The sequence below is a fragment of the Micromonospora sp. LOL_024 genome (assembly GCF_048060415.1).
Taxonomy (GTDB): Bacteria; Actinomycetota; Actinomycetes; order Mycobacteriales; family Micromonosporaceae; genus Micromonospora.
This window is the reverse complement of the sequence record NZ_JBHMIS010000010.1, coordinates 1-57,671: the sequence shown is the minus strand read 5'-3', so window position 1 is coordinate 57,671 and position 57,671 is coordinate 1. Positions and strand designations below refer to the sequence as shown.

General features: G+C 69.4%; 47 protein-coding genes and 2 pseudogenes (1 of these 49 running past the window's edge). 35 read left to right on the top strand and 14 right to left on the bottom strand.

The window, feature by feature from the left end:
- Positions 1-803, top strand: the end of a protein-coding gene (locus ACFHWY_RS13605) for an ATP-dependent RecD-like DNA helicase (protein ID WP_416580541.1). 1,420 nt of this gene lie to the left of the window's left edge; the window shows 803 of its 2,223 coding nt (coding positions 1,421-2,223); its start codon lies beyond the left edge, outside the window; the stop codon is at positions 801-803.
- Positions 804-913: 110 nt separating this feature from the next.
- Here the strand turns inward: ACFHWY_RS13605 and ACFHWY_RS13600 are convergent, their stop codons facing one another.
- The 5 genes from ACFHWY_RS13600 to ACFHWY_RS13580 form a co-directional block, all read right to left on the bottom strand.
- Complete coding sequence (locus ACFHWY_RS13600) at positions 914-1,219, bottom strand: hypothetical protein (RefSeq protein WP_416580540.1); 306 nt, start codon at positions 1,217-1,219, stop codon at positions 914-916.
- Between the two features lie 222 nt (positions 1,220-1,441).
- On the bottom strand, positions 1,442-2,053 hold the full coding sequence (locus ACFHWY_RS13595) for a hypothetical protein (protein WP_416580539.1): 612 nt from the start codon (positions 2,051-2,053) through the stop codon (positions 1,442-1,444).
- A 210-nt stretch (positions 2,054-2,263) separates the two neighbouring features.
- Positions 2,264-2,473, bottom strand: coding sequence for a hypothetical protein (locus ACFHWY_RS13590; RefSeq protein WP_416580538.1), 210 nt, complete (start codon positions 2,471-2,473; stop codon positions 2,264-2,266).
- Between the two features lie 132 nt (positions 2,474-2,605).
- Positions 2,606-3,559, bottom strand: a complete 954-nt coding sequence (locus ACFHWY_RS13585) for an NYN domain-containing protein (RefSeq protein ID WP_416580537.1) — start codon at positions 3,557-3,559, stop codon at positions 2,606-2,608.
- 19 nt (positions 3,560-3,578) lie between these two features.
- Entirely contained in the window at positions 3,579-4,001 is a 423-nt protein-coding gene (locus tag ACFHWY_RS13580) for a hypothetical protein (protein WP_416580631.1), read from the bottom strand.
- 641 nt (positions 4,002-4,642) lie between these two features.
- Here ACFHWY_RS13580 and ACFHWY_RS13575 point away from each other — a divergent pair.
- The 14 genes from ACFHWY_RS13575 (at position 4,643) to ACFHWY_RS13510 (ending at position 25,388) form a co-directional block, all read left to right on the top strand.
- A complete protein-coding gene (locus ACFHWY_RS13575; RefSeq protein WP_416580536.1) occupies positions 4,643-4,867 on the top strand; it encodes a hypothetical protein in 225 nt (74 codons plus the stop codon).
- A gap of 269 nt (positions 4,868-5,136) precedes the next feature.
- Positions 5,137-5,661, top strand: a complete 525-nt coding sequence (locus tag ACFHWY_RS13570) for a MarR family winged helix-turn-helix transcriptional regulator (RefSeq protein WP_416580535.1) — start codon at positions 5,137-5,139, stop codon at positions 5,659-5,661.
- Positions 5,658-6,860: an APC family permease gene (locus tag ACFHWY_RS13565; protein WP_416580534.1), complete on the top strand. Its 1,203-nt coding sequence runs from the start codon at positions 5,658-5,660 to the stop codon at positions 6,858-6,860. Before ACFHWY_RS13570 ends, ACFHWY_RS13565 begins: the two co-directional genes overlap by 4 nt.
- Positions 6,861-6,981: 121 nt before the next feature.
- Positions 6,982-8,340, top strand: coding sequence for an MFS transporter (locus tag ACFHWY_RS13560; RefSeq protein WP_416580533.1), 1,359 nt, complete (start codon positions 6,982-6,984; stop codon positions 8,338-8,340).
- Between the two features lie 705 nt (positions 8,341-9,045).
- A complete protein-coding gene (locus ACFHWY_RS13555) occupies positions 9,046-9,573 on the top strand; it encodes a DUF6244 family protein (protein ID WP_416580532.1) in 528 nt (175 codons plus the stop codon).
- 53 nt (positions 9,574-9,626) lie between these two features.
- The gene (locus ACFHWY_RS13550; protein WP_416580531.1) at positions 9,627-10,058 is read left to right on the top strand and encodes a DddA-like double-stranded DNA deaminase toxin; all 432 of its coding nucleotides are present in this window, start codon (positions 9,627-9,629) and stop codon (positions 10,056-10,058) included.
- Positions 10,055-10,471 carry an Imm1 family immunity protein gene (locus tag ACFHWY_RS13545; RefSeq protein ID WP_416580530.1) on the top strand — a complete coding sequence of 139 codons (417 nt, stop codon included), beginning with the start codon at positions 10,055-10,057 and terminating at the stop codon, positions 10,469-10,471. The genes ACFHWY_RS13550 and ACFHWY_RS13545 overlap by 4 nt, the downstream gene beginning before the upstream one ends.
- Positions 10,472-10,932: 461 nt before the next feature.
- Positions 10,933-11,217: a 3'-5' exonuclease gene (locus ACFHWY_RS13540; RefSeq protein WP_416580529.1), complete on the top strand. Its 285-nt coding sequence runs from the start codon at positions 10,933-10,935 to the stop codon at positions 11,215-11,217.
- A gap of 181 nt (positions 11,218-11,398) precedes the next feature.
- The gene (drmD, locus tag ACFHWY_RS13535; RefSeq protein WP_416580528.1) at positions 11,399-14,569 is read left to right on the top strand and encodes a DISARM system SNF2-like helicase DrmD; all 3,171 of its coding nucleotides are present in this window, start codon (positions 11,399-11,401) and stop codon (positions 14,567-14,569) included.
- A complete protein-coding gene (locus ACFHWY_RS13530) occupies positions 14,569-18,645 on the top strand; it encodes an Eco57I restriction-modification methylase domain-containing protein (RefSeq protein ID WP_416580527.1) in 4,077 nt (1,358 codons plus the stop codon). Before drmD ends, ACFHWY_RS13530 begins: the two co-directional genes overlap by 1 nt.
- Complete coding sequence (drmA, locus tag ACFHWY_RS13525; protein ID WP_416580526.1) at positions 18,642-22,343, top strand: DISARM system helicase DrmA; 3,702 nt, start codon at positions 18,642-18,644, stop codon at positions 22,341-22,343. Before ACFHWY_RS13530 ends, drmA begins: the two co-directional genes overlap by 4 nt.
- Positions 22,340-24,382 (top strand): DrmB family protein, encoded by a 2,043-nt coding sequence (gene drmB / locus ACFHWY_RS13520; RefSeq protein ID WP_416580525.1) that lies wholly within the window; start codon positions 22,340-22,342, stop codon positions 24,380-24,382. Before drmA ends, drmB begins: the two co-directional genes overlap by 4 nt.
- The gene (gene drmC, locus ACFHWY_RS13515) at positions 24,372-25,085 is read left to right on the top strand and encodes a DISARM system phospholipase D-like protein DrmC (RefSeq protein WP_416580524.1); all 714 of its coding nucleotides are present in this window, start codon (positions 24,372-24,374) and stop codon (positions 25,083-25,085) included. The genes drmB and drmC overlap by 11 nt, the downstream gene beginning before the upstream one ends.
- A 132-nt stretch (positions 25,086-25,217) precedes the next feature.
- Positions 25,218-25,388, top strand: a complete 171-nt coding sequence (locus ACFHWY_RS13510; RefSeq protein WP_416580523.1) for a hypothetical protein — start codon at positions 25,218-25,220, stop codon at positions 25,386-25,388.
- A 178-nt stretch (positions 25,389-25,566) separates the two neighbouring features.
- On the opposite strand, the gene ACFHWY_RS13505 is transcribed toward ACFHWY_RS13510, so the two are convergent.
- The 3 genes from ACFHWY_RS13505 to ACFHWY_RS13495 are packed head-to-tail and all read right to left on the bottom strand — an operon-like array spanning position 25,567 to position 29,871.
- Positions 25,567-26,988: a competence protein CoiA family protein gene (locus ACFHWY_RS13505; RefSeq protein WP_416580522.1), complete on the bottom strand. Its 1,422-nt coding sequence runs from the start codon at positions 26,986-26,988 to the stop codon at positions 25,567-25,569.
- Between the two features lies 1 nt (position 26,989).
- The gene (locus ACFHWY_RS13500; RefSeq protein WP_416580521.1) at positions 26,990-28,777 is read right to left on the bottom strand and encodes a ThiF family adenylyltransferase; all 1,788 of its coding nucleotides are present in this window, start codon (positions 28,775-28,777) and stop codon (positions 26,990-26,992) included.
- Positions 28,774-29,871 (bottom strand): nucleotidyltransferase, encoded by a 1,098-nt coding sequence (locus tag ACFHWY_RS13495; RefSeq protein WP_416580520.1) that lies wholly within the window; start codon positions 29,869-29,871, stop codon positions 28,774-28,776. Before ACFHWY_RS13495 ends, ACFHWY_RS13500 begins: the two co-directional genes overlap by 4 nt.
- A gap of 161 nt (positions 29,872-30,032) precedes the next feature.
- On the opposite strand from ACFHWY_RS13495, the gene ACFHWY_RS13490 reads away from it, so the two are divergent.
- Positions 30,033-31,169: an SAVED domain-containing protein gene (locus tag ACFHWY_RS13490; RefSeq protein WP_416580519.1), complete on the top strand. Its 1,137-nt coding sequence runs from the start codon at positions 30,033-30,035 to the stop codon at positions 31,167-31,169.
- Positions 31,170-31,242: 73 nt separating this feature from the next.
- On the opposite strand, the pseudogene ACFHWY_RS13485 reads toward ACFHWY_RS13490, so the two are convergent.
- Positions 31,243-31,434, bottom strand: a pseudogene (locus tag ACFHWY_RS13485) (tyrosine-type recombinase/integrase); the annotation flags it as partial.
- Between the two features lie 794 nt (positions 31,435-32,228).
- Here ACFHWY_RS13485 and ACFHWY_RS13480 point away from each other — a divergent pair.
- Positions 32,229-32,960: pseudogene (locus tag ACFHWY_RS13480) on the top strand (transposase family protein); the annotation flags it as partial.
- Positions 32,961-33,290: 330 nt separating this feature from the next.
- Here the strand turns inward: ACFHWY_RS13480 and ACFHWY_RS13475 are convergent.
- Positions 33,291-35,879, bottom strand: a complete 2,589-nt coding sequence (locus ACFHWY_RS13475) for a CHAP domain-containing protein (protein WP_416580518.1) — start codon at positions 35,877-35,879, stop codon at positions 33,291-33,293.
- Positions 35,880-36,059: 180 nt separating this feature from the next.
- On the opposite strand from ACFHWY_RS13475, the gene ACFHWY_RS13470 reads away from it, so the two are divergent.
- Together ACFHWY_RS13470 and ACFHWY_RS13465 are read left to right on the top strand one after the other, a co-directional pair.
- Positions 36,060-37,910 carry a serine/threonine-protein kinase gene (locus tag ACFHWY_RS13470; RefSeq protein WP_416580517.1) on the top strand — a complete coding sequence of 617 codons (1,851 nt, stop codon included), beginning with the start codon at positions 36,060-36,062 and terminating at the stop codon, positions 37,908-37,910.
- Positions 37,907-38,500, top strand: a complete 594-nt coding sequence (locus ACFHWY_RS13465; protein WP_416580516.1) for an FHA domain-containing protein — start codon at positions 37,907-37,909, stop codon at positions 38,498-38,500. Before ACFHWY_RS13470 ends, ACFHWY_RS13465 begins: the two co-directional genes overlap by 4 nt.
- 27 nt (positions 38,501-38,527) lie before the next feature.
- Here the strand turns inward: ACFHWY_RS13465 and ACFHWY_RS13460 are convergent, their stop codons facing one another.
- Together ACFHWY_RS13460 and ACFHWY_RS13455 are read right to left on the bottom strand one after the other, a co-directional pair.
- Positions 38,528-38,926: a peptidoglycan-binding domain-containing protein gene (locus ACFHWY_RS13460; RefSeq protein WP_416580515.1), complete on the bottom strand. Its 399-nt coding sequence runs from the start codon at positions 38,924-38,926 to the stop codon at positions 38,528-38,530.
- Positions 38,927-39,314: 388 nt separating this feature from the next.
- A complete protein-coding gene (locus ACFHWY_RS13455; RefSeq protein ID WP_416580514.1) occupies positions 39,315-39,884 on the bottom strand; it encodes a hypothetical protein in 570 nt (189 codons plus the stop codon).
- A 226-nt stretch (positions 39,885-40,110) separates the two neighbouring features.
- On the opposite strand from ACFHWY_RS13455, the gene ACFHWY_RS13450 reads away from it, so the two are divergent.
- Genes ACFHWY_RS13450 through ACFHWY_RS13375 form a run of 16 tightly spaced genes read left to right on the top strand, consistent with a single transcriptional unit; the run spans position 40,111 to position 56,914 of the window.
- Positions 40,111-41,292: a cytochrome P450 gene (locus tag ACFHWY_RS13450; protein WP_416580513.1), complete on the top strand. Its 1,182-nt coding sequence runs from the start codon at positions 40,111-40,113 to the stop codon at positions 41,290-41,292.
- 5 nt (positions 41,293-41,297) lie between these two features.
- Entirely contained in the window at positions 41,298-41,516 is a 219-nt protein-coding gene (locus tag ACFHWY_RS13445) for a ferredoxin (protein ID WP_416580512.1), read from the top strand.
- Positions 41,513-43,282 (top strand): fatty acyl-AMP ligase, encoded by a 1,770-nt coding sequence (locus ACFHWY_RS13440; protein WP_416580511.1) that lies wholly within the window; start codon positions 41,513-41,515, stop codon positions 43,280-43,282. The genes ACFHWY_RS13445 and ACFHWY_RS13440 overlap by 4 nt, the downstream gene beginning before the upstream one ends.
- Positions 43,279-44,892, top strand: coding sequence for an acyl-CoA dehydrogenase family protein (locus ACFHWY_RS13435; RefSeq protein ID WP_416580510.1), 1,614 nt, complete (start codon positions 43,279-43,281; stop codon positions 44,890-44,892). Before ACFHWY_RS13440 ends, ACFHWY_RS13435 begins: the two co-directional genes overlap by 4 nt.
- The gene (locus tag ACFHWY_RS13430; RefSeq protein WP_416580509.1) at positions 44,889-46,577 is read left to right on the top strand and encodes an acyl-CoA dehydrogenase; all 1,689 of its coding nucleotides are present in this window, start codon (positions 44,889-44,891) and stop codon (positions 46,575-46,577) included. The genes ACFHWY_RS13435 and ACFHWY_RS13430 overlap by 4 nt, the downstream gene beginning before the upstream one ends.
- A 47-nt stretch (positions 46,578-46,624) precedes the next feature.
- Positions 46,625-46,903 carry an acyl carrier protein gene (locus ACFHWY_RS13425; protein ID WP_416580508.1) on the top strand — a complete coding sequence of 93 codons (279 nt, stop codon included), beginning with the start codon at positions 46,625-46,627 and terminating at the stop codon, positions 46,901-46,903.
- Positions 46,900-47,832, top strand: coding sequence for a 3-oxoacyl-[acyl-carrier-protein] synthase III C-terminal domain-containing protein (locus ACFHWY_RS13420; protein ID WP_416580507.1), 933 nt, complete (start codon positions 46,900-46,902; stop codon positions 47,830-47,832). Before ACFHWY_RS13425 ends, ACFHWY_RS13420 begins: the two co-directional genes overlap by 4 nt.
- Positions 47,833-47,840: 8 nt before the next feature.
- Positions 47,841-49,211 (top strand): ATP-grasp domain-containing protein, encoded by a 1,371-nt coding sequence (locus ACFHWY_RS13415; protein WP_416580506.1) that lies wholly within the window; start codon positions 47,841-47,843, stop codon positions 49,209-49,211.
- Positions 49,208-50,551 (top strand): diaminopimelate decarboxylase, encoded by a 1,344-nt coding sequence (gene lysA / locus ACFHWY_RS13410; RefSeq protein WP_416580505.1) that lies wholly within the window; start codon positions 49,208-49,210, stop codon positions 50,549-50,551. Before ACFHWY_RS13415 ends, lysA begins: the two co-directional genes overlap by 4 nt.
- On the top strand, positions 50,548-50,835 hold the full coding sequence (locus ACFHWY_RS13405) for an acyl carrier protein (protein ID WP_416580504.1): 288 nt from the start codon (positions 50,548-50,550) through the stop codon (positions 50,833-50,835). Before lysA ends, ACFHWY_RS13405 begins: the two co-directional genes overlap by 4 nt.
- Positions 50,836-50,837: 2 nt before the next feature.
- Positions 50,838-51,710: a hypothetical protein gene (locus tag ACFHWY_RS13400; RefSeq protein WP_416580503.1), complete on the top strand. Its 873-nt coding sequence runs from the start codon at positions 50,838-50,840 to the stop codon at positions 51,708-51,710.
- Positions 51,692-52,273 (top strand): acyl-CoA dehydrogenase family protein, encoded by a 582-nt coding sequence (locus tag ACFHWY_RS13395; RefSeq protein ID WP_416580502.1) that lies wholly within the window; start codon positions 51,692-51,694, stop codon positions 52,271-52,273. Before ACFHWY_RS13400 ends, ACFHWY_RS13395 begins: the two co-directional genes overlap by 19 nt.
- On the top strand, positions 52,260-53,417 hold the full coding sequence (locus ACFHWY_RS13390; RefSeq protein ID WP_416580501.1) for an acyl-CoA dehydrogenase family protein: 1,158 nt from the start codon (positions 52,260-52,262) through the stop codon (positions 53,415-53,417). Before ACFHWY_RS13395 ends, ACFHWY_RS13390 begins: the two co-directional genes overlap by 14 nt.
- Positions 53,410-54,777, top strand: coding sequence for an MATE family efflux transporter (locus tag ACFHWY_RS13385; RefSeq protein WP_416580500.1), 1,368 nt, complete (start codon positions 53,410-53,412; stop codon positions 54,775-54,777). The genes ACFHWY_RS13390 and ACFHWY_RS13385 overlap by 8 nt, the downstream gene beginning before the upstream one ends.
- Positions 54,774-56,138 carry a condensation domain-containing protein gene (locus tag ACFHWY_RS13380; RefSeq protein WP_416580499.1) on the top strand — a complete coding sequence of 455 codons (1,365 nt, stop codon included), beginning with the start codon at positions 54,774-54,776 and terminating at the stop codon, positions 56,136-56,138. The genes ACFHWY_RS13385 and ACFHWY_RS13380 overlap by 4 nt, the downstream gene beginning before the upstream one ends.
- The gene (locus ACFHWY_RS13375; RefSeq protein ID WP_416580498.1) at positions 56,138-56,914 is read left to right on the top strand and encodes a 4'-phosphopantetheinyl transferase family protein; all 777 of its coding nucleotides are present in this window, start codon (positions 56,138-56,140) and stop codon (positions 56,912-56,914) included. The genes ACFHWY_RS13380 and ACFHWY_RS13375 overlap by 1 nt, the downstream gene beginning before the upstream one ends.
- Here the strand turns inward: ACFHWY_RS13375 and ACFHWY_RS13370 are convergent.
- On the bottom strand, positions 56,846-57,460 hold the full coding sequence (locus tag ACFHWY_RS13370; RefSeq protein ID WP_416580497.1) for a LuxR C-terminal-related transcriptional regulator: 615 nt from the start codon (positions 57,458-57,460) through the stop codon (positions 56,846-56,848). The genes ACFHWY_RS13375 and ACFHWY_RS13370 overlap by 69 nt on opposite strands.
- A gap of 66 nt (positions 57,461-57,526) precedes the next feature.
- The coding region (locus ACFHWY_RS13365; protein ID WP_416580630.1) for a transposase at positions 57,527-57,671 on the bottom strand (145 nt) is incomplete at its 5' end.

Here is a 57,671-nt window from a genome sequence, read left to right as displayed (position 1 = left end):
GCGCCGGCGAGGTCCTGCGGGACCTGCTCGCCGCACCCACCATCCTCCGGGTCCGGCTGACCCAGATCTTCCGCCAAGCCGCCCAGTCCGGCGTGGTCACCAACGCCCACCGCATCAACGCCGGCCGCCCACCCATCCTCCACGGACTGCCCGACTTCTTCCTGTTCGCCAGCGACGACACCGACACCACCGCCGCCCTCACCGTCGACGTCGCCTGCACCCGCATCCCCACCAGATTCGGCCTCGACCCCCGCCGCGACGTACAGGTCCTCACCCCCATGCACCGCGGCCCCGCCGGCGCCGGCGCCCTGAACACCCTGCTGCAGCAGAAACTCACCCCGCACCGCGATGGACAGCCCGAGCGGCGCGCGGGTGGGCGGGTGTTCCGCATCGGCGACAAGGTCACCCAGATCCGCAACAACTACGACAAAGGCCAAGCCGGCGTCTTCAACGGCACCCTCGGCATCGTCACCGCACTCAACAGCGAGGAACAGACCCTCACAGTGCGCACCGATGAAGACGAAACCATCGACTACGACTTCGACGAACTCGACGAACTCGCCCACGCCTACGCCATGACCATCCACCGCTCCCAAGGCTCCGAATACCCCGCCGTCGTCATCCCCCTCACCACCAGCGCCTGGATGATGCTGCAACGCAACCTGCTCTACACCGCCATCACCCGCGCCAAACAACTCGTCGTCCTCGTCGGCTCCCGCCGCGCCCTCCACGCCGCCGTCCGCACCGTCGGCGCCGGCCGCCGCCACACCGCCCTCGACCACCGCCTCGCCGCCAACCGATAACACGCTCAGCGCCCCGGCGGGAGCGGCCCGACGGCGACGACGACCGCGCCGGTCAAGTCCGGGGCGGTCCGCATGGGCGCGGCGAAGCCGCCCTGGTAAGGCCCAGCCCGTCACCGTGCCGGCCTTCGCGTAATCGGGGAATGACGGGAGAGTGTGGCGGGCGCGTCATGCGGCGTGACGTGTTCGCGCCACGAGCCGGGCGAGTGAGCGCGCAGCAGGCGATCGACCATCTCCTGGGCTTCGGCCTGCGAGTCGAACTCCCAGCGCAGTACCCTGCCCGTCTCGCTGTCCCCGGTCCGGGCGACGACCTTCCACCGAGTCTGGCGGACCAGCCACACATCACGGCGCGCGAGACGCCCCCAGATACCGTTCCAGTACCTCCTGACCACCTCATCCACGCCCCGAATCGTACGCATGTTCGAATAAGTCGGGGCGGTTGCTCGACGTCATTCGCAGCCACCTCCCTTGGACATCGTGGAATGACGACGTTGAAGGTCAGTTCATTCAGCAGCGAAGGCATCTCGGGCTACGCGCCCGGCTACCCCATGCTCCGGCTGCTGACTGCCGACGGGATGGGACGGTCATGGCAGCATTAAACCTGTGGGATCGGTGCCGGGTCGGCTCGGCGCCTGGCGTGTTCACCCCTGCGAGAGGATCCTCAGGTCCGCGCTCATCCGGATGACGACGTCGGCGTCGAGTTGCGGGCCGTGGGCGAAGGTCCAGCCGCCATCACGGAGGTTAGCGATCGTCTGGGTGAGGGCGCGCCGTGCGTACACGACGCTCTCGTCGCTCCAAAGCACCAAGGTGCCCTGCGCTGTTGTGTGGCTGTTGCCCACGGCTTCGCCGAGCAGCGTCAGGCAGTTGCTGGCGTCGTCGAGGACTCCGACGGCCTCCCACCTGTCGCGGCGTCCGTCCGCCAGCTGCTCGTGGTTGAGGCTGACGCACCGCACCGCCTGGGCAAGCGACGCGATGACCCGGCCGGTGCCCTCCAAGCTGATGACCGCAGGGGAAGCATCGGCCACCTCGCGCTTCTGCGCGTCATCCGCCTGCTTGAAGTGGGCTACGAGTTCAGCCAGGTCGACGGCCGGAAGATGAGACCGTACGAAAGTCTCTTCGCGGATTCCCAAAACGTTGGCGGTGGTGGTGACGAGGTCGGCGAGGATGTCCTGCGCGGTGGCAACCGAGATGTCGAGACCCTGACGGCCGCCTTCCTCGCGCAGCCGCTCGACCGTCTGCTGGAAATTCCTCATCCGCCGCACGTGGTCCTCCTGCGGTAGCGATTGATCCGTAGATTAGGGCAGCTGCGCGTCGTCGTCATCGTTGGGCGCACGCATCGTCCCGTTCCCTTGTGTAACGGATACAGTCCGAGCGGTCCCGCCCAGGCAGTGCTGCCGAGGAGCCGCCTGCAGGGGCGCTGCGTGGCTGGGCCTTGCCGCCGTTGCTGGCGTCTGGAGCCATCCTCACCCGTGCTTAGTGCAACGTTGGTAGGTGTCTAGCCAGCCGGTAGCGATGCTGTCACCCCGGCGGGTGAAGGCGGCCACGCCGCGCGGTTGGTCGGGATCCCCGTCCGGGTAGGGCACCTGCGCCGGATCGCCCGTTGCTCGGTAGGCGCTGGTTGCAGGGCCGGTCCAGGTGACGATCAGGGAGCCCGGCGGGGCGGTGATCATCACGCCGTCCGGTGTCCTTGGCGAGGTGCGTATTGGTGTAGGCCGGGGGTCTCGAAGCTCCGCTGTCGGCCAGTCACCGCCATACATTCATGTGTGTCACCGCAACGGGTGTAGCTGGGCGCTGCCGAGGTGCCTTCAGTCAGACTCAGCCGTCGTGTGGGTGATGCTGTTGGCGGCATCACGGCGGGAGGCGGGGATGGCGGTGGGGCTCGGTGTGCCGGGGCGTCGGCCGCGAACGTAAACGACGGCGGGCTTCCCATCGCCGGGGAGGCGGCGGTGGACCTCGAACAGGCTGATGGCGGCGACCAGATCGGTGAGCTTGGTGTATCCGTAGGTGCGGGGGTCAAAGTCGGGTCGGCGTTTGATCAGGAGATGTCCAACGGTGGCAAGGTATGCCCAGCCGTCCTCGCCGGAAGCGGCTTCGACGGTGTCGTAGAGCAGGGTCAACAGGGCCGCGTCGTCTTCCAGGCGGGTGGTCGGGGTAGTTGTTGGGGGTCTGACGGTGAAGGGCTGGGCTTGGGCCGTGGGGAGGTCGTGGGGGAGGTTCTCGGTGTAGATGAACTTGTCGCAGGCGGCGACGAATGATTGGGGCGTCTTGCGTTCGCCGAAGCCGTACACGGTGAGACCGGACTCGCGGATGCGGGAGGCCAAGCGGGTGAAGTCACTGTCGCTGGACACGATGCAGAAGCCGTCGAACCGGGCGGTGTAGAGCAAATCCATCGCGTCGATGATGAGGGCCGCGTCGGTCGCGTTCTTGCCGGTGGTGTAGGCGAACTGCTGTATCGGCTGGATGGACTGCGCGAGGAGACGTTCCTTCCAGCCCCGGAGGCCGGTGCCGGTCCAGTCGCCGTAGGCACGCTTGACGTGCGCAGTGCCGTACTTGGCGACCTCGGCCAGCAATGGGGCGACGAGCAGGGGCTGCGCGTTGTCAGCATCGATGAGCACGGCCAGTCGAGCGGTGCTGTGATCAATAGTGTCCATTGATGTGTCTCCTGGTGAGACAGTGACAGTACCTGGACAAACGGGATCGCCGAGTCCGACCCCTAACTTCTCGTCAAGCCCGAAGGTGTACGCGTGCAACCGGTGCACCCGCTGCGGTGTGGTTCGGTCATCCGACCGAGCGCGGAGGTTCGGCGGTGCTGTCGCGCGCGGCTTCTTCCAGCTGTAGGAACTCGTCGATGACCCGAGCGAGGCTTCTTCTGGATCTGGGGTTCAGTCTCTCGAAAGACCGAGCCATGATTCGCGCCTCCCGACTTGCGGCTTCGGGTTCGTCGTCGCCGAGGAGGTAGCCGGCTGGGACGTTGAAAAACTCGGCGAGAGCGCGCAGCGTGGTGGCTTTTGGATTGATACGTGATGATCGCAGGAGATTGCGGATGCCTTCGGCGGTGATGCGGTGTCCCCGAGCGGTCAGTTCGCGGGCGACTTCGGCCTCGGTGTAGGCGGGACGGTCTTCGCCTGCGGCTTGGAAGAGTTCCCGGAGGCGGTTCTGGATCAGCCGGGAGGTGACGTCCTCGGCCTGGTCAGCAGGCATGTCCCTCACGAAGTCCTCCCAACTGTGGTTGGATTCTTGCGAACTATGGTTGACGCGGATGGCGGTCCGTGCTTAGCTCTCGGTATCGCCTCGGCAACTGCGGTTCGGAGAGTGCGAACTGAAGTTTGTTGGAGCGTAGCGGATCGGGGAGCCGTGCGCGATAGGCGCCCCGACCGCGGACGACGACTGTCAGAGGGGGACCTGTCGTCGCTCGGGCTCATGTGTCCATCCGCCCCACACGTCCAGCGGCAGCACCGCCTGGCCTGGCCCGCGTCACCCTGACGCTGTCCGCTGCCGCGACGCCTCAATGTAGGCGACGGGAGGGGCCGGATGACCATGCCGCCCAGCTCATCGCCCGCCCTTCACCCCCGTGGGGGCGCGGCGGTGAGCAGGGGGACCCGGCAGGCGGAGTGAGGGCTCCGCCCGCGGGTCCCCCACCCCACCCAGCACAGCAGGTGAGCCGCACGGCTGCCTGCCTGCGCGCGCTCATCTCAGGTGCGGGCGCGGAAACCCAGACGTGAGGACAAGGAAATGAGGCAGCCGTGATCCGACGACAGCACACGGACGCGGCCGAGGGCGCTTCTCGGCTAGTCCGACGACGGGTAGTGGCGTCACGCGTCGCCAGGCGGCGTCGCGGCAGCATGAAGACGAGAAGCGCTGCGCTGTCACTGACCATCGCCAGCCGGAGCCTGCAGCGGTTGCGCGGCGACATCGATGTTCTCGTCGTCGCGGCGGGCCGCGAAAGCACCGCGTCAGGTCGGGCGGCGCTGGTGGAGGTCCATCACCAGCTGCGCCTGCTCGGCCAACGGGTCAACGCCGCGCTCGGTGCGCCGGCCGCATGGGGCGACGAGCCACAGCAGCGCTGAGTGGTGCCGGTGGGCTGACACCGTCGGCCTCCAGCAGCGCCGCCTTCACGGGCCGCAGTACCGCGCCCAGCGCGTGTGGCTGCAGTGGCCACACGCGCAGTTCTACGACTTCACCGCGAGGAACGGGGTCCACGCATGCGTTCGGTACAGTCCCATCAGTCACGGGCAGTGGCGGCGCAGCCGCCGTCGCCCGCGGATCGGCGCGGTGGCCGTCGCCGGCACCGTGATCGACAGACCGTACGTCGCCCTCGTCAACCCAGGTGGTCGCGGTGAGCGCGGCTGCGCGCCGTCCGGCCGTCGGGGTGTACCGGCCACCGGTGACCGGCCGCGCCGCCCTGCGGGCAAAGCCGGACACGGTGGCGCAGCTCTGCCGCACCGCCAACACCGTGCGCGCGTATTTGGAGCGCACGGTGTTACGCGAAGCCGGAATGACATGGACGACCTACGACGTCCTGGTACTTGTTTGCGCCCGTCAGGTGATCCAACCCCCGGACATCGCGGCCCAGGCAGGTATCGCCAGGGCAACCGTCACCAGCGCCCTCGCCCTGCTCAGCGACCGGAACCTGGTGCAGCGCGAGCTGCACGAGCATGACCAGCGGCGGGTGGTAGTACGACCCACGCAGGCCGGCGCGGCGCTCGCGGCGATGCTGCGGCGCCGGGTCGAGGCGCGGCAGGCGCAGCTGTTCGCCACCCCCGGTATGCCGCGCGAGGACGACTTCACCGCCGCACTCAAGGTCTTGGCCGACCGGCTCCGCCCCAACAGCGGCTGGGCTGATGGGAAGGACGCGGGGTGACCGGCGGTATCGGCACCGCGCGGGGTGCGGCCCTGTGCATCGGCGCGGTACTCGGTCCCGGGGTGCTGGTTCTACCAGCGATGGCGGTGCGCGCCGCCGGACCGGCATCGCTGGTGGCGTGGGCGGCGCTGCTGTGCATCTCTGCCCTGATCGCCACGTCGTTCGCGACCCTGGGAGCCCGCTACCCGGACGCCGGCGGCGTCGCCGCGTTCACCCGCCGCGCCTTCGGCGACCGCGCCGCCGCGGTGGTCGGCTGCTGGCTGTACGCGGCGGTCCCGGCGGGGGTGGTGGCCGGCGCTATCGCCGGCGCCCGCTACACCGCCGCCGCGCTGGGGGCGTCGGCGGCGGTGACCGCCGCAGTGACGGCGGCGCTGCTAGCCGCGGTGTACCTGGCGAACCTGGTCGGTCTGCGTCTGTCCGCGCGGGTGCAGCTGGTGTTGACCGGCGTGCTGGTTGGTCTGCTCGTGGCGGTAGTAGCTGTGGCCGGGCCGCGCGTCGACGCCGAGCGGATCACCCCGTTCGCGCCACACGGCATCGCCGGTGTCGGCAGCGCCGTCGCCGTGTTCGTCGCGATCTGTGGATGGGAGGCCACGGCCAACCTGTCGGCGGAGTTCACCCATCCCAAACAGGTCCGGCGAGCCGCAAAGGCGAGCCTGGCGGTCGTCGTCGCCCTCTACTTCGGGTTAGCCGTGTGCACGGTCGGGGTCCTCGGCGACGACGCGGGTGACACCGCGGTGCCGCTGATGCGTCTGCTCGCCCCGGTCGACCGGCCGTGGGCGGCCGGGGTCGTCGCGGTGGCGGCGGTGCTGTTCACCGTGGCCGCCAGCGTCACCTTCGTCGCCGCGGCCGGCCGCGCCGGCACGTCGCTGGCCCGCCACCGCGTCCTGCCCGCCACCCTCGCCGTGACAGCTCGCGATGGCGAGCCCCGGCGCAGCGTCGCCGTGCAGGCCGCCGCCGCCGCGATCGTCGCAGGAGCCGCCGCCGCGGCGCCGCACGTGGTCACCGTCGAGACGCTGATGCGTCTGTTCGCCGCGCTGCTGGCCTGCGTCACCCTGGTCGGCCTTGTCGCAGCAGTGCGGCTGCTGCCCGTGCCGCGCCAGGTGCCTGCGCCGCGGTGGCCGCACTCGCTGTCACGGCCGTTGCCGCGCTCAGCGGACCGTTCCTGCTGGCTCCCGCTGTCGTGGCCGCCGCCGCTATGACGCGGCGACGCCATACCCCCGCACCCCCGACCCACCCGCGGTCGCTGGCCTCGGACAGGGCGCGGCAGGACGCCCTCAGCGACCTGCATGCGCACCCGCTGGCGATGCTGGTTCGACTCCGATGACCGCCCGCCCGCCGACCACCGTCGGGTCAACTCGCAACGCGACTCCAGTCAGGTCCGGACCCGGGTGGCGGCTGGGCCTTCTGTACGGGCCGGCCGTCTACGGGGTCAGCGCCGCCGCCGTCGCCCTGCCCGACGCCGCCCGACACCTGCAGACAGATGGACCTGGACTGGCTTGGATCCTGACCGCTTACGCCGCGGGCGTGGGTGTCGGTGCCGTCACCGCCGGACGCCTGACGGACCTACGAGGCAGCCGACCCGTCCTGCTTGCCGCCGCGATCCTCTTGATAACCGGTGCCCTGGTTTGCGCCGCCGCCCCCACCCTGCCGGCCATGGTCACCGGCCGCGTCCTGCTAGCGGTCGGCTCCGGAACGGTGATGGCCACCGCGATCACCAGCGCGGCCCGGCTGCCTGCCGCTCGCCGCCCGGCCGCCCTGGCCGCCTTCGGCGCCTGCCTCGCGGGGTTCTCCGCCACCGCCCCGCTGGCCGGCGCAGTAGCCGCGCACGGGTCATGGCGGGCAGCGCTAGTCCTGCCGGTGCTCTCCCTGGCCGCAGCACCCCTGTGCTGGCCCCTCCTCACCCGACCGTCACAACGGCAGCGAGTGGACTGGGTCGCCGCCGGCCTTCTCGCGGCCGTCGCGGCGGGACTACTGATCACCGCGCAGACCGCCGCCGCGCTGGCCGCCACTGCCACGATGGTGATCACCGCAGCCGCCACGGTAGCGGCCGCTGCCGGCCTGGTCGTACGCGTCCGGGCACGCCGCGACGGCTTCCTCCCGCCCGGGATCCTGACTGCTGCCTGGTTCCGGCGGGCCGCAGCCGCCGGAGCGGGCGTGTACGCGGGCTTGTTCGCCGTCCTCTACGCTGGCCCCCACCTGCTGATCGGGCACGGCTACAGCACCATGGACATCGCTGTGCTCCTCCTGCCCTGCGCGGTGATCAGCGCGCTGCTGGCCAGGGCCGCCGCACAGGCCGCCCGCCGGGTGCCCACTCGACACGTGCTCGCCGCGGTGAGCCTGCTCCTGGCAGCCGTAATCCTCTGCACCGCCACTAATCCGCAGCCTTGGACGGTCGCGGCGGCCAGCACCGCCGCCTTGACCGCCTCCGCCGTCGCGCAGACTCTACTCACCGCGCAAACGACCGTCCATGTCAATGCCGAGGCATGCGGTGGCGCGATCGGCCTGCTCACCCTTGCGGTCTTCCTCGGTGGCGGATGCGGCGCCGCAATGTGCGCCGCACTCGGGCAGACCTACGGGCCGAGCGTCGCGTTCACGGCTATCGCCGTTTGGCCGGCCGTAGGCGCCGCGGTGGCGTGGCGACGGGGCGTGACTGGAATCGAGGTTTTCGGCAGGCGCTGATGACCGTGGCGTCCGCGACCGGCTTGTGCACGACCGCGAACGCCACGGTCAGAATGGTCTTGCGGATCCCTGCGTCAGGTCCTGGCTATACATCGCTCCCAACACCGCGGCGGCATCAACCTGCCGGATTGCCCGCGTCGCTGAATCCGAACCGCCACGTCGCACCCAGCGCCAGGCGACTCCGGCCCGTGGAATCGACCTGCCGGGAGCCGATATGCGTCACTCACCGAGCAAGAGGCCGCGGCCGTGCCGGGTGATTCGAGCAGGTTGTTCTGGCCCCACTGCACCAACCTGTTCTGGCCCCACCTACGGGATTCCAACTTCGGTTGGCTCCACACGGGCATCGATGCATCGATGCGTCTTGGTGGACGTCCGCCGTTTGAGGCACGCGAGAGCCCAGGCCAGAGCATGCTGCCGCTCCTCGGCGTGTGGACGCGCTCGTGAGGGTCTGTCCACAGCCGCCGTAGGGCATGGTCGTCACAGTCTGTTTGTCGAACCGGTACCCGGGCGTCTTCGGGACTTGGGCACCTTGTAGGCGTGACCGGTGGTAGTCGCGCAGCAGCCTCACGGGATGATCCTCCAGAGGGGAGGCGGAAGACCCCTGCCGGAAGCTCAACTCCCCGACGTTGTGCTCCGCCGATGGGTATCTCTAGGCTGCCACGGTTGGCTGGTAGGCGCGAGGCGTTCGGGCGGGGTGGTGAGGCGATGTCGCTGACCGACACCATTGGCGCCGACCTGCAGGCGATGACAGCGGGTGTGGAACGGTCACAGCAGGAGACCGCAGCAATCGACCGCGCCATTGAGCAGATCGCCGCTCGCGCGGTGGCCTCTGGCTTCATCGGCATCACGGCCGGTCTCGCCCGGGTACGAGAGGTGATCGGGCAGGCTCGATCCCGGTTGAACGAGGCATCGGGCGTCCTGAGTGAAGCGTCACGGTCCGTAGGCTCTGTGGCGCAACAGCCGTCGCCGCAGGAGACCATTGCGGCGCTCACCCCGGTGGTCGCGGCGTTGACCGCGGTGGAGGGCAGCGTTGCTGGGGCGGCGTCCGCGGTCGACGAGGCGCGGCGGCTCGTCGTGGCAGTGCTGCAGGGCGGTCAGCCCGGCCCGACGCTGGCGCGTCTGCAGCAGGTGATGCAGATCCTGGCGGCCGTCCGTACTCGCAGGGCTGAGGCCCGAGGCCGTGTCGACGCGGCGCTGGCGCAGGCTCGGCAGGTCGGTGAGCTGGGAAACTGACTACGGGCGGTGGCAGCGACATCAGCCAACCGCCCATCCCAAGCGACACCTCCATGAGTGCTACCGAAGACCCTGCCCCATCCGAACGGCTTCCCGAGTGGCTGACGGACGCCGCTCGCGACCTGCCTCGACGGCAAGCGAAGGACCCTACCTCCGGTGTGGCGCTGATCAATGGACAGCGGATACCCATGAAGTCTGGCCGTGACCCGACTGCCGCCGTCGACCTCAAACCGGCCTACCAGCTCATCGCCACCACGACCGACCATCTGGAGGCCAAGCTCGCCGCCCGGATGCGCCGCGAACACGTCACCCACGCGGCCGTGGTCACGAACAACCCGCCCTGCGACTACACCCCCTACGGCTGCGAGAAGATCCTCTCCCGGCTACTGCCAGCTGGCGCGCAGTTGGACGTCTACGTACGCGACGATGACGGACAGGTACACCACTGGCGTACCTACACCGGAAACGGAAAGGCGATCGCATGAAGGTAACCTGGACCTACGACCGGGGCGACCACCGCGACACCCACGAGATCGACCTAACCGACCCCGACGCATTGGAAGCACTCCTACGCGAGATCCACCAGGCCGGCGAGCCCGTCGTCGTCACGATCTTCAGTGACATCACCGACGACCCCGACGACCTGCCACCCGGCATCCAGATCGGGCTCGGCCATCCCACCCATGCCTTCGCGGTACACATCGCCGACGACGGCGGCTACCTCTACGACCCCATCGTGCAGCCCCCGGACCAGCGACTCCACTTCGACCTCGGCGGAGTACCCACCGAATACGCTGCCGAGCATCTTCGGCTGCGACCGGACACGGCCATACAGGTAGCAGGCACCTTCCTCAAGACCGGCGGCAAACCACCGCACGTACCCGCTGTCAGCGAGTAGCCGCGCGGCGGGGTGCCGGGTCTGCGGGGTCGCAGGCCCTGCTGCTCGGATAAGCCGACCGGCCGGCACAAGAACCCCAGGCACCCGCCGCGCTGGCCAGGCAGGCCCGACTCCCGGCCGGGCACTGGCTCGGTGAACGCGCGGCCACCGACATCCTCGCCCCAGCGGGTAAGGGCAAGGCATTCCGGCTGCTGAGCGAGATCATCGCCCGCCAACGCGGCAAGCAGGTGGCAGCGCCGCGACTCAGCGCGGGAATGGAAGAGATCAGGGCGAAGCACCGATGGGCGAAGTGGGCACGAGTTGCCCCCCGGAGCAGGTCGTTCAGCCCGGCACGGCGACGGACGAGAACGGCCGGCCGTCATGCCGGTCGCCGCGCGGTTCTAATGAACCTCACCTCGCAGCGCGAGGGTCCGCTTCGCTAGGGCACGTGGTGTCGCTCGGGTTGCGCGAGCCCGCCCACGGTGAAGGCCAGCCGCCCAGGCCAAGCGTTGAAAGTCGGCACATACCTACGAGCCAAAGGCCTTGAATTCAAGTACGTGTACCTGCCCTGCCATGACCAAGGGCTCAAAGCCGCGCAGCTGGGCGGCTCCGCCGATGTGGACCGGCTTGCTCTTGCCCGCCGGCAACTATTCGTCGCGATGACCCGTGCACGGGACCTGCTGTGGCTCGGCTCGATCACCGGCGGCGCTCCCGCCATCGGTGAACTTCCCGCTCAACGCGTCAAGGCATCGCAGACGACCAGTTGATCCATCCGCTCGAGCAATCGGCGGTGGACGTCCTTCTTCAACCTGCATACGCCTTGCCCAACGTCGCGCCGCTCCAAACCGCGTAGCGCCGGATAGTAGCCCTGGGCCTTCGGCGGACTTCCGCCTGGAACCGGGTCAGCCGAAGGTGGGAGATCACGCTAGCAGGTCGCTCGGTTACCGTATGTCGGTGACGACCTCGACAGTCGCAATCTCGCAGTCGGCCGGCCCGGATCGAGCCGTGCCGGAGCCCGGGCAGGTCGTGGAGGTCCGCGGCTCGACTTGGGCCGTGGCTCAGGTTCAGCAGCAGGGACTGCCCCGTAGCCCCGCCGACGAGGCCACCGCGGGCCTCAGTCATGCCGTCACCCTCCAGGCCCTCGACGAGGACCGGCTCGGCGAGGAGCTGACCGTGATCTGGGAGCTGGAGGTCGGTCACACCGTCACCCCCGCGCAGGGCCTGCCGACGCAGATCAACCCCGATGCTTTCGACGACCCGAACACGCTTGCCGGGTTCATCGACGCGATGCGCTGGGGAGCGGTGACCTCGGCCGACGACCGTAGCGTGCAGGCGCCGTTCCACAGCGGTGTCGCCGTCGAGGCGTACCAGTTGGAGCCGCTGCGCCGGGCGTTGTCGTCGCCGAGGACGAACCTTCTGCTTGCCGACGACGTCGGCCTCGGCAAGACCGTCGAAGCGGGGCTCGTGGTGCAGGAGTTGCTGCTGCGCCACCGCGCCCGAACGGCGATTGTGGTATGCCCGCCGAGCCTGGCGCTGAAGTGGCAGGACGAGATGCGGGACAAGTTCGGTCTCGAGTTCACGATCGTGAACAGCGAGATGATGCGGGAGGTCCGCCGGCGGTACGGGCTGCACGCCAACCCGTTTCAGCTGTACCCGCGGGTGATCGTGAGCATGGCCTGGCTGCCCGGGGTTCGGGCGCAGCGGATGCTGCGCGACGTGTATGTGCAGGCCGCCGATACCGGCAGCGCACGGCGGTATGCGTTCGATGTGTTGATCGTTGACGAGGCGCACCACGTGGCCCCGGCCAGCCCGTCGGCGATCGGGGGCGGTCGGGGCTACGCGGTCGACACCCAGCGGACGGTCGCGGTGCGCGAGCTGGCCGACAAGTGCGAGCACCGGCTGTTCCTGAGCGCGACCCCGCACAACGGTCATCCGGAGTCGTTCACCGCGCTGCTGGAGATGATCGACTCGCGGCGGTTCAGCCGGGGTGCGTTGCTGGATGAGCGGGCGTTGCGGGACGTGACGGTTCGCCGGCTGAAGTCGGACCTGCCGGAGAAGGGCTTCAAACCGCGGGAGCTGCGGGTCATCCCGTTCACCCCGGACGGCGACGAGCAGGACATGTTCGCCCTGCTCAACGGCATCCTCACCAAGAGTGCCGAGCTGAACAAGACCGGCGAGTCCGGTGACATCACCGCGATGCTGTTCAAGAAGCGGTTCCTGTCCAGCCCGTGGGCGTTCGGCATGACCCTGAGCTCGTACCTGGAGGCACGGTCGGGTGGGCATGGCCCGACCGACTGGGATTACGACGACATCCTCGGTGAGGGGCAGTCCGACGAAGAGGAGGGGCTCTGGGAGCAGGACGAGTCGACCGCCCTGCGGCGGAGCAAGTCCAGCGATCCGCTGGTCGCCGCCAAGCCCGGCGAGCTAGAGCGGCTGGCCGAATGGGGGCTCGGCTACGAGAGCCGACCGGACGCACGGTTGCGGGCACTCGTCGCCACCCTGGATGCGATCTGCCGCCCGTCGGGCTCGTGGTCGAACCAGCGGGTCGTGGTGTTCACCGAATATGCGCACACGCTCGAATGGGTGCACCGGGTGCTCGTCCAGCAAGGCTACGGCGACGTGCTGGAGGTCATCCAGGGTTCGACACCGACCGACGAGCGTGAGCTCATCCGCGAGCACTTCACCGACGAGCCGACGAAGAATCCGGTCCGGGTGCTGCTGGCGACCGACGCCGCCGGGGAAGGCATCGACCTGCAGGACCACTGCCACCGGCTGATCAACCTGGACATCCCGTTCAACCCGTCGCGGCTGGAGCAGCGCATCGGCCGGATCGACCGGTACGGGCAGCACGAGACGCCGCTGGTGTTCCACTTCCTGCCGGACAAGACGTCGACAACGTACGCGGCGGACATGGCGTTCATGGGGCGCATCGCGAAGAAGGTCGTCACGGTCGCCCGTGATCTGGGCTCGGTCAACCAGGTCATCGCCGAGGAGATCCAGCAGCACTTCACCCGGCCGACGACGACGCGGCGCAAGAAGGGCGGCATCGACGGCAACGCAATCATTACCAGGGCACTCGCCGGCGGCCTGGACCTCAACGCCCGGCTCACGCAGTTGGAGCAGGGCTACGCCGAGAGCCGCCGACAACTGCACCTCGACCCGGCCAACCTGCGCCGGGTAGTGGACACCGCGCTGCGGATCAGCCACCAGCCGCCGCTGATAGAGGTCGGTGACGACCGCACCGACGCGGAGGTGTTCGCCATCCCCGCGCTCGGTCCCGCCTGGCAGCCCACGCTGCGCGGCCTGGACACCCGCTCCGAGCCGGGTGTGCTGCGGCCGATCACGTTCGACGACCAGGCGGCGGCCGGCCGCAAGGACCTCGTGTACGTGCACCTCGGGCACCCGATCGTGAAGAAGGCGCAGCGGCTGCTGCGCCGGTCGCTGTGGAGCGCCGAGGCGCCGCTGCACCGGGTCACGGCCGTGGTCGTGGACGGGCTGGAAGAGTCCTTTGTCGCCGCGGTCACCCGCATGGTCCTGGTCGGCCGGGGCGGCCTGCGGCTGCACGAGGAAATCTTCCTCGCCGGTGTGCGGCTGCGTGGCCGGCGCGCGATCGCCGAGGAGCGGGCCGAGGAGCTACTCGACCAGGCCCTCGACGGCGAGCGACTGGTCCTCGGCGACGCCGCGATCCGCGGAATCATGTCCTCGGAGTGGAACGCCAACGACTCGGCTCTGCGGGCCCGGCTGCTGGAGTCGATGACCCGCCGGGCCGAGAGCCGACACCAGCGGGTCAGCGACCAGCTCGTGAGGCGACAGGAGGCCGACGCGAACCGGGCGCGGGAGATCTTCGCCGCGTTCCGCCGGAACCTGCACGAGTCACTGGACGTGCTCACCAAGGCCGAGCAGGAGGCCGAAATGATGCTGCTGCCCGACGAGCAGCAGCGGCAACGCCGACGCGACATCGAGGCCATGCGTCGCCGGCTCGACGAGCTCGGCGACGAGGAGGCTCGCGAGGTCGCCGCCATCACCGACCGGTACCACGAGGTCAAGCCGCACACCACCGCCGCCGCGATCGTCTTCGCGCTGACCCCGGCCGACGCCCGGCAGCGAGGAGCCGCCTGATGCCGCCGACCCGCCGCTACCGGCCCAAGACCGCGTCCGAGCTGCACCGTGCCTGGCTGGAACTCGTCGACACAGACGGGCCCTTCCTAGCGATCCCGCCGCTGAAACGGGTCTGGCCGCAGGGCATGCCCGCCCTCGACCCGGATCGGCTCGACGCGCTGCGTCAGGCCCGACCCGCGTTCGACCACGCCTGGGAAGCCCTGGACATCGACCCGGACGACGACACCGTCCAGACCAAGTACCGCACCGTGCGCGACGCGTGGGTGCAGACCGTGCTCCGCGACGTAGTCGGCTGGCGCGAGTCGCTGGCCTGGGGAGCCGACAACGTGCCCGGCGTCACGGCGACAGCACCCGACCGGCGAGTCACTGTCGCCCCGGACGCCGTGCTGCGCGGACCGGACGGCATCGGGGCATTGGTCAGTGTGGTCGACCGGCAGGAGAGCCTGCACGACACCGGCACCGACGGCTGGGCCGCGTCACCGATCGACCGGATGGAGGCCATGCTGCGCGGCTGCGACGTGCCGATCGGCATTGTCACCGATGGCCGCTGGTGGGCACTGGTTTGTGCCCGCAAGGGGGCGATGGTCGCCTCCGGGGTCGTCGACGCGCAGACGTGGACGGAGGAGCCGCTCACCCGCAACGCCTTCCTGACGCTGCTGGCCCGGCAGTACCTCATCGGCGGCGACCCGAACGAACGGCTGCCGAAGCTGTTCGAGGAGTCCGTCGCCGCCGCCGAGGAGATCACCGAGGCGCTCGGCGCGCAGGTCCGCCGCGCCGTCGAACTGCTGATCCAGGCGTTCTCGGAAACCTCCGTCGAGGCCCGCTGGCGAGGGCTGCCCGACCCGTTGCCGGACGACGCGCACCACATCTACACCGCAGCCGTCACCGCCATGATGCGGGTGGTATTCCTGCTCTTCGCCGAGGAGCGCGGCCTGCTGCCGACCGGCCGGCTCTTCCAGCAGGGCTACGGCGTCAGCGGCGAACTCGACGCGCTCGAATACCGCGAACGGGTCGACGGCGAGGAATCCCTCGACAGCACCTACCTCACCTGGCACCGCCTCCTCGCCACCAGCCAGGCCCTCTACCGGGGCGCATCGTTCGAGGACATGCGCATCCCGGCGTACGGCGGGTCGCTGTTCGACCCGGCCCGGTTCCCGTTCCTCACCGCCACCAACGACAACGGCACCCTGGCCCTGCCGATCTCCGACCGGGTGATGCTGCACGTGCTGCGCTCGGTCCAAGTCGCCCAGCTCAAGGGCGGCGACGCCCGGCGGATCTCCTTCCGCGACATCGACGTCGAACAGATCGGCTACATCTACGAGGGCCTGCTCGGCTACACCTGCACCCGGGCCACCGGCATCCAGGTCGGGCTGCTCGGCGCCCTCGGCGCCGAGCCCGAGATCCCCCTCGCCACGCTGGAACAGTTGGCCGACATACATCCGAAACCCGCCGCGCTGGCCGCTGCGATCGTCGGCTGGGTCAAGGAGCACCAGCCGGCCGCCACACCGCCGAGCGCCAACGCCCTAGCGAAGCTGCTCGCCGCCGAACCGGGCGAGGACGCCGACCGGCAACTGCGGGCCGTCACCGGCGACGACGACCACATGCGGGAAAGGCTGCGGCGCTGGGCCACCATCATCCGGCGTGACCTGCGCGGCCGGCCGACCGTGGTACTCGACGGGGGCCTGCTGGTTACTGAAACACCGTCGCGGCGGAATGCCGGCGCCCACTACACGCCGAAGGACCTCGCCGAGCAGGTCGTCAAACACGCCCTCGAACCGCTCTGCTACTTCCCCGGGCCGCACCAGACCGCCGACCGCGATACCTGGAAGCTCCGCCACTACACCGAGATCCTCGGCCTGAAGGTCGCCGACATCGCCGCCGGATCGGGCGCGTTCCTCGTCGCGGCGGCCCGCTACCTCGCCGACCGGCTCGTCGAGGCGTGGATCGACGACGACCCCGCCAACGCCCACGACCGCGACCTGCACCAGCACGCCATCCGCGAGGTCGTCGCCCGCTGCCTCTACGGCGCCGACATCAACGCGATGGCCGTCGAGATGTGCAAACTCTCGCTGTGGCTGGTCTCGCTGGACCGCAAGCTGCCGTTCTCGTTCGTCGACGACAAGATCTTCCACGGCAACTCCCTGCTCGGCCTCACCGACCCGCGACAGCTACGCCACCTGCACATCGCCGCCCCCGACACCCAGCAACCCCGGCTGTCCACCCTCGACATGGACGGCGTCATCGCCCGCGCCGTCCAGATCCGCCGCGACCTGGCCAGCGAGGTCCGCGAACACGACCCACAGCGCAGCACGGCCGCGAAGGAGCGCCAGCTCGCCCGGCTGCACAACCTCACCCGGCAGCTCACCGCCGCCGCGGATGGGGTGATCGCGGCCGGGCTGCGGCTGGGCGGCAAACCCGGCAAGGCACTCAACGAGGCGTACGAGAACCTCGCCGAAGCCGTGGCCGCCGCGTTCCCAGCCGACGGGCAACCGGCCGACACGACATTCCTCGACTCGATCATCGCCGACGGGCTGACCCCGACCGTGCCGACCGACTACCAGCGGTGGCAGCCGCTGCACTGGGTCCTCGAAGTCCCCGACGTGCTGATCGACCAGGGCGGCTTCGACGCCATCGTCGGCAACCCACCGTTCCTCGGCGGCAAGAAGCTCACCGGCACCATGGGCACGGATGTCCGAGACTGGCTCGTGTACCAACTCGCGGACGACACACGGGGCAACGCGGACCTGGTGGCCTACTTCCTACTGCGCGCATTCATGCTGCTGCGGGACACCGGCACGCTCGGCCTGATCGCCACCAACACGGTGGCGCAGGGCGACACCCGCGAGGTCGGACTCGACCAGGCCGTCAGGTGGGGCCTCACGCTAACCCGGGCAGTGCAAAGCGCGTCATGGCCGGCAGCCAGCGCCAACCTCGAATACGCCGCGGTGTGGGGCAGTCGCGGACGGGTCGCCGACGCGGCCGAACGGGTTGCCGACGGCGTCGTGGTGCCGCGCATCTCCACCCTACTCGAACCCGCCGGGAAGGTCGACGGCACGCCCGCCCGCCTGCGCGAGAACAAGGACATCGCCTACATCGGCTGCATCGTGTTGGGCATGGGCTTTGCTTTATTGCCCGAGGAGGCGCAGGCATGGATCGTCGAAGACAGCCGCAACTGTGAGGTGCTCTTTCCCTACCTCATTGGTCAGGACCTTAATTCCAGTCCTAGCTGCTCGCCATCGCGCTGGGTTATCGACTTCAACGAACGCTCGCTCGAAGAGGCGTCGACCTATCCGACTCCGTTCGGGAGGGTTGAACAACTCGTTCGTCCAGAGAGAGCGCTCAACAAGAAGAAGTCTTACAGAAACCGCTGGTGGCGGTTCGGCGAGAACTGTCCCGGCATGCGGAATGCAATTGTGGGGCTGGATGAGGTCCTGGCTATCACGCGGGTCAGCAAGTCTGTCATGCCGATGCGCGTCCCTACCAGCCAAGTTCTCGGCGACAGTGTCGTTGTATTCGCCACCGACGCGTTCGCCGATCAGGCAATTCTGTCGTCCAGTTCGCACCAGCTCTGGGCAATTAAGTACGGCTCCGGGATGCGCAACGACCCCCGTTACACGCCGTCCGACGTGTTCGAGACGTTTCCACGCCCTGCCACGACGCCCCTGTTGGCGGAGGTCGGCGCGACGCTCGACCGGGAACGGCGGGAGATCATGCTGCGTCGGCAGCTCGGTTTGACGAAGCTGTACAACCTGGTCAACAACCCGCAGCTCGAGAACGGCGACGATCCGGACGTAGCGCGCATGCGGTGGATCCACGTCGAGCTCGACGAGGCCGTGTTGGACGCCTACGGGTGGTCGGACGTGCCGTTGGATCACGGTTTTCACACGTACCGGCAGATGACCCGGTGGACGGTGAGCCCGACGGCGCGGGTGGAGATCCTCGACCGGCTCCTCGCCGAAAACCTGCGCCGCGCCGCCGAGCAGGCGAAGACCCAGCCGAAGGCACCCGTGAAGGCGGCCAAGGGCCGGGCGAAGAAGACAACTGCTGTGGATGACGCTCAGGGGACGTTGCTGTGACCGATGCCGTGGCAAGCCCCGCGCCGGGGTTCGAGCTGAAGCATGACCTGGACGGCACGTCGTTCACCGTGCGGGAGAACCTCGTCGACATCCTGGAACGGGAGCTGCTTGGCCCGGCCGGCGGCCCGGAGGAGCTGCTGTCGGCGAGCCCACGCCAGGTCTACCTGGTGGGGCACATCGCGCCGGTGAAGTTGTCCGAGCCGCGGATCGACCTGGCTGAGGTTGAGGACGGCGACGGGCTCGCCGAAGTCCGGGGTGACGTCGAGGGTCCGCACCTCCAGCAGGGTGTGCCGGTGCTCGCCGCGGATGACACGGCCGCCGACAGCGACGAGGACGACGCGGACGACAAGGTGCCGAAGCAGGGGCTGATGATCCCGGCGTCGATGGGGCTGCGGTTCCAGATTCCGATGGACGTGGAGTCGTTCACGGTGACCGCGACGTGGGGCACCTACGAGAGCGTCGACAGCGGCGAGGTCGACAAGAAGGGCCGCAAGATCCGCCGGTACCGGCGCACCCCGGTCGGGATCGTGGAGCCGGTCGCGGTCGCCGACCTGACGCCCGGCCGCACCGTGACGCGGACGCTGAGCGGTGACGTGTGTCTGCGCATCGACATCTACCCCGATACCCGGTTCGGGCGCCGTCTGATCGAGCTCGCGCTGTGCAACGACCGGGAGACGCCGCCGACGATCCCGGTGAACGAGTGGCTGTTCCAGACGAAGCTGCACGTCAGGGCCGATGGTTACGCGGCGGTGTTCCTGCCGGTGCGCGACGTGTTGGAGCAGGACTGGCCGGAGCACGACGAGGAGGTGCGCCGGCTCGATCTGCAGTACCGCAACCGGCTGGAGTTCGCGGTCGGCCGGACCTGTTCGGTGGATTGGAAGGTCGAGCCGGGCGCCCGGCGGGCGACGGCGGTGTGGACGACGTGGCTGCCGGTGGCCGAGACCCCGCAGACGCAGGCCCGAGCCGTCGAGGGCGCGCTGCTCGGGATGGACGCGCTCAGTGCCGCCTCGCCGGAGCAGGTCCGCGCCGGCCTCGCGCCGCTGGTGGACGGCTACCGGGTCTGGCTCGACGGTGAACGGGCGAAGGCGGAGCAGCTTCCGTCGCACCTGCGCGAGTTGGGCATCGAGGTGGTCGACGAGGCGACAGCGGCGCAACGGCGACTCGCCGCCGGGCTCGACCACGTCGTGGGAGACCCGGTGGCGTTCGACTGCTTCACGTTCATGAACCGGGTGATGCGCGATCAGCGGGTCCACTCGCAGATCTCGGCGCGGCGCAGCTCCGACCCGACCCTGTCGTACGACGACGCGAGGGCGCAGGTCGAGGCCGCCGAGCGGGAGCGGCCGTCGGCGTGGCGGCCGTTCCAGCTCGCGTTCATCCTGATGCAACTGCCGGCGCTGACCGACCCGGCCGCACCGGTCCGTAGCGGTGACCGGTCCCGGGTCGAGTTGCTGTTCTTCCCAACCGGTGGCGGCAAGACCGAGGCGTATCTCGGCCTGGCCGCGTACACGTTCGCGATCCGTCGGCGGCAGGGCAAGGTCGACTCGGCGGACGGTCCGCTCGACGGCAGCGATGGTGTGGCCGTGCTCATGCGGTACACGTTGCGGCTGTTGACGGCCCAGCAGTTCCAGCGAGCCACGGCGCTGGTGTGCGCGGCCGAGCTGGCCCGCCGTGAGGACGAGGAGAAATGGGGCAGTACGCCGTTCCGGATCGGCTTGTGGGTCGGCACCGACGTCAGCCCGAAGCGGTGGGACGAGGCCAACGAGCAGCTCACGAAGGCTGGTTCGTTCGGCGGTCACCGGCTGACGGTGCTGCAGGTACAGCGCTGCCCGTGGTGCGGCAGCCCGATCGGGGCGGCAAACGTCAAGGCCGAGAAGGCGTCCCGCCGGGTGTTCGTGCACTGCGGAGACGACCTCGCGCGGTGCCCGTTCGCCAAGGGCGGCGCGGTCACCGAAGGGCTGCCGGTGCTGACGGTCGACGAGGAGATCTACCGGATGCCGCCGGCGTTCGTGATCGCCACCGTCGACAAGTTCGCCCGCCTGGCCCGAGAGGGCGAGGCCGCCAGCCTGTTCGGCTACGTCGGTAAACGGTGTGGCCGGCACGGGTACGTGCACCCCGACTACGCCGGTTGTGACATCCGGACCGGCCACAACGCCGAACCGGGCTTGCCCGCCGCGACGGTGCGGCCCGTGGGTCGGCTCCGGCCGCCGGATCTGATCATCCAGGACGAGCTGCACCTCATCACCGGCGCGCTCGGCACCTCGGTCGGCCTGTTCGAGGTCGCCGTGGAGACGCTCGCGTCATGGCCGCGACCGGACGGCACACCGGTGCAGCCGATGATCGTGGCGTCCACGGCGACGGTCCGCAAGGCCGACGACCAGGTCCGCGGACTGTACGGGCGGCGGGTCGAGATCTTCCCGCCGCAGGTGCTCGACGTCGCCGACACCTACTTCTCCCAGGAGATCCCGGTCGATGCCGACAATCCGGGCCGCCGCTACGTTGGGGTCAGCGCCCAGGGAGTGCGGCTGTCCAGCGCGGAGATCCGGGTCGCCGAGGTGCTGCTGCTGGCCGGGCAGTTGCTGTTCGACCGGGCCGGGTCGGCCGCCGATCCGTACATGACGCTGGTCGGCTACTTCAACGCGACCCGGGAGCTGGCCGGCATGGCCCGCTATGTCGCCGACGACGTGCAGAACCGCATCCGTCAACCGCGGCCCGGGTCGGGTTTCCCGCGCCGGCAGGGCTCCTACGGCCGGCTGGTGACCGGCGAGCTGACGTCTCGGATCGCGTCCGTCGACATCGGCCGGACGTTGGACAACCTGGCCCTGGAGTTCGATCCCGGCTGGTCGACGACGGCGGCGATGCGTCAGCGCCTCGAACACGCCGACACCGGTGAGCGCACTGCCCGGCCGAAGGCGGACCCGTTCGACGTCGTGCTCGCGACCTCGATGCTGCAGGTCGGTGTCGACGTGCAGCGGCTCGGCCTGATGCTGGTCGTCGGCCAGCCGAAGAACACGGCCGAATACATCCAGGCGTCGTCTCGGGTCGGTCGTGACCCGGGCAACCGGCCCGGCTTGGTCGTCGCGCTCGGCAACTGGGCCCGGCCGCGGGACCTGGCGCACTTCGAGCAGTTCCGGCAGTACCACGAGACGTTCTACGCGCAGGTCGAGGCGCTGTCGGTGACCCCGTTCTCGCCGACGTCGCTGGAGCGCGGCATCGACGGAGTGCTCGTCAGCGCCGCGCGGGTGCTGCAGGCGGCCCGCGACGACGGCCTGTCACCGGAGCGCAATGCCTGGCGCATCCGCGACGAGGAGAAGGCCGTTCACGCGCTCATCGATCGCCTGCACGCCCGTATCCTGGCCGCCGCGCAGCAGGAGAAGGTGGCCGACCAGGCCCGATCTCGGCTAGTCAACCGCCTCGACCAGTGGAACAGTCGAGGCCGGTACGCGGAGAAGGCCAGCCAGACGCTCGTGTATGAACGCACCGGCGACAGCAAGGCGTTCCTGCCCTTGGTCAGTAGTCCGGAGCACGCGAAGGCCCACCATGACCTCAAGGAGCGGGCGCCGTTCGTCATCGCCAACTCGATGCGGGAGGTGCAGCCGGAGATCAACCTGCTGGTGAGTCCGCTGCCGGAACGGCTGTTCGTGGTCGAGCCGGACAATGCGCCGCAGTGGGAAATGCCGGCGGAAGGGGATCAGTCGTGACCGTCGACCCGGACGTCCAGCCGATGATCTTCGAGTCGGCGGCGCCGATGGACCCGCTCACCGAGAGCGAGGAGTCGCAGGCCAAGAACCGGGCCAAGGTCGGCTCGGCGCGCCCGTCGTCGCTGCTGTACACCTACGGCGTCGGCGCCGTCATGGACCTGCCGCAGTTCTCGATCATGCCCGCCGGGCTGGACGACTGGGAACCGATCTGGAAGCGCCGCCCGACCGTCCCGACGATCGAGGAACCGCGACTGCTGAAGGTGGTGCAGCTGCACCTCGGGCCGAAGGTTCAGCAGTTGCGGCCGTTCCCGTGGCAGCCGAAGGCACGCGCCCAGTCCAAGGAGGGCTCGGACCTGGGGATCCCGGCCCGGGTGTTCCCCCAGTGGCTGCGCTGCACCGGCTGCGACTACCTCGGCCCGTTGTCGCGGTTCACCTACACCAACACCCACCCGTTCCGGCCCGACCTGGCGACGTTCGAGCATATGAGCTGCCCGGGCCGGGGACTGCGGGCCGGGACGAAGGGCAAGACGCGCCGCAGCCCGGCCGTCCCCGCCCGCTATCTGCTGGCCTGTCCGAACGGGCACCTCGACGAGTTCCCATACGCGCTGTGGGTCCATCGTGGCGGCTCCTGCCCGGACGCCCCGCAACCGGACCTGAAACTGCGCGACAGTAACGTCGGGCAGGGTGCGGGCGCGGTCATCACCTGCGAACGCTGCAAGCAGCGCCGCAGCATGAGCGAGGCGCAGGGTGAAAGCGGCCGGCGGAAGTTGCCAGTGTGTCGTGGCCGTCACCCGCACCTCAACGCCTTCGACAAGCAGTGCGGCGTGGACACCCACCTGATGATGATGGGCGCGTCGAACCTGTGGTTCGCCTCGACCCAGTCGATCATCGTCATGCCCCGCACCGAGAAGGAGGACCAGGCGGCGCTGGCGTCAAAACTGCGGTTCCACCTCGCGCCAGAAAAAATCGAGAAGTACCGGAGCAAGCCGGACATGCTCCGGGATCTTCTCGAAGACAAGTGCGACCTCGCCGACGTCACCGACGACGAGCTGACCGCCGCCGCCGACGAAGCCCTGGCTCCAGCGCCGTCGGAGGAGGAGCGCAAGGAGCAGCTTGACCGGTGGGACCCGGTCGAGCTCTTGGTCCCGGAATGGAACTACCTGCAGAAGCCGACCCTGTTCGCCCAGCAGGAGAACGCCTCCGGGCTCATGGTGACCGAGATGCCGAAGAGCCCCCACCTGCCGGCGCTCGTGCACAGAGTCATCGCGGTCAACCGGATGAAGAAGGTCAACGCCGTCATCGGCTTCACCCGCATCGACGAACTCGACCGGGTCAGCGACGTCAGCACCCGCCTAGTCAAGCTCACCAGGGACCGCCAACCAACGTGGGTCCCGGCGACCGAGGACCGCGGCGAAGGCGTCTTCATACAACTGGACGAAGCCGCCGTCGCGGACTGGGAGCAGAAAATCCTCGCCTCGCCGTTATGGGAAGCCCACCGGTCGGCGCACTGGCGCAACTTCGAACGCCGCTTCTCCAGCACCGCCGCGAACGTCAACCCGAACACCCGCTTCCCGACCCCGCGATACTGGCTGGTGCACACCTTCGCCCATGTGCTCATCCGGGAAATGGCAATGTCCTGCGGCTACGGCGCGGCAAGCCTCAACGAGCGGCTCTACGCGTGGCCGCAGACATCGGACCGGCCAGCCGCCGCCGGGCTACTCATCTGCACCACCGCATCCGACAGCGAAGGCACCCTCGGCGGCCTGGTCGCGCTCAGCGACCCGGACCGCCTGCACGGACTCGTCACCGGCGCGCTCCGGCGCGCTACACGCTGCTCGTCGGATCCCGTCTGCGCACAGCGGGTGCCACGTGAGCCCGAGGACTTCCTGCACGGCGCCGCCTGCCACTGCTGCGCCTTCGCGTCGGAAACCTCCTGCGAACGAGCCAACCGCTTCCTCGACCGCCGGTTCCTGCTCACCCTGCCGAGCGCGGACGGCGACCAAGTGCCCGGCTTCTTCGGCACCGTCGATGCCCGCTGACCCCTACGCCACGCTGGGCGCCTACCTGACCGCCTTCGAGGCCGACCGTCTGGCCACCGCACTCGGGGCAGGCGACACCACCGCGCAGGCGCTCAAAGAAGTGCACACCAGCCGCCGCGGTGAGGCCCGCCGGCTCATCGCCGACGCCGACCTCGGCGACCATCAACGCGACCTGTCGGTCGCGGTCCTCCGGGCGATCTCCGGCGCCCGAGCTGTGCACACGGGCATCACGCCGGTCTGGACGATGCCCGGATCTCAAGCGACGGTCGGGCGGCTCACCAGCGAGGTGCGACGGCTGATCGACGACGCCCGAATGTCGATCGTCTGCTCCAGCTTCAACTTCACCCCCAACTCGCGGATGTGGGAAACGCTCCGTACGGCATCCTTCCGCCCAGGCGTGAGCGTCACCGTCTATCTCGACGCCCACGCAGGCTCCGCCACGACGGTCGCCGCACACCTGCCGAAGGCGACCATCTACCGCACCCTCACTCTGCCCGGTGCGACCAAGCCCCTCGTCAGCCACGCCAAGTTCATCGTCATCGACCGCACGCTGACCCTACTGACCAGCGCGAACTTCTCCTACAACGCGGAGCACAGCAACGTCGAACTGGGACTGCTCGTCCACGACACCGAACTCGCCTCCTCCATCGAGACCCAAATGAGGAACCAGCACGGAATCCTCTATGAGAGGGCGGTCTCGTAGACCAATCCGCGCATCCATTGGCTCAGCCCGGTCCGATGAACCACCTGAGTCTTGCGCCTGCGGCTGTCGCTGTTCGGTGATCATGCTGGCGTGCGGCTTCCACTCAGTGACACCGTCCGCTACACATAGCGTGTGGAGCACATGTACTGGAACCTCGGCGCTTGCGCGGGCGGAGGCATGTTCGAGGTGGAGATGCGCGGCTCGACCGTCCGGGTCTGCCTTATGCTGGGCGCCGACTCCTACCAGGCGTATCTCGACGGTGATGAGTACGAGTACGTCGGCTCAGCCAGACTGGCGGAGTGATCCAGATTTCGGGTCCGTTGTCGTCGGAGTCGCCGTTGCGGGTGAGCTGGGCGTAGTAGCCGCGGGTGCCGTCGTCCCAGCCCCAGGTGCTGCGATGGTCCCAGCCATCGATGAGCACGGCGTAGACCGACATGCGGTATTCCCTTCTGGCGGTGGCCAATGCGCGCCGCTGGTGGGGTCACATGAGCGACATCTGTTCGTGGTCGGGGAGGCCGAAGTGGACGACGCGGGCGGGATCGATGATGCCAGTGCTGACGAACTCGTGGGCTTCGCGGGCGTTGCGAACGTAGACGGGCACCACGGGTGGGAGCCGGTGCAGCGAAGGGGGGCTGGGCCGGAGGATGCCGTGGAGTCGGCGGCGGATGTAGATGGCGATGCCGTAGGCGCTGTCGACGGTGACGCCCAAGGGGTCGAACTCGACGCGGGTTGCTTCTCTTCTCCACAGCGGCTCGGCCACGGCGTCACGTAGCTGGTCGACCTGCGAAGGTGACAGCTGCGCCCACCACCGGCCCGCGGCCATCTCTTCCTCCCGCTCCTGCCGCAGCCGTTGTTCCTCGGCGGCGCGGGCCTGCTCCTGGCGCTGCCGTTCCTCGGCTTCACGCCGTTGTCGGGCCTGCTCGGCTTCGATCTCCCACTGCCGGCGCTGTTCTGCCCAGCGGGCAGCCTCTTCTGCCGCTCGAATCTTTCGCTGCCGTTCCTTCTCCTGCCGTTGGGCCTCGCGTTGGCGTTCTTCTTTTTGACGGCGAGATTCAGCATCGGCCTGGCGTCGCTGCTCGGCTTGGCGTTCTTGCTCTTCCCGTTGGCGTTTGCGCTCGTCCTGGCGTTGCCGCATCGCCTCGTGCCGGGACTCGGCGTCGACGTGGCGGCTGGTGGTCCAGATCAGGTTCCGGCGGCGGTAGCTCTCGCTGGTGGGGTACCAGATTCGCCGGTACCGGGGGCGGATCCGGTGGACGATCGTCTGCTCGTGTAGGACCCAGCGGATAAAGGCGGTCAGCTCCGGGTCGTCGACGGCGATCCAGGTGCCGTGCTCGAGGTGGAACGCGGCGGGCCCGTCGACGACGGTCCACGGCTGGCCGTCGCGCGGCTCCTGGACGCGGATTGACGGCACATTGCCGATCCAGGGCGCTTTCCCGCCGGGGCTTACCCAGCACACGCCGATGCCTTCGGCCCAGTACCGCTCGGTGCGCTCCTGGATGTCCTCGTCGGTGATGGGCGACAGTTGGGCCTCCCAGGCGACACGCTGGGCGCCGTCGTGGGAGGAGGCGAGCACGTCGGCGCGCCAGGTGCCGTCGGGCGCGCGGACCTCCAGCTCGGCGTGCCAGTCGGCGGCGCGGATCGCGGTCGCGAGTTCCAACTTGATTAGATGGTGCTCCAGGGACTCGTTGAGCCAGGCGCAGTCGGCGGGCCGGCCGGGGTCGTGGGCGAAGTAGCGCAGCTTGCGGGCGGACACCTTGGCGTGCACGCCGTGGCCGCACTCGGGGCAGCCCAGCGCGACCCGGGGCCGGGTCTTGTGAACTTGGTCCCAGGTCAGTCCGCGGCCGAGGTCGGGCAGGGTGGCGTCGATGCGGCCGGCCTCGGGGTGGATCGCCGCGAACGCCATGTCACCGCCCTTGCCCCGTCCCGTGCCGGGCGGCCGGGTCGGTCGCGGCGACAGCTTCCGGGCCGGGCCGGGCGTAGCGCTCCAGGGAGCGGACGGAGGCGTGCCGGGAACGGGCGAGCAGGGTGGCGGTGTTGGTGCCGTTCTCGGCTTCGTGAGTGAGCATCGCGTCGTGCGGCTGGTCCAGCGTGAAGCCCTGTGCCTGGTCGACCGGGTCGGCGAGGGAACGGGTCGCGGAAGTTTTTAGTCCACGAATGTCGAAAGGCGATTCCTGCGGTTCGTATACCTCGATCAGTGTTGCAGGCAGCTTGCAGTCGTTGGTCAGTTCGTCGATTGCGACTCGGCATGCCAGCTCGGCTGCGGCCACTACTGCCGTTGGGGGTGTGGGGGAGACGGGCTCGTCGCAGCCATGTTCGTGAGTCGCGCCGGATCGGTATTGGGCCGGGACGGGTTTGAGATGGCTTTCCGCGCCACGTAGAGGAAAGCGGTCGACTCGAGCGATGGTGCCCTGTCGCTGAATACACACGGACAGAACGGGCTTCGCGATGCAGCCGCTTGCCCAAGTGAGTAGGGCCGTGGCGCGCGCGTTCGCCGTGGCGTCTATGACCAGGTCGTGTTCACGGAGCAGCTTCACTGCCTGTTCAGGCGTGGTCAACGTGTCGAAGGTGCCTTCTACCCTGGTCGTATCGAAGCCGAGAGCAGCCAGGCGGCTCTTCACGGCGAGAATCTTGGGGAAGCCGACCATACTTTCCCCGGCGAGGTGGCGTACCAAATTTCCTGGTCGTAGCAGTTGTGGATCGATCAGCGTTAGTTGTCGTACGCCGTGTCGGAACAGCAGGTCGGCGACGAACGATCCGACCGCGCCGGTGCCGACGACCGCAACGCGTCGGTCAGCCAACTTGGCTGCCGCCGGTCCGGCTCGCAGCATTCGGGTCGCCATGCTTGTATCGGCCCCCTCGCAGGATCGCACCTCGAAAGGGGGCGTCTGGGACGGTGCTGGCCGGACGGTGAGCGTGAGGACGCCATCGGCGTCGTGCCGGCGGTAACGCAGTACCACGAACTCGACGATGCCGATCGAGACGAGCCAGATGACTTGTCGGGCGTCCGCGCCGAGGGTGTGACACAGCGATGACCAGTCCTGGATCGGTCGGTCCAGGTGGCCAACGTCGGCGATCCAGGCCAGGTTTCTGTGTTTGCGGCCGATCTTGAGATTACCACTGCCCCGGTCGTTCGTCCGGTTCTGCTTCCGAGCGTCAGGACGGTTTGGCGGCCGTTGCGTTTCGTCGGTGATCGTCACGCGGTAACCGCCGGCTGTGGCGTGGGTGCGTACGCAACCTTTGGTGGCCGCCAGCTTATCGCGGTCGTAGAGCAGGAGACGCTGATCGCGCGGAAGATATCTCTCGAGGTCACAGTCCTCGTCGTTGGGCCAGCCGGCGTCGGTATGTCGCAGCCAGGCGGCGACCTTACGGAGCAGTTGACGTGGGTTACGCCAGGGTGCGCTCTCGACGGTTACGTCGGACGGCCAGAGGCAGAGCGAGCCGTCGGAGTCGCGGTGGAACGTCAGTTCGAGCGGCACTCCGGCGTTGAGGATGCGGATCTGTGGAGGGCCGAAGGGGAATGCGTCGGTGAGCGTCACCTCGATGGTCGCTGTCGCCGCCTCCAGTCCGCCATGGCGCTGCCAACTCAGCGGGCCGTGCAGGGTATTTCCGTCACCGGTGAAGCCGGCGGCGGCGAGCCCGCAGCGAAAGGCGTCTCGCTCGTCGGCGAGTTCCTTCTCCCAATCGCGGCTCATGCGAAGCGATCGTTTCCGGCTGGCACGTGTGTAGCCACTGCGAGCGGACGGTTGCGACTGGGCCTGCTCAGGGCATCACGCGCCGCGGCTGCGGGCCTCGCTCCGAGAACTTGGGCGGTTCGGGCGAGCATGTCGTCGGCGTGATGGGCGTCGGCGATCGCGGTGAAATCGCGTAGCGCCGCCTCAAGCCACTCGAAGAAACGTCGGGCACGCGCGGGGCGGCCGATCCACCGGTCGGCGAAGTTCTCGCCAGGTTCCACCGGGTTGGCGATGATGTACCTACCGAACTTGTGGTCGACGTGTGTTGGCATCTGCTCGACGACGTGGTGAAGCACGTTGAACAGGCCGCCGCGGGGCTCGTAGGACTGGGCGGCAAGGGTGGTGATGATGATCGAGGAGGGGCGATTACCGAGATCGTCGGTGAAGAAGATGTCGCGGTGACGCTTCAGTGCTTGGACTGTCCGCTGTAGCGTCGTCTTGAAGACCCGCCTCGGGAGGGCTTCGATGTCCATCTCCCTCGCTTCAGCGATCTTGAAGGCGCCGGCCCTCCACTCGTCGTACTGGATGTCGAGGAACCAGTCCGCGTAGTCGATCGGGGCTGAGGGGTGCCATCTGGAGGCTTCTGTGTCGGTCACCAAGATGCCGTTCGGTTCAGCCTTGGGGTTGGGGATGGCCGGGAGGATGTCCATGTGGAACGGCAGAGTGTCGTGTACGAAGGTCCAGCACCGGCGCCCCTCGTCGTCCAGCGTGAGACCCAGCTCGGGGTGCTCCTTCGCAAAGTGTTTGAGGGCTTCTCCGACGTCTGCCTTGAGGTCGCCTCGCGCGATCTCCGTCTTGTCGAGGTCGTGTCTACACACCATGTCCAGGTCGTACTCGTCGCGTCGGTGAATGAGCGCGGTTACGGTGCCTAGCCTCATGGATCCTTGCGGGTAGAGCGCGCCTCCGGCCTCGCTGTCGGACCAGTAGTCGCGCAGAAAGCCGCATGCCGCCTTGTACGTGGCTTCGGCGACACTGAATTGATCTTCTGGGATGTCGAACGACTCGATGCCCGCGCCGAGCACCCGGGCAAGCTGATCATCGCGGCTGATGTGCATCGTAGGTCCTCCATGCGTGATAGTGGGCTTCGTGCTGCTGGCTCTGGCCGCTGCTGGACCGGTTTCAAAGCAACGGCCAGACCTTAACGTGCCCCTACGACAAGAAGCGGGGAGGCGAGTTGCCGCCGCAACCAAGGCAGTCGCGACCTAAGATCACCGAAGTGAATAAGATTCTCGTTTGGGCAAAAGCTGCCGGACGATGCACCTTCTGCAACACGCCGGTCGTCGAGGCCGCAGAGTTGGGCGAACCAGTGCCGATTGGAGAACTAGCCCACAACGTCGGCTGGTCGGAGAGCTCACCACGCGGGGAGGATCCACTGTCCTTCCAGCAGCGCGCCGACGCGAGCAACCTTATTCTGGCTTGCAGGAACTGCCATAAGCCGATTGATGACGGCGGCGTTGCGGGGCGCTACACCGTGGAGGAACTCAAACGCCGCAAGCAGGAGCACGAAAGTCGAATCGAAAGTCTCACCGCAATCGGAGCCGACCGATCAGCATACGTGCTTCGCATTGTCGGCGACGTTCGCGGCGTCCCCGCCGAACTGGCACGACCGACGGTGCTAGCCGCAACCACAGCAGCCGGGCTCTACCCAAGAATCCTACCCGGCAGCCACTGGGACTCCGACGCTGACCTTGATCTTCGCAATCGGGGCGACCTGAACACGATGCGGGACTTCGAACGCCTAGCCTCCGAGATCACAGACTTCACGAAGCGCGTGCACGACGGCGTGCGACGCGACGTCGTCACCCGTATCGCCGTATTCGCCTTTGCTCGCATTCCCCTTCTGGTCGCCTTGGGAGCTCGCCTCGACGATAAGGTACACGCCCTTGTCTTCCAACGGCATCGCACAGACGCAATGAACGCATGGACCTGGCCGAGCAGCCAGAAACAACTGACCTTGTTCCGTGTTACGCGAGTCCGAATGGGCAACTCAAGCCAGTCTGTCACCCTGCTCCTAAATCTATCTGGCACCATCCACGAGCAAGACCTGCCCGCGGAAACAACATCGGATCATCACATCTACACCATCAGTCCGGTCCCGCCTGCCGAACCAGGGCCAACCCTGGTCACCTCCCCTGCCGACCTTGCCTCCTTTGAAGGAGCAATGCGGGAATTCCTGGCAACCGTCGAAGCCGACCACGGAAAGCTGGACGCAATCAACGTGTTCGCAGCAGTCGGCATCTCTTCCGCAGTCACCATCGGACGCGTACTGATGCCACACGTGTCACCCGCCCTAGACATTTACGACCGCAGCGATAACGGGAGCTTCTTCTTGGCGCTCCGAGTCCGACGCTAAAAAGCCATTCAGCGGAGACCCGCGATGCCATGGCTCAAGGAGAAGGTGCTGGCACGTCACTGGCTACGTAAGCCCCGAGCATGTCCTGCACCGTCTTCAAGTCGACGCGCGCGGCCAGCGCGAGGGTGGCCGCGCCGTGCCGCAGGTCGTGCAGCCGTACCGGCGGCAACCCGGACGCACCGACCAGGGCGGTGAAGCGGTGGGTGAGCCAGTCCGGCCGGATCGGCCGGCCGTCGGGCCGGGTGAACACCAGCCCGTCCGGCCGCCCGTGATAGAGTTCCACTCGGATACAGGACGACCCTGAATAGCTTCCCCCGGATTGTTCGGCACTCCACCGGACTGGAGCCGTCTTTGACAGACGAGCACCCGAGGAGCACCACGGGTCCACATAGGACGAAACCTCCCGCTTTAGCGGTTGCGTTTACGCAGGTCGGAGGCCGTATTTTATTCGCGGCTTTCGATGCGAGGTCCAGTTTCCTGTGGTCTTTTAATCCTTAGGTTCTGGGTTCGAGTCCCAGGCGGCCCACCTCTGAGCTGGGAAGCTAGTTTTTCATCACTACCTCTTGGCCGTTTCGCAAGGATATTTGTCGGATTTGCGGCGTGGGTGTGCGAGCAACCGTCGAGCACCCAGCATCGGAATGACGCCCGGGACGATCCCCGTGCCGCCGCCGTTCAGGCGTGACCCGTTCTCGCACGCGGCGACAGGTCGTTGGCACGCCGCAGCCGAAGGCGGCGCCGGCTGGGTCCGACTCCGGGGTGCGCATGGTCACGACCCGGATGCGGCCGGCCATGTCGGGCTCGACCGCATCCGGTGTCGCGGAGCATCGCCGCGGCAGGCGGCTGGGGCGTGGGCTTATGCGGCTCGGCGGCGGCGGGGGACGAGTTTGGCGGCGGCTTCGGCTTTGGCGCGCTCCACGTCGAGTTCGGCGATGACCGAGGTGTAGGTGTCGGTCATCGCCAGCGAGGAGTGGCCGAGCAGTTCCTGGATGTCCTTGAGATCAGCACCGGCGGCTTTCAGGTAGGTGGCGGCGCAGTGTCGTAGGTCGTGCGTGCGCCGTGAGGCGCTGTGGTTCGAGTGGAACGTTGAGCTGCTTCAACCAGGCGGTCCTCGTGTTGCGGTGGCTGCTTGACGGCACCCGGATGATCCAGTTGACCCGGGACAACGCGATCAGCCGCAGCACCGGCTACGACTACCTCCACGAGGGCATCACCGTGCTCGCCACCCGGGCCCCGAGGCTCCACGGCGCGTTGCTGGCGGCGAAGGCCGCCGGCTACGACTACGTCCTGCTCGACGGGACTCTGATCGAGACCGACCGCGTGTCCACCCCGGGCCCGACCGAGGGCGTGGACCTGTGGTGGTCGAAGAAACACGCCAACCACGGCGGGAACATCCAGGTCCTCGCCGCCCCGGACGGCTGGCCGTTGTGGACCTTTCCGGTGCGCCCCGGCCGGGAACACGACACCACCTGCCTGCGCACTCACCCCGGCCCGCTCGACGCCCTCACCACTGTCCGCGACGACATGCGCACCCTGGCCGACCTGGGCTACGAAGGCGAAGCCGACACCATCGTCGTCGCGTTCAAGAAACCCAAGAACGAGAAGCTCGGCAGCATCCAACAGCAGTTCAACCGAGCCCACAACCGGCTCCGCGCCGTCGGTGAACGCGGCAACAGCCTCCTCAAGACCACGTTCAAAGCAATACGCAACATCAGCCTCTGCCCATGGAAGACCGGTGCCATCGTCGCCGCAGCCCTGGTCATCCTCCACATCGACCAGCAGCGAACCACCTGAAACCGGACACTACACAACGCCACGCGGCGTTACGCGGAAAGGCTCATTGAGCTAACGGCCCTCTGTGCCATCAGGCTACCCGACCACTTGAGCCCCCGTTGATGTCCGCCCCCGGGGTCGAGACGCGAGTTGATCTACGCCCGCTGCGCCGGGTGGGCGGCGGCGGTGGAAGGCGAGCCCGAGACCTTCGCCGGGCGGGCGGCGGCACTTGGTGGGAACGGATCACCGCCGAGCGTGGCGCAGTGGTTTGCATGCATGGATGTGAACCGGTGCGTTTGGTCGGCGCGGCGGTGAGGGCTCTGCCCGGGTCGACGGAGCCCTCACCGTCGGCTATTCGGCTACCACGATCATGTGGCCCTGTTGGGGGATGCCGTCCATGTTGGTCAAGCTGTACATCTGGCTGGCGGTGGTCAGGTAGTGCTCATCGTGGGCCGGATCCCACACCATGAACTTGTCGATACTGTAGGTGCCGTCGCTGTTCTTGATGCCGGAGTAGCCCTGCACCACCAGGTAGTGCATGGTGAAGTAGTCGTCGTTACTCCACCAGGGGATGTCCTTGGCCTGTACGACGACGGCGGCCGGCTGCCCCAGGTCGACGGAGTAGGCGATCTTGTTCATCACCAGCTTCCACTTGGCGCTGGAGGCGCCCTCGGCGGCGTAGTCGTGGTAGACGTAGTCCGCGATCCCTGACTTGCCGGCGAGTTCGTCGTTGAGTACGTCACGCACATCCCAGGGCCAGGTGCCGAGCGAGTCGGTGCCGAGCATGGTGGCGTACTCCGCCTGGGTGCGCAGCGGCGTCTTGCCCAGCGATTTGAGGATCGCCTGCATTGCGGTCGGCCCGCACCAGGTGCCGGTCTGCTGTCTTTCGCCGTCGACGTTGCGGCTGGCCACCCGCAGGGTGCGCTTCCAGCCACCGTTGATCTCGATGTCGGTCTGCAGGACGGTCCTTCCTCCGTTGGTCGAGACGAAGCTCGAACCGTCGCAGGATCTGTCGTTGCTGAAATAGGCGGCCTGGCAGGTGTTCAGTGTCAGGTCACCACCTGAATCGATCATGGTGAGTTTGCCGCGAACGACCGCTGAGGTGCTCAGCGGCACCGCGTACAGGTGCGGCTTGACGCTTGCGCCAGAGAATTCCAGGCAGCCGGTGTAGTACACCCCCGGGTAGGACGATTCGGCGCAGAGTTCCTCGCCGCTGTCGACGCCGTCGTTCTCGTCGTCCTGGTCGGAGACTGCCTTGGTGCCCCACTTCTTGTCGGTGGAAGGATCGGCGACCGGGGCGACCACGGCGTAGATGTTGTCGTAGCTGTGCACGGACCCTGGGCTGTTCGGGTTGAACGGGCCGACCTTCTTCACAGTGTTGCCGTAGTTGCCCTCGATGGTGGTGATCCGGCCGTCCGGCAGCACATCGACGACGATGCCGATGTGCTTGCTGGAGTAATAGCCGTAGCCGTACAGGACCACGTCGCCTGGGCGGATGTTGGACTTCGAACGCAGCAGGCCGTGGTTACGGCCCCAGGTCTCGAAGGTGCCCGAGTACGGGAAGTACACGTCGATGCCGGCCTGCTGCCAGGCCCACGACGCGAACATCGAGCACCACGGGTCGCCGCACTTCACAGTGCCGTGGTTGCCGTAGGGGTTGCAGTTGTCGCCCCACTCGTCGGTGCCGAGTTGGCTTTCGGCGGCGTTGACGATCGCTGATCGGATGTTCGCCGAGGCGACGCTGCCCGGGTTCGGTGTGGCCGGCACCGTCGGGTTGCCCGGCCCGCCGCTGGGCTTGGGGTCGTTGTCGCAGCGCGGCAGGATGATGTCGACCGCGCCGGTGTAGACGTAGAAGTCGGGGACCCAGAGCCCGTCGCTGGTCCTGTCCCACACCGCGGATCCACCGTAGTTAAATTCGCCGTACGCCTGGCAGGTGATGCTGATGTAGCTGCCACCCGGGTACTTGTCCCAGACGTTGGCCGAGGTCAGGCTCTTGCCGTGGTAGCCGTTGAGGGTGGTCTTGGCGAGGTATCCGTTGCCGCCACCGGACGGCCCGTCGCTGTCGCACTGGCTCATCACGATGCTGTTGGAGCCGGTGATGACGTAGAAGTCGGGGATCCAGAGCCCGTCGCTGGTCCTGTCCCAGATCGCCGAGCCACCGTAGTTGACTTCGCCGTACGCCTGGCACATGAGGGTGACGTAGCTACCCTCGGGGTACTTGTCCCACACGTTGCTTGAGCCGAGGCTCTTCCCGTGGTAGCCGTTCAGCGTCGTGCGGATCTTGTACTGGGTGCCGCCGTTCGGGTTGCCGCCGCCGCCACTGATGCCGAGGGAGGAGCAACTCGACACACCGGCGATCTGGCCGTTGGTGCCGGTGGTCACGTACGCGTCGGGGACCCAGTAGCCGTCCGTTGTGTAGATCCACAGCGTGGAGCCGGCGACGCTGGCCCCGTGGTCCTGGCAACGAACGTAAAGCGAACTACCGTCCGGGTATGCGTCGACGCGGATCCGATCGTTCGGATCGGCGCTACCGCGGCCGTCGATGGCGAACTTCACCGGGTACGGGCCCGAGTTGGAGCCGCCGCCCGATGGGGTGCCGTTGATGCCGATGGAGAGACAGCGCGGGACGCCCGCGACGAAGCCACTGGTGCCGGTCCGCAGGTAGGCGTCGGGAATCCAGTAGCCCTCGCGGGTGTAGCCCCAGATGGTGCTACCACCGGCGGTCAGGCCGGAGTCCTGGCAGCGTAGGTAGACCTCCTCGTTGGTGGTGTACAGGTCGGTCGCGGTGCGGTTGTTTGGGTCCATGCTGCCGCGTCCGTCGATCGCGGTGGTGGCCGGATAGGGCCCGTATAGCGGGAAGGTCGGATCGGCCTGTGCGGGAGACGCGATCGCCACGGCGGTGGCCAGTGCCATGCAGGCACTGCCGCCCGCGGCGATCACGCGTTGCAGGATACGCAACAGTGATGCTCCGTTCCGGGTATGTGAGCGTCCAACGCTAGGTTCTGCCACCCCTGCCAGACAGGTGCGGGGAGGTAAAGCTCCCCGCATCGTCACCCGTCGACCCCGGCCACGTGGATTGCGGTTGGGCGCCGACGTACCACTCGGTCATAATGGCCGGCGATGGTTCACACTGATGCGTCGGCGTTCCATCGAATGGCCGTCGACGACGCGGAACTGGATCTCGGAGTCGACGGTTGCACGAACGCGGTGCAGGTCGGCCGGGGCGGGTTCGGAGTCGTCTACCGGGCTTGGCAGCCGGATTTCCACCGCTGGGTCGCGGTCAAGGTACTCGCGGCGGATTGGCACGGCCCGTCTCGATCCCGCTTCGAGCGGGAACTGAAGACGCTGGGCCGGCTGTCGGACCACCCGCACATCGTCACGCTGCACCAGGCCGGCCGCACCGCCGCCGGCAACCCGTACCTGCTGATGGCGTACGAGGAGGGCGGTTCGCTCGCCGACCGGCTGGCCGCCGGGGTGGTGGCGAGCAGGCCCGGCGCGAAGGTCGGGGAACCGTCCTGGGTTCCCGCTGTCGCCGGCGGGATCGCGATCGCCGGCGCCCTGGCGACCGCGCATCGAGCCGGCGTGCTGCACCGCGACGTCAAACCAGCCAACATCCTCATCTCGCGCTACGGCGAGCCGAAGCTCGCCGATTTCGGCCTGGCCCGACCGTGCCTGGCCACGCCGGGCGTAGCCCGGCGCCTGGTGACCGCGAGCGTGCCGCACGCCGCGCCGGAAGTCCTCCGCGGCGAGCCGGCCTCGGTCGCGTCAGACGTATACGCACTCGCCTCGACGGTGCTGCACTGGATACGCGGTGTACCGGCCTTCGTCGACGACTCCGAGGTCGAACTGCTGCGGCGGATCGCCACCGAGCCGGTGCCTGACCTGCGCGCCGGCGGCGTGCCCGACGCGGTGTGTGTGGCCCTGGAACGGGCCATGGCGAAGGACGTGGCCCGGCGGCAGCCGACCGTATCCGCCTTCGCCGAGGAGTTACGGCGGGCGCAGCGGGCGGCGGGTCAGCCGGTGACGCCCCTCGTGCTCCATCTTGACGGCGGCGCGACTGCGACACGGGAACCGATCCGGCCCCGCTTCTCGTTGCCCGAACGCCGGGCCGCCCCGGCTGCGAACCTCACCACCACCGTCGCACGGGCGACGCCCAAGACGCGGCTATCCAGGTCCGCGCTGACGCGCACCGTCGGGATGCTGGTCACCGGGGTGATGGGGCTGGGTATCGCTGGGTCGGCGGCGCAACCCCCGGCCGGCCGGGTGGTGGTCCCGGCAGAGCTGGCAATGGGCGAGGAGGAGGTCCACACCTCTTCGGAAGAGCAGGCGGTGACCGTCCGCAACGCCGGGGCTCGGGAGGTTCGGTTGACCAGCGTGGCACCGGCCGGTCCGCACGCCGACGACCTGCGGGTGACCAGCGAGGGGTGTACGGCACGGGAGATGGCCTCCGGGCAGCGATGCGAGGTGCGGCTGGTCTTCACCCCCAAGGGGCCGGGAATCCGCACGCCGCTGCTGGCGGTGACGGTGGCCGGGCGCGCGACACCACTGACCGTGCGGATCGTTGGCACCGGCCGGCTCCGCCCGGCCAGCAAGGACGACGCACCGCCGGGACGCTGCTACGACGACGCCGTCCAGGTCGGGCCGTCCGACTATGGGTACGCGGACGGCCTACGCGCGCTCTCCGTGAAGCAGTACTGGTCGCCGGCGTGCCGGGCGGCGCTGGCGTACGTCTGGGTGTGGAAGCAGTATCGGGACAACGCGATGCTCGACGACGGCACCTGGACCGTGCAACTCTCCGTCCATCCGGTCGCCGGCGACGGCGGCACGCGGCAGCAGGCGCAGGGGCAGCCCTTCGAGCTGTGGACCGAGCCGTTCACCCTCAGCACTGGCTGCACGGCGGCGACAGCGACCCTGACGCACCGGCGCACGGGTGCGTCAACGACGGCGACAACCGAGCCTTACTGCCGGTGAGCACGGGCGGCTACTTCGAGGTGCACCTGGCCGGTCCGGTGCGCCTGGTGCCGCTGACCGCCGAGGCGCTCACCATCGGGCGGGCACCGGGCAACGAGGTGACCATCGACAGCAAGCTGGTGTCCCGACTGCATGCGCTGGTGGAGCGGTTCTCGGCCGGCTGGTCCATTCGGGACCTGGGCAGCACGAACGGCACCACCGTCAACGGCTACCCGCTACGTCAGGCGCAGGTGCTGCGGGACGGCGACCGGGTCGGGATCGGGCCGGCCCAACTGGTGTTTCGTCCGCCGGACGGGCCGAACGGCACGCGCACCCACGGGGTGGAGCCACCGCCCCCGCTGCCGGCGCTGACCCCCCGCGAACAGGAGGTGCTGACGGTGCTCTGCCGGCCCTACCTGGTGGGCGGAACCCCGTTCCCCGAGCCGTCGACGGTTCGGGCGATCGCCGTCGCGCTGCACGTCACCGAAAGCGCGGTCAAGAAGCACCTCTCCCGGCTGTACGACAAGTTCGGCCTGACCGGCAACGACGACCGCCGGCGGCCCCGGCTGGCCGGAGAGGCCGTCCGCCGGGGCGCCACCCGTGCCCACTGACCCTGCGTTGTCGGCCGGTCGGGCGGATCAGCAGGCGTACGACTTCGCCCAGCGGTAGTCGGCCTTGGCCTTCATGTTCTTGCCCCAGAAGGCACCGTAGTGGCAGAGCACGACCCAGGTCTGCGGACCGACCCAGCCGTCGACCCCGACGCCTGCCGCACGCTGGATCTTGCGGATCGCCGCCTCCGTCTTGGCGCCGTAGATGCCATCCCGGGCGACCGGACCCGCCTCGGAGCGGCCCGCGTTGGTGATCGAGATGACGTTCGCGATCCCCTGGATGGCCTTGACGCAGTTGCCGGTACCGCCATAACCGTAGTGGTACTGACGGCAGGGGGCCGTGGCAGCGGAGGCCGGAGCCGCTGTCACGACCATGGCCGAGAACACCAGCGCGACAGCCGTCAGTAGCGCACCAATCCTGCTGAGCATAAACGTCGATCCTTTCGGGACCAGTCGTCGGTACGGTGAAAGGGAGTAGGCCGAGGACGTCGGATGTCCGCTGGTCGGTCACTGATCCCGGCCAGTTGGCCTCGGCAGGACTAGGCGAAGGCCGATGTGGGTACTCCCTCGGACGCCGGAACAGTACGCCGGGGTTCGTACAACCCACGCACATCTGGCGTACAGACCGCCGCAGCCGCCCTCACCACCCGGTCACCGTGTCGCTCGCGGTCCCTGCTCGCGATCCAGCATCAGCCGAACGGCGATGCGCCTGGCGGACGGCGATGGGCCGCAGGCAGCGGATGCCACCTGCGGCCCATCGACCTTCACCGTCCGGTTGATCGTCCCCGTCGGGGCCCGGGAACACCGTGCGGTGGGCTCAGGCGCAGATCGCCTGGATGGCCAGGCCGTCGCTGGGCACGCCGGTCAGCGAGAGGCGGACCGAGGTGAGGCCAGCGTCCGGGTAGAGGCTGTTCAGGAAGGTCTGACCGGTCGTGCCGGGTCCCGTGGCCCCGCCGGCCGAATGCACCTGCTCGGCTCCCGGGCAGGAGTGGCTGGCCGAACTGACCCCGGTCTGCACCGATCCCTCGGCCGCCGCCCCCACCGGGTTGACGCAGACGGCGTACGCGGTGACCTGCCAGTTGCCCGAGTAGGTGCCGTCCTCTGCGGCAGCGGCCCGGGCGATGTCCAGGGGACCGGAGGCTCGGGACATCTGCAGGCCGACGCTACCGAAGCCGCCGCCGGCGATGCTCGCCCCGCTACCGAGAACCCGCTGGCTGCTCGGCAGACGCTGCGCATCAACGAGGAAATCGGCAACCGGCACGGGGCGGCCACCAACTGGCGTAGGGCTGGCTGCGCCGAGGCGGCGGCGCTGGCGCTCCTGGAGGGAGCCGGGCATCCGGACGCCGCCGCCGTCCGCGCCCGCCCGGCCGGTTTGAGCAGAGGACACCTCCGGGCCTCTTCCACCGTCAGGGTTGCCGGGTCAGGTAGCCGCTCGACCGCAGAGGGCGGGTCACTCCGGCGCTGACCGAACGGCCCGTACCCGGTCGGGCATACCCGGCCGGACGCTCTTTCCGCCGCCCGCCGGTCCCTTATGGAAGCTCCTTTACCTGCGCAGACTCGTCACCGAGACCTCAGCCAGGCGCGAGAGAGGGGCGGTACCGGTGAGTCGAGCCGTGACCACGGAACACATCGAACAGCTGCCCGAACTTCCGATGGAACGTGAATGCCCTTACCACCCGCCAGCAGGTTACCGGGACCTTCGTGAGCGGGGGGCGATCACCCGGGCGTCGCTCTACGACGGGAGGCCGGTGTGGGTCGTCTCCGGATACTCGGCGGTCCGGACGATCTTGGCCAGTCCGCACACCACCGTGGACGCTCGGCACCCGGACATGCCGGTCCCGGTGCCGGGGATGGCGAGTCTGCGACAGAGTGGTTCGCCGACCATCGAGGCGTTACTGCGTACCGACCCGCCGGAGCACTCGCGGCAGCGGCGGGCGGTGCTCTCCAGCCTGACCTTCAAGAAGATCAGCGCACTGGAGTCGGAGATCGCCCGACGCACCGACGTCTACCTGGACCGGATGCTGGCGATGTCCCCGCCCGTCGACCTGCTCGACGTGTTCGCGAAGCCATTGGTCGCGGAGATCTTGGGCCGGCTGCTCGGCGTCCCCGAGGCCGACATCGAGCACTTCCAGGCGGTGACCTACAAACGGTTCAATCCGATCCGGTCGATGACCGGATATCTGATCCACCTGCTCACCGAGGGTCGCCACGACCTGCGGGAGGGGCAGCTGCGGGAGCTGGCCGGACGGGTCGACGCGGGCGAGCTGTCCACCGAGGAAGCCGCGAGCCTGGGCCTCGCACTGGTCCTCGCCGGACAGGACATCACCGTCAACACGCTGGGCCTGAGCGTGCTCACGCTGCTCGACGAGCGCACCCAGCTCGACCTGCTCCGGGCCGAGCCGGAGCGCTGGCCGGACGCGGTCGAGGAGCTGCTGCGCTACCTGTCGCTCACCGGCGGCACGGTACGCGTGGCTACCGCCGACCTTGAGGTGGCCGGCCAACTGATCCGGGCCGGTGAGGGGATGATCCTGCTGATCCCCGCGGCGAACCGGGACGCCGAACGGTTCGAGCGTCCCGACGAACTCGACGTGCGGCGGTCCTCGCGCGGCCACCTGACCTTCGGCTTCGGCATCCACCAGTGCATCGGCCAGCACCTGGGCCGGCTGGAGTTGACCACCGCGCTGCGCGCTCTCTTCGAGCGGATCCCCGGGCTGCGACTGGCCGTGCCGGTCGAGCAGGTCCCGGTCAAGCAGGGCGTGGTGTTCGGGCTAGGCCGGCTGCCGGTGCGGTGGTGAGCCCGATGACCATCCGGCTCACCGTCGAAACGGACCGCTGCCTCGGCGCCGGGCACTGCGTACGGCTCGTGCCGGAGGTGTTCGACGAGGACGACTACGGGACGGTCGCACTGCTGGTGACCGAGCCGGATCCCGGTCAACTGCCGGCCGTCCGGGAAGCCGCACAGCTCTGCCCCAACCGGGCGATCTCGATCCAGACGACACGGCAGGAGCGTGAACGGTGACCAGCTTCAGGGCCCGAATGGAGATCAACGCCGAGCGGCTCGGCGAGCGGACCGCCTTTACCTATGCGGCTGATCCGCTGCTCGACGGCGCATCCGTCAACTACTCCTATGCGCAGATCCACGACGCCGCCCGCCGGGTCGGCGCGCTGCTGCAGTGCCGGCTCGACGCCGGTGACCGGGCGATGCTGCTCTATCCGCCCGGCCCGCAGCTCGCCCTGGCCATCCTCGGCTGCCTCTACTGCGGGGTGATCCCGATCGTGGTGCCGATGCCGGACGGGCAGCAGCGCCGAAGCCAACGGTTGATCGCCATCGTCCGCAACGCCCGGGCTACGGCCCTGCTGACCGAGGCGAACGTGGCCGGAGACGTCACGGCGTGGGCGGCTGCGGCCGGCGTGGCCGACCTGCCGTGCCTGGTGACCGACGCGATCGAGCTGCCCGACGCGGAGCAGCTGCGGGAGCTGCCCGAGGAGCCGGGCCGGATCGCCTTCCTCCAGTACACGTCGGGCTCCACCAGCCAGCCGCGTGGAGTGGTGGTGACGCACGCCAACCTGGCCGACAACGCCGGTGTCTACCAGCGCATCCTCGACATGCCGTCGGATGCCCGGTTCGGCGGTTGGCTGCCGATGCACCACGACTTCGGCCTGATCGGGCTCTTGCTCTCCCCCTTGTTCGTTGGCGGCAGCACCGTGCACATGCCGGCGTCGGTCTTCCTGCGCCACCCGCAGAGCTGGCTGTTCCTGATCGATCGCTTCGACGTGCACGCCTCACCGGCACCCAACTTCGCCTTCGAGATGTGCCTGCGCCGGATCCCGCAGGAGAAACTCGCCGGGCTGGACCTGTCCCGCTGGCGCCTGGCGATCAACGGTGCCGAGCCGATCCAGGCGAGCACGCTGACCCGCTTCCGCGAGCGGTTCGCGCCCTACGGCCTGCGGCCGACGACGGTCGGACCCGGTTACGGGCTGGCCGAGGCGACCCTCGCGGTGTCCTGCTCGGGCCAGCGCCGACTGCCGCGGATCACCCGGGTCGACGCGGAACGGCTGGGTCGCGGGGAGCTTCGGCCGGTGCTGGCGGCGACCGACGGCGGTGCCCGCGACCTGGTCGGCTGCGGCGGCGTATCCGAGATGGACATCCGGATCGTCGACCCGCGCAGCCGCACGCTGCTTGCCGACGGCGAGGTGGGTGAGATCTGGCTGCGCGGGCCCAGCGTCGCGCGTGGCTACTGGGAGAACCCCGACGCCACGGCCGCGGTCTTCGACGCGGAGACCGCGTGCGGCGAGGGTGGCTTCCTGCGCACCGGCGACCTCGGGGTACGCCTCGACGGGGAGCTCTACGTCACCGGGCGGATCAAGGAACTGCTGATTGTTCGCGGGCGGAACCTCTACCCGCAGGACCTGGAGGCCGAGGCACGGTCGGTGCACCCGGCCCTGGCGCTCGGCGTCGGCGCCGCCTTCAGCGTGCCGGTACCGGAGGAGCAGGTCGTGCTCGTGCACGAGGTGCGGGGCGGCAAGGCGACACCGGCGGAGCTGGCCGAGATCACCACGGCCGTACGCCGGCAACTGTCCCGCGAGTTCGGGGTGGAGGCGAGCGTGGTGCTGGTCCGCCCCGGCGCGGTGCAGCGCACCACCAGCGGCAAGATCCAGCGGGTCTCGGTCCGGGAGTCCTTCCGGGACGGTTCGCTCGTCGGCACGTACGCCGATCTCACCCCTGAGGTCCGGGCCCACCTTGCCGGGCGCGACCAGCGCGAGCTGGCCGGAGCCGTCCGGTGACCGCCGTCACCGCATTGTCGGCGGACCTGCTGGACGCCGCCCTGGCCGCGGCCGAGCCGATGGGCGCGGAGCGGGTCGCCGAGCTGGACCGGACGGAAGCCTTCCCCGCCGACGCCTGCCGGATCCTGGACGAGTTGGGGGTGCCCGGCTGGTACGTGCCGGCCCGCTTCGGCGGCGCGCTCAGGGACCATTCGCAGCTCGTCGAGGTGGTCCGCACGATCGCCCGGCACGACCTCACGGTGGCGATCGCGCACGCCAAGACGTACCTCGGCGCGGTCTGTGTCTGGGTGGCCGGTGATCCGGCACGGGCCGAGTCGCTCGGCGCGCGGATCCGGTCCGGCGCGGTGCTCTCCTGGGCGCTGACCGAACGCGGGCACGGCAGTGACCTGCTGGCCGGCGAACTCACCGCCACCTCGTGCGACGGCGGATACCGGCTGGACGGTGCGAAGTGGCCGATCAACAACGCCACCCGGGCGGAGACGGTCTGTGTGCTCGCCCGCACCTCGGCCGACGCCGGAGCGCGCGGCCACAGCCTGTTCCTGGTCGACAAGGACCAGCTCGCGGCGGGCAGCTACCGGCCACTGCCGAAGGTGCGTACGCACGGCATCCGGGGGGCGGACATCAGTGGCATCGCCTTCGACGGCGCGATCGTGCCGGCCGGGGCGCTGGTCGGGCGGCCGGGCGAGGGTCTGGAGATCGTACTCAAGGCGCTCCAGCTGACCCGGGTGATGGCCGCCGGGCTCTCGCTCGGTGCGGCCGACCGGGCACTGCGGTTGACCGTGCGGTACGTCCGGGAGCGCGAACTCTACGGTCGCCGGTTGATCGAGCTGCCGCACGTGCGCCACAGTCTCGGGGAGATCTTCACCGCCGTGCTGGTCGCGGAGTCGGTCGTGATGTTCGCCGGGCGGGCGGCCGGCACGCTCACCGGCGAGATGAGCGTCTACTCGGCGGTCGCCAAGGCGCTGGCGCCGACCCTGATCGACGAGGCGGTCGCACACTGCGGCGAGTTGCTCGGCGCCCGCGCCTTTCTCAGCACCGTCTACGAGCACGGTTCCTTCCAGAAGCTGGAACGCGACCACCGCATCGTCGGCATCTTCGACGGCAGCACCTTCGTCAACCGACACTCGTTGATCAACCAGTTTCCCCGGCTGGTGGCCGGCTGGCGCGCACGCAACCGCGACGACGCCGGCCTGCGCGCCGCCACCGACCCGTACGGCGAGCCGGCCGAGCCGGGACGGCTGGAGTTGTTCTCCCGCACCGGGTGCAGCCTCGTGCAGAACCTGCCCGTCCTGGTGGAACGGGTCCGCGGCGATGCGCCCGAGTCCGTGGTGCGGCTCGCGGAGCACCTGCTCCAGCGGTGCGACCGGCTGCACGACGAAATGGCCGACCTGCCGCCGCAGGGTGTCGCGGCCACCGCGGCGGCCTTCGACCTGGCGCACCGGTACGAGCTGTGCGTGGCCGCCGCCGCAGTGCTGTCCCGCTGGTCCACCGAACCCGCCCGGCCGGAACTTGCAGCCGCCTTGGCTCTGCTCGCCGCCCGCCTCGGCGGCCACCGCCCCGACCCGGCCGTCTTCGACCGGCTGACCGACGAGCTCAAGGAGCTGTCATGACGGCCCCCGCGCGCCTGGACGACCTGGAACGCCTGCTCGGCGACCCCTCCGACGACGACAACCCGATCGGCAACACCGCCGTGCTGGCGGCCGACGAACGGGACGAGATGTTCGCCGCCGGCGAGCGCGTCCTCGACGGCTACTGCCTGAACGCCGAGTTCGTGCCGCGCCGCCACGGCGGACGGCTGGCCGGCGCCGACGACCTGATCCAGGTGCTGCGTACGGTCTTTCGGCGGGATCCGGCGTTGGGCCTCGGCTACGGCGTCAGCTCGTTCATCTCGTCGGTCAACGTGTGGGCGTCCGGCTCGCCGGAGCAGGCCCGCTGGGTGGCCGGGACCTTGTTGTCCAACCAGAAGATCGCCTCGGCGTATCACGAGCTCGCGCACGGTAACGACTTCTCCGGCGCCGAATTCGCGGCGCGTCCGCAGGCGCACGGTGGCTGGCGGCTGACCGGACGCAAGGAGGTGGTCACCAACGTCAGGCGGTCGCGCGGGCTGGTGCTGTTGGCCCGTACCGACGAGCGGGCGGGCAGCCGCAGCCACTCGCAGATCCTGGTGGACAAGCAGGCGGTGCCGGCCCGGACGATGCGCGACCTGCCCCGTTTTCCGAGCGTGGGCATGCGCGGCGTGCAGCTGGGCGGCATCGAGTTCACCGACTGCCCGGTGGGCGACGACGCGGTGGTCGGCCGGCCCGGTCAGGGCATCGAGACGGCACTGCGCTCGTTCCAGCTCACCCGGACCGCGATCCCCACGATGCTCGCCGGGGTGCTGGACTCCGGCCTGCGGCTCACCCTGGACTTCGCGGTCGGCCGGCGACTCTACGGGCGCTCGGTCGTCGACCAGCCCGAGGTACGCCGACTACTCGTGGACGCGTACCTCGACCTGCTGATCTGCGACAGCCTCGGCCTCGTCGTGTCCCGCGCGCTGCACCTGCTCCCCGGCCAGACCAGCATGTACGCCTCCGCCGTGAAGTACCTTGTCGCGAAGCGCCTGATGGACGCCATGCACCAGCTGTCCCTGGTGCTCGGCGCGAACTTCTACCTACGCGAGGGCCCCTACGGCATCTTCCAGAAGTTGCTGCGGGACCTGGCCCCGGCGGGGTTCGGACACGCCGCCAGGGTCGCCTGCCTGGGCACCATGCTACCTCAGGTGCCCTTGCTGGCACGGCGTGGCTGGGTGAACCCGGAGCCGGCCGGCCCGGACCTGTTCCGGATCGGCGAGGAGTTGCCGGAGCTGCCGTTCGAACGGCTGCGAGTTTCCGCGGGCGGGCTCGACGGCCTGGCCGGCTCGCTGAACGCAGCCGCCGACCAGGTCGCCGGCGACTCTACGGAGCCGCAGCGACTGCGCTCGCTCGCCGGGCAGTTCCGTGCCGAACTCGGCGACCTGGCCGAGGCAGGTGCCGCGCTGCACCCCTCGGATCTGGGCATCGACGCCCGCGTCGAGGTGCTCGGCCTGCCCGCCCGGTACGCCACCGTACTCGCGGCCTCGGCCTGCCTGAACGTCTGGCTGGCCCGGGGTGACCGACCGACGTGGGTCCTCGCGGCGTTGGACCGGCTCGCCCGCAGCCTCGGCCGTCCCGGTGTGGACCGGAGCAGCCTCTACCGCGAACCCCTCTACCAGGAACTGGCCGCCCGGCACGCCGACCGGCGCAGCTTCGACCTGTCCCGTCGGGTGCTGCCGGGATGACCCGGTAGCCGACGGACACCGGCATCCATCCGAGAAAGGAAACCGACATGGCATCGAACGCCGAGGGTCCGGCCGACCTGCGGGCCTGGTTGACCGGCTGCGTCGCGCAGTACCTGCGCCGCCCCGAGAGCGAGATCGACCCCACCGTCCGCCTCGCCGACTACGGCCTGGACTCGGTCTACGCGCTCGCCCTGTGCGGCGACATCGAGACGCACCTGGACTTGCGGCTCAGCGAGACGCTGGTCTGGGACTACCCGACCGTCGACGAACTCGCCGCGCACCTTGAGGAGATCGTCGCCGCGCAGCAGCCCGCGGGTGCGCGGTGACGAGCATCGAGGCGGTCTCCGCCTACCTGCCGTCGACGGTCGTGCCGATCGAGGAGATCGGCGAGCGCCTGGCGATGGATCCCAAGCAGGTGCGCACGTTCCGCCGCTTCTACGGCCTCTCCGAGGTCCGGTACGAGCCGGAGGGCGATCTCGCCCAGCTGATGCTCAACGCCGCCGAAAAGCTCACCTCGCTGACCGGCCGGCAAAGCCAGGTCAGGTACGTGCTACAGGCACGCACCCTGCAGACCGTGGCGCCGTACCCGGAGAACCCGCTGCACGAGGTGCGCCAGGCGCTCGGCCTGGAGCACGCGGTCTCGTTCGCGGTCACCCAGCACGCGTGCGCCTCGGGCCTGCTGGCCGTGCATCTCGCCGGTGAGCTGCTGGCCGCGGACGGCGACCCGCACGCCCTGGCCCTGGTGTTCGCCGGGGAAAAGGCGTTCGCGCCGACCGCGCAGCTCATCCCGAACACCACGTTCATGGGCGAGGGCTCGGCCGCCGTGCTGGTCGGTCTGGGCAGCGGGCACGACCGGCTGCTGGGTTACGCCACCCGCACGTACGGGCAGTTCAACGCGGGCCTGCGGATGACCGCCGAACGGGCCGCCGAGTTCGAGGCGATCTACCAGGACGGCTTGGCGGCGGTGGTCCTGGCGGCGGTCGAACGCGCCGGCATCGGTCTGGCCGACGTGAACCTGATCCTGCCGCACAACGTGAACCGGCTCTCCTGGGTGCGGCTGTGCAGGCAGCTCGGCTACCCGGTGGACCGGGTGCTGCTGGACAACATCGCGGTGACCGGCCACTGCTTCTGCGCCGACTCCTTCGTCAACTACCAGACCGCGTTGGAGTTGGAGCGGCTCGCGCCGGGCGACCGCTACCTGATGGTCGCCGTCGGACTCGGCGCGACCTTCTCCGCCATGGTCTTCGAGCACTAGGAGGTGTGATGACCGCACAGTTCATTTCCCGGCTGAAGACCGCGGTGGTTGGTGAGCAGGATGCTCGCTTCGTCTTCCTCGGCAACTTCGAGGTGGAGGACGTCTGGGGCGAGGGCGAGCCGGGCCTGCCACGGATGGCGTTCGGCGCCGGCAGCGCCGTGGTGAACCGGATGGACGAGTTCGCGATGCTGCTGGCCGGCCCCGGTGACCGGGTGCTGCTCAAGGCCGCTCCGGATCCCGACTACCTGTCCTTCCTGGCGGGCCTGGGGGTGGCCCTTCCGGAGATCCACACCGTGGCCGCCCAGAACCCGCAGCACACCGTCAGCCAGGATGTGCTCGACGACCCGGAGTTGCTGCGTCTGGTGGCCGGGTGGGCGGAGCAGGGCGCGTACCTCTCGGTGCACGGCGTCTCGGTGCTGGAGGAGGAGATCGCCCGGCGTACCGGGATCCGGATCGCCGCCAGTTCGGCGGAGACCTGCAAGGCGGTCAACAGCAAGGTCTACAGCCGCCGGATCGCCGACGAGCTGGGCCTGCGGCAGCCGGCCGGCCGGGGCTGCCTGATGCTCGGCGAGTGGTCGTCGGCGGTGGCCTGGGCGAAGGAGGTCCTGGCGTCCGGTCGCCGGGTGGTGGTGAAGGACGCCTACGGGGTGTCCGGCAAGGGCATCGTCGTGGTCGACGACCCTCGGCGACTGGACCAGATGGACCGGATGCTCGGCCGCAAGGCCCGGGCCAGCGGCTCCGAACGGGTCGGTCTGGTGGTGGAGGAGTTCGTCGCCAAGCGGGCCGACCTGAACTACCAGATGACCGTCGGACGTGACGGCGACGTCAGGTTCGACTTCGTCAAGGAGGCGATCACCGAGTCCGGCGTACACAAGGGGCACCGCATCCCGGCCCGGCTGGGCGAGCGCCAGGAGGCGGAGATCCGCGAGGCCGCCCGGCTGCTCGGCGAGCGATTGCACGCCGACGGCTACGTCGGGGTGGCCGGCGTCGACGCCATGGTCGGCGACGACGAGCGGCTGTTCCCGGTAACCGAAATCAACGCCCGCTACAACATGTCCACCTACCAGTTGCCGCTGCAGGAGCGCTTCGTACCCGAGGGCTGGGTGGCGCTGGCCCGGCAGTACCCGCTCCGGCTGCCCGAGCCGCTGCCGTTCAAGCGACTGGACCGGGTACTCGGCGATGTCCTACTGAAGCGGGCCGGCCAGGAGGGTGTCCTGGTCAACAACTTCGCCACGGTCAACGCCGCCTTCGGTGCCGTCGGTGGCTTCGACGGCCGGCTCTACGCGCTGGTCATCGCGCCGACCGGGGATCGGGTGCGCGAGCTCGACGAACATGTGGCCGGCGTGGTGGCCGGCCTGACCGAAAGGACCGGATCATGACCGCCGAGCACGACGTGCAAGGCATCGGCATCACCGAACTGGCCGAGCGTTTCGGCACCCCGATGTTCGTCTACGACGGCGACCAGTTGCGGCGGCAGTACCAGGGCTTGAGGGAGCGGCTGCACCCTGCGGTCGACATGTTCTTCTCGCTGAAGGCCAACCCCAACCTGTCCGTCTGCGCGGTGCTGCACGGCCACGGCGCGTGCGCGGAGGTCTCGTCGCTGACCGAATTGATCACCGCGCGGCGCGCCGGGGTGGCACCGCGGGACATCATCTTCCTCGGGCCGGGCAAGAGCCGCGACGAGCTGGCCGCCTGCCTGCGCGAGCAGGTGTACGCAGTGGTGGTCGAGTCCTTCGGCGAGCTGGAGTTGCTCGACGAGGTAGCCGCCGAGCACGGCGTGGTCGCACCGGTGGCGCTGCGGGTCAACCCGGAGTTCGCGGTGAAGGGCGGCGGGCTGACCATGGGCGGCAAGCCGCGCCAGTTCGGCATCGACGAGGCGCAGCTCTTCGCGGCGGCCGACCTGGGCGTCCGCCTGCCCAACATCCGGCTGATGGGCGTGCACGCCTACCTGGGTACGCGGATTCTCAGCGAGGAGGTGATCGCCGAGAACACCACCCGGATCCTGGATCTCGCCGAGCGCCTCGCCGAGCGGCACGGCTTCCCGCTGGAGATGGTCGACGTCGGCGGCGGGCTGGGGGTCGCGTACTTCGAGGGTGAGACGGACCTCGACCCGGCCCTGGTGGCCGAGCGGGTGAACCCGGTGGTCGATGCCTTCCGGGCTCGGCACCCGGACACCCGGGTGATCATGGAGTTGGGCCGCTACCTCACCGCCCCGTCCGGCGTCTACGTGGTGGGCGTCCGCTATGTCAAGGAGTCGATGGGCCAGCGCTTCGCGGTCGCCGACGGTGGCACCAACCACCACATGGCGGCCGTCGGTACCGGCTCCTTCGTCAAGCGCAACTATCCAATGGTCCTGCTCAACAGGGTGACCGAGCCGGCCATCGCCGAGTGGCAGGTGACCGGCCCGCTCTGCACCCCCAACGACACCATCGGCAAGAACGTCCCGCTACCCGCGGTGCGTCCCGGGGACCTGATCGGGGTGCTGCGCTCCGGGGCGTACGGGCCGACCGCGTCCCCGGTGCACTTTCTCAGCCACGGATACCCGGCCGAGGTGCTGGTCCACGAGGGACACGCCTACCTGATCCGGCACCGGGACGACCCGGAGGATCTGCTCGGCCACCAGCCGATGCACGACGACCTGACCACGCCGGCACGGCTCGTGCCGGTCGCCAGCACCAGCAACGGACACACCTCGAACGGAAGGATTCGCGTGTCATGACCGAGACGACTCTTCAGGGACAGGCCCAGGGCACCGTGGACGAGCCCGTGGTGGCCAGCGTCCGCGCCGCACTCGCGGCGGTGCTGAAGCGGGACGCCGCCACCATCACACCGGACACCCGGCTCTTCGACGACCTCGGCCTCGACTCGACCAGCGTGCTGGAACTGCTGCTGGAGCTGGAGAACGAGATCGGGGCCGAGTTCGACCCGGACGACCTGGAGCAGCGGCACTTCGAGACCGTCACCACGCTCTCCGAGTACGTCACCGAGCACGTGAGCCGCTGACCGTGTTCACGACAGTCGCACCACGGCTCGCCGCCGACCGGGCCGGCCTCCTCCGGGAGCTGCCGGTCCGGCCGGCGGCGACCGCCGCACGCACCTTTCCGGGGCAGGGGCCGATCGAGGACGACGGCCTCGACCGTTACCTCTGCGACATGGTGACCGGTTACGGCCAATCGTACGACCGGGAACTGCTCGCCCGCGCCCAGGTCACCTCCTACACGACGATGGCCTCGACCGTGGTCGCCGAGCTGACCCGGCGGGTGCGCGGGCTGCAACGGATCGTCCTCGCGTTCGCCACCCCGGACATCGACTCCCGGGCCTCTGCGGGCTGCTACCTGGTCGAGGCGGTACCCGGCCGGCCGACCGTCTTCTGCGTCAGCGACCAGGGCGTCACGGCGCCGTTCACCGCACTGCGGCTGGCCGCCGACCACCTGCGCGACGCCGGACCGGACGACCGGACCGGGCTGCTCGTCCTCGACCAGCGCAACGTCCCGTGGGAGGTGGACGGGTCCGAGCGGCTGCCGGCCGAGGACGTCGCGGTCGCGTACGCCCTGCGCCCGACCGTGCCGGGCGAGGCGGGCACACTGCTTGCCCAGCGCACCGAGGTCTCCCCGGCGGCGGCGTCTGCGCTGCTGCCGGAGATCCTCCGCGAGATCGCTGACCGCACGCAGTGGCGGTTCGACCTGGTCGCCGGACTGGACGTGCCGGTCACCGCGGACGCCACCCTGCTGGCCGAGCGGGTGCGGCGGGTCGCGCCGGGCCCACTCTGCACTGGGATCTGGGCCTCCGCCGGCGAACTGGCCGGACCGACCGTCCTGGCCGAGTACGACCCACGGCTGCGCTACCTCAGCGTGGCCGCGTGGGACCCGGCATGGTGACCCCGGTCGCGGTGCTCGCTCGCGCCGACTGCCGCGCGATCGCCCGCAGGGACGGCCTCGACGCGGGGTGGCAGGCCCTGGTGGCCGCGACCGGCGCACGGGAGTTGCTTTTCGGGCCGGGCGGGCACGGCCTGTGCCCACCGGGATGGCAGCCGCAGCGTAGCGGCGCGGACAACCGGCCCGCCGGCTGGGTGCTCGGGCTGACCTGGTTGCGGCTCGGTGTCTCGCAGCGGCTGCTCGACCAGGCCATGGCCTACCTGGCCGGCCGGACCAGCGGCGGCGTGCCGCTGATCCAGCAGCAGTTGGTCCAGGGCAGCCTCGCCGAGGCGGTGACCGAGCAGCAGGGTGTCGCCGCCGTTTTGGACGCGCTGGAGTCGGTGGGCGACGAGCTGAGCCCGTCCCTCGCCGCCCACCTGCACCGGCAGATCACCGACACCGACCGGATGGCGCTGCGGCTGCTCGGCGCCGGCGGGTTCCTGTCGGACGGGCCGGGTGGCGTCGCGCACCTGTCCGAACTGCTGGCCGACGCGCACCTCGACGGAGTTCATCATGACGGGCATTGATCAGGATGACCGGCTGCGGGTGCTGCGCGAACACGCCCGCGAGTGGGCCGGGCAGCTCCGGCCGCACGCCTTCGAGCTGGAACGCGACCCCGACACCGTCTACCGGCACCTGGACCTACCGGCGGTGGACTACGTCGGCAAGATGCTGATCCCGCCGCGGATGCAGCCCTACCCGTTGCGCATCGGCCGCTACGAGTACTACGGCACCACGGCCGTGGAGCGGGTGGTCGCCGCAGAGGAGATCGCCTCCGGTGACGCCGGGATGTTCCTCGCCTCGCCAGGCGCGTCGCTCAGCGGCGTACTGGTCGGGATGCTCGGCGACGAGGCGCAGCAGCAGTGGTACTTCGGCCGGGTACGCGAGCGTCCCACCTGGACGTTCTTCGCGCTGACCGAGCCGGCACGCGGCTCGGACGCGATGGCGATGAGCACCACGCTACGCAGGGCGTCGGACGGTTCGCTGACCCTGCACGGCGAGAAGAGGTACGTCGGCAACGCGACCCGGGCGCAGGTGGGGACGGTGTTCGCGCGTACCGGGCCGGGGCCGCTCGGCGTGGTCGCGGTGCTGGTCGAGACCGACGCGCCGGGCTACCATGCGGAGCCGCTGGACACGATCGGGCTGCGCGGAGCCCAGATCAGCGCCATCCGCTTCGACGACGTGCCGGTGGACCCCGGCCGGGTGCTCGGCGCCCACCTGCCGGCCTCGGCACGCGGCATGTGGAGCGCACTGCGCACGTTCAACCTCCTCCGGCCGGGTGTTGCCGCGATCGCGCTGGGGATCGCCCGGGCCGCCATCGAGTATGCTCGATCGCAGGGCTTCCGGGTTCGGCACCGGGACGAGCTGGACCGGCTGGGCCATCGCGTGCACACCACTCGGCAGCTCATCCTGCGCGCCGCCCACGAGGTCGACCGCGACCCCCGCAACGGCTACCTCGCCTCGGCGGCAAAGGCCCAGGCCGCCCAACTCGCGGAGGAGGCCACCCTGCAGTCGCTGCGGATACTCGGTCCGGGCGCCCGGTTCGAGCATCCGTGGCTGGACAAGCTGGCCCGCGACGCTCGCGGCGTCGAGTTCATGGAGGGCACCCGCAACGTGCAGCGGCTGAACGTGTGCCACGCACTGACCAAGGGCAGGTTCGACGATGATTGAGTACCGCCGTCAGGTCCTTCGCCAGGCGACGCCGATGGTCCTCGGCGACCTGGTCGGCGTGCTGGTCCCACTTGTGGTGGTCGCCCTGATGAGCCGGATGGGCGACGAGGCGCTCTACGTCCGCTCGCTGTTCACCCCGATCATGTTCGTGATCATCGCGCTGCACGCCGGGCTCGCCGTGCCGAACCAGGTCGCCTCGGCGCTGAGCGGCAACGATTCGCCGGCACGGATCCGCGCGCTGGCCGGCTTCGCCCGCATCGGTGCCGCCGCCTCGGTCGTGGTGCTCCTGGCGCTCGGCCTGGCCGCCCCTGCGATGGGCCGGTTGTTCGGGATCGAGCCGGCGGTACAAAGCGACTTCGTGTGGTTCGTCCGATGGGTGTGCCTGGCCGCGTTGCTAGGGCTCGGCTCGGTGCTGTGTGGGGCCACGCTGCGCGGGGCGGGACGGCCCCGGGAGGGCGCCATGGTACTGCTCGCCGCCGCAACCGTGGAGATCGTCGGCGTGGCCGCGCTCGGCCTGCCCGGCACGCTGGGTCTGGGCTTGTGGTCGGTGCCGATCGCGATCGGCGCGTCCGGTCTTGTCGGCACCGCCCTCGGCGGCTACCTGCTGCGGCGTACCGGAGTGTGGCGGCCCGGCACCTCGCTGGCCTGGCGGCCCGACCTCGTCGGCCTGCTGGTCGGGGTGGGCCTGCCGGTCTTCGGGTCCTACGTGGCGATCTTCGCCAGCAACTTCGCCCTGATCTGGGTGGTGAGCGCGTTCGGCGCGACCGTGGTGTCCGGCTTCGCCGTGGCCTACGTGGTGCAGAGCGTGGTCATCGTGGCGGGCGTGGCGGTCGGTGCGGCCACCGCCATCGTCGCCAACCAGTACCGGGGCGTCGGGGAGAGTCACCGGATGCCGGCGGTCCTGCGCGCGGGCCTACAGGTGACCGCGGCGTTCTACCTGGTCTGCGCGCTGCTGGTGTGGACCGGTCGCAACTGGCTGGCCGAGGTGACCGCGGCCGACCCGGCGGTGGCCGCGGAGGCGGCCCGCTACCTCGGCATCGTCGCGCCCACCTTCGTACTGATGGGCCTGGTCCTCGCCGCGCTCACCGTGTTGGAGCAGGTCGGCGGCGGGCCGCTCGCGATCACCCTGAACGTCGTCTACTTCGGCGGCATCGTGGCCGTCGGCGGCTACCTGGCCCGGGCCGCTGGCGGGCCGGAACCGCTCTACTGGACGGTCGCGATCGCCAACGTGCTCGGCATCGCCGTCGTCGTCGTCACCATCGTCTTCGTCCGCCGTAGGGCGGGCGCTGGAGATCAGCCACAGACCGGTACCAGGACCAGGACCAGGACCAGGACAGCGGAAGCGGAGGCGACGTCATGACGCGACTGACCCGACACACGGTACGGATCCACGGCGAGCGGTCGGTGCGTGCGCCCGCAACGCTGGGCCAGCGCAGCATCTGGGTGGACATCGACCGGATGATGCCGGACACCTCGTTCTACAACTCGACGGTCTTCACGGAGGTGCCGGCGGGGGTGGACCTGGCCGGGGTCCTCGCCGCGCTCGACGCTCTGGTCCGCCGGCACGAGGCGCTGCGCACCCTGTTCCACCGGGACCCGGCCGGCGACCTGGTGCAGCAGGTGACGTCGGACGGTGAGCTGCCGGTGGAGGTCTGCGAGGCCGGCGCGGACGACCCGGACCCACGGGCACTCATCGACGACCTGGAACGACTGGTCCGCCGGTACCGGTTCGACCACACCCGGGACTGGCCGATCCGACCAGCGGTCGGTGCCCTGGACGGTGCGCCCCGGGTGGTGATCACCTGCCTGTCGCACGCGGCCACCGACTACCTCGGCGGTCAGGTGGTCGGCGCCGAACTGGCCCGCCTGCTCGCCGGCGGGGAGCTGCCGCCGCCGTCGATCCAGCCGGTCGAACTGGCCGCGTACGAGCGCAGCGAACCGGGCGGGCGTGTCCAGGAGCGGTCGTTGGCGTACTGGCGGGAGCAGTTGGCGATCACCCCTCCCGCCATCTTCCGAGCCCGCGAGCCGGACACCCCCCGGTACGCCGTGGCGGCGCTCAGCTCCGGCGCGGTCAAGCTGGCCCTGGAGGCCCTCGCCATCCGCTACGCCATGAGCAGCTCCGTCGTGCTGCTCGCCGCCACGGCGACGGTCCTCGGCCGACGGTCCGGCACCGGCCGGGTCCCGATGGTCCTGATCGCCGGCAACCGGCACCGCCCGGAGCTGCGCGGGTACGTCGGAAACCTGGTGCAGGACGTGCCGGCCACGATCGACGTCTCGGCCGAGGACTTCGGCGCCGTGGTCCGTGGTTGCTGGGGTACCGCGATGAGGGCCTACCGCAGCGGGATCAGCGACCGGCAGGAGATCACCGCGTTGCGTGGCGCGCTGGGTAGCGTGGCAGACCTGTCCTGCTACTTCAACGACCTGCGCCAGGGTGTCGGGGCGGGTCAGGCCGAACCGGTCACCGCCGAGCGGTTGCACGTCGCACAGGCGACCAGCCAGCTCACCTTCGGCGCGGGGTACGAGCTGGACGAGCTGACCTTTTTCCTCAAGGCGATCGAGGACGGTCCGGACCGGGTGGAGCTCAGCGTCCGCGCCGACACCTCCCGGGTCGCTGCCGCCGAGGCCGCCGAGATCCTGCGCGGAATCGAGGATCTGCTGGTGACGGTGACGGTGACGGTGGCGGCGGACGAGAGTGTCCTGGCGGCCACGGGAGCGCGGTGATGGGGCTCGACGACGTCGTACACGTCTGGCGGATACCGCTACTCGGCGTGCCACCTGGCGACCCGGATCCGGAACGCCTGCTCGACCCCGGCGAGCGTCGCCGGGCTGACCGGCTCGGCGACGCTCGGCTCCGCCGACGCTACGTCCACGCGCACGGCACCAGTCGGCTCATCCTCGGCGGGTATCTTGGCCTGCCACCGCGCGAGGTGACCTGGTGCCGGGGACAGCACGGCAAGCCCGCCCTGGCCGGGCGGCCGGAGGTGAAGTTCAACCTCTCCCACTCGGCCGACCTCGCGCTGCTGGCGATCACCAGGAGCCGGGAGACCGGCGTCGACGTGGAGAACCTCGCCAGGCAGGACCCGGGCGCCGCGCTGCCGGCGGACCGGCTCGCCGGCCGGTTCTACCCGCCCACCGAGGCGACCCGGGTCGGCCGCGCTCGCGGCCCGGCCCTGGACTGGTGGTACCTGCGCCTCTGGACTCGAAAGGAGGCCTGCGTCAAGGCCAGCGGCGGGCGGCTGGTGCAGGGACTTCCGGTGCGGGTCGGTGCCGGTCAGCCCGCCCACGGGTACGGTCTGCGCTGCTCGGGCGAGGCCGGCATGCCCGGCCCGTGGGTGGTGCGGGACGTGTCGTTGGGCGACGGGCACGTCGCCGCGGTCGCGCTCACCGGCACCACCGAGTATCGGGTCGTGGTGCGCACCTGGCTGGGCCTACGCCGGTTCGGCCTGGATCAGCCGCTCCCGGAGCGCGATCGCCACCGCGAGGGTGCGGTTCGGTGAGTCCAGCTTGGTCATGATGCTGCCCACCAGGCGCTTGGCTCCGTGTTCCGAGACGCCGAGCCTGCGGCCGATCTGTCGGTTGCTCAGTCCTTCGGCGAGCAGACCCAGAGTTTCCCGCTCCCGGGGGGTGAGCACCGGGGCCCTGGTGCGTTCCCGCCGCGCTGCGCCGGTCGCCAACCTCAGCAGGTGCCGACCCAGCTCGGCGGGTACCGCCAGCTGACCGTCGGCCACCTGGAGCAGCGCCCGGTGCAGGGCTTCCGGCGTCAGGTCGCGGGAGAGCAGGTACCCGTCCGCGGTCAGCCATCGAACGTTGTCCACCTGGTCCGGCTCGTCGAGCAGCACGAGGAGCTTGCGGGGCCATCCGTCGTCGTGCCGCCAGAGCGCCTCGTCGCGGTCGAGCGCCCGCAGTGACGCGATGACGACGTTCGCGTCGTCCGGGGCGTCGCACATCCGGACCCACGGCACCTGCTGCACGACAGCCGCCAGACCACGCCGGGCCACCTCGTTGTCCATGACCAGTGTGATCGTCAAATCGTCGACTGGCACCGGCTGCCGATGCCCCGGAAACACTATCGGCCGTACCATCTCCTGCGTCATCTCGGCTCTTCGAACTTAAGCGGGGTTGAGGTGTCCGCGGTGGCGGCGGGTGGTCGCGGTGCGGGTGCGTAGCCGCTGGTTTTCGGGGTTGCGGAAGCCGTAGGCGTCACGGGCGACGGTCTTGATGACGCGGTTGGTGCCTTCGGAGCCAGCGTTGGTG

Coding starts and splice junctions, on each gene's coding strand:
- ACFHWY_RS13600 (WP_416580540.1), bottom strand. CDS start 1,219: ATGCGTACGATTCGGGGCGTGGATGAGGTGGTCAGGAGGTACTGGAAC.
- ACFHWY_RS13595 (WP_416580539.1), bottom strand. CDS start 2,053: ATGAGGAATTTCCAGCAGACGGTCGAGCGGCTGCGCGAGGAAGGCGGC.
- ACFHWY_RS13580 (WP_416580631.1), bottom strand. CDS start 4,001: ATGCCTGCTGACCAGGCCGAGGACGTCACCTCCCGGCTGATCCAGAAC.
- ACFHWY_RS13575 (WP_416580536.1), top strand. CDS start 4,643: ATGAAGACGAGAAGCGCTGCGCTGTCACTGACCATCGCCAGCCGGAGC.
- ACFHWY_RS13560 (WP_416580533.1), top strand. CDS start 6,982: ATGACCGCCCGCCCGCCGACCACCGTCGGGTCAACTCGCAACGCGACT.
- ACFHWY_RS13555 (WP_416580532.1), top strand. CDS start 9,046: ATGTCGCTGACCGACACCATTGGCGCCGACCTGCAGGCGATGACAGCG.
- ACFHWY_RS13550 (WP_416580531.1), top strand. CDS start 9,627: ATGAGTGCTACCGAAGACCCTGCCCCATCCGAACGGCTTCCCGAGTGG.
- ACFHWY_RS13545 (WP_416580530.1), top strand. CDS start 10,055: ATGAAGGTAACCTGGACCTACGACCGGGGCGACCACCGCGACACCCAC.
- drmD (WP_416580528.1), top strand. CDS start 11,399: ATGTCGGTGACGACCTCGACAGTCGCAATCTCGCAGTCGGCCGGCCCG.
- ACFHWY_RS13530 (WP_416580527.1), top strand. CDS start 14,569: ATGCCGCCGACCCGCCGCTACCGGCCCAAGACCGCGTCCGAGCTGCAC.
- drmC (WP_416580524.1), top strand. CDS start 24,372: ATGCCCGCTGACCCCTACGCCACGCTGGGCGCCTACCTGACCGCCTTC.
- ACFHWY_RS13505 (WP_416580522.1), bottom strand. CDS start 26,988: ATGGCGTTCGCGGCGATCCACCCCGAGGCCGGCCGCATCGACGCCACC.
- ACFHWY_RS13500 (WP_416580521.1), bottom strand. CDS start 28,777: ATGAGCCGCGATTGGGAGAAGGAACTCGCCGACGAGCGAGACGCCTTT.
- ACFHWY_RS13495 (WP_416580520.1), bottom strand. CDS start 29,871: ATGCACATCAGCCGCGATGATCAGCTTGCCCGGGTGCTCGGCGCGGGC.
- ACFHWY_RS13470 (WP_416580517.1), top strand. CDS start 36,060: ATGGTTCACACTGATGCGTCGGCGTTCCATCGAATGGCCGTCGACGAC.
- ACFHWY_RS13460 (WP_416580515.1), bottom strand. CDS start 38,926: ATGCTCAGCAGGATTGGTGCGCTACTGACGGCTGTCGCGCTGGTGTTC.
- ACFHWY_RS13445 (WP_416580512.1), top strand. CDS start 41,298: ATGACCATCCGGCTCACCGTCGAAACGGACCGCTGCCTCGGCGCCGGG.
- ACFHWY_RS13430 (WP_416580509.1), top strand. CDS start 44,889: ATGACGGCCCCCGCGCGCCTGGACGACCTGGAACGCCTGCTCGGCGAC.
- ACFHWY_RS13425 (WP_416580508.1), top strand. CDS start 46,625: ATGGCATCGAACGCCGAGGGTCCGGCCGACCTGCGGGCCTGGTTGACC.
- ACFHWY_RS13415 (WP_416580506.1), top strand. CDS start 47,841: ATGACCGCACAGTTCATTTCCCGGCTGAAGACCGCGGTGGTTGGTGAG.
- lysA (WP_416580505.1), top strand. CDS start 49,208: ATGACCGCCGAGCACGACGTGCAAGGCATCGGCATCACCGAACTGGCC.
- ACFHWY_RS13405 (WP_416580504.1), top strand. CDS start 50,548: ATGACCGAGACGACTCTTCAGGGACAGGCCCAGGGCACCGTGGACGAG.
- ACFHWY_RS13390 (WP_416580501.1), top strand. CDS start 52,260: ATGACGGGCATTGATCAGGATGACCGGCTGCGGGTGCTGCGCGAACAC.
- ACFHWY_RS13385 (WP_416580500.1), top strand. CDS start 53,410: ATGATTGAGTACCGCCGTCAGGTCCTTCGCCAGGCGACGCCGATGGTC.
- ACFHWY_RS13380 (WP_416580499.1), top strand. CDS start 54,774: ATGACGCGACTGACCCGACACACGGTACGGATCCACGGCGAGCGGTCG.
- ACFHWY_RS13375 (WP_416580498.1), top strand. CDS start 56,138: ATGGGGCTCGACGACGTCGTACACGTCTGGCGGATACCGCTACTCGGC.